General features: G+C 41.8%; 52 protein-coding genes and 2 tRNA genes (1 of these 54 only partly in view). 12 read left to right on the top strand and 42 right to left on the bottom strand.

The window, feature by feature from the left end:
• Positions 1-136 carry the 3' portion of a pyruvate oxidase gene (locus tag WMZ97_RS09550; RefSeq protein WP_343271851.1) on the top strand. 1,589 nt of this gene lie to the left of the window's left edge, so the window shows 136 of its 1,725 coding nt (coding positions 1,590-1,725); its start codon lies beyond the left edge, outside the window; the stop codon is at positions 134-136.
• A 658-nt stretch (positions 137-794) separates the two neighbouring features.
• On the opposite strand, the gene WMZ97_RS09540 is transcribed toward WMZ97_RS09550, so the two are convergent.
• Together WMZ97_RS09540 and spoVID are read right to left on the bottom strand one after the other, a co-directional pair.
• A complete protein-coding gene (locus WMZ97_RS09540) occupies positions 795-1,805 on the bottom strand; it encodes a phosphotransferase (RefSeq protein WP_343271849.1) in 1,011 nt (336 codons plus the stop codon).
• A gap of 96 nt (positions 1,806-1,901) precedes the next feature.
• Positions 1,902-3,041, bottom strand: a complete 1,140-nt coding sequence (gene spoVID, locus WMZ97_RS09535; protein WP_343271848.1) for a stage VI sporulation protein D — start codon at positions 3,039-3,041, stop codon at positions 1,902-1,904.
• 145 nt (positions 3,042-3,186) lie between these two features.
• Here spoVID and WMZ97_RS09530 point away from each other — a divergent pair, with 145 nt between their 5' ends.
• On the top strand, positions 3,187-3,354 hold the full coding sequence (locus WMZ97_RS09530; RefSeq protein ID WP_343271847.1) for a hypothetical protein: 168 nt from the start codon (positions 3,187-3,189) through the stop codon (positions 3,352-3,354).
• A 91-nt stretch (positions 3,355-3,445) separates the two neighbouring features.
• Here the strand turns inward: WMZ97_RS09530 and hemL are convergent, their stop codons facing one another.
• From hemL to hemA, 6 genes are read right to left on the bottom strand one after another with little or no spacing between them, the layout of a single operon-like run.
• Complete coding sequence (gene hemL / locus WMZ97_RS09525) at positions 3,446-4,735, bottom strand: glutamate-1-semialdehyde 2,1-aminomutase (protein WP_343271846.1); 1,290 nt, start codon at positions 4,733-4,735, stop codon at positions 3,446-3,448.
• Positions 4,736-4,775: 40 nt separating this feature from the next.
• Entirely contained in the window at positions 4,776-5,756 is a 981-nt protein-coding gene (hemB, locus tag WMZ97_RS09520; RefSeq protein WP_343271845.1) for a porphobilinogen synthase, read from the bottom strand.
• 16 nt (positions 5,757-5,772) lie between these two features.
• On the bottom strand, positions 5,773-6,537 hold the full coding sequence (locus WMZ97_RS09515; RefSeq protein ID WP_343271844.1) for a uroporphyrinogen-III synthase: 765 nt from the start codon (positions 6,535-6,537) through the stop codon (positions 5,773-5,775).
• Positions 6,537-7,466: a hydroxymethylbilane synthase gene (gene hemC / locus WMZ97_RS09510; protein WP_343271843.1), complete on the bottom strand. Its 930-nt coding sequence runs from the start codon at positions 7,464-7,466 to the stop codon at positions 6,537-6,539. Before hemC ends, WMZ97_RS09515 begins: the two co-directional genes overlap by 1 nt.
• Before the next feature lie 15 nt (positions 7,467-7,481).
• Positions 7,482-8,303, bottom strand: coding sequence for a cytochrome C assembly family protein (locus tag WMZ97_RS09505; protein ID WP_343271842.1), 822 nt, complete (start codon positions 8,301-8,303; stop codon positions 7,482-7,484).
• A gap of 18 nt (positions 8,304-8,321) precedes the next feature.
• On the bottom strand, positions 8,322-9,686 hold the full coding sequence (hemA, locus tag WMZ97_RS09500) for a glutamyl-tRNA reductase (protein WP_343271841.1): 1,365 nt from the start codon (positions 9,684-9,686) through the stop codon (positions 8,322-8,324).
• A gap of 232 nt (positions 9,687-9,918) precedes the next feature.
• Here hemA and WMZ97_RS09495 point away from each other — a divergent pair, with 232 nt between their 5' ends.
• Positions 9,919-10,401: a LiaI-LiaF-like domain-containing protein gene (locus WMZ97_RS09495; RefSeq protein WP_343271840.1), complete on the top strand. Its 483-nt coding sequence runs from the start codon at positions 9,919-9,921 to the stop codon at positions 10,399-10,401.
• Positions 10,402-10,946: 545 nt separating this feature from the next.
• On the opposite strand, the gene yihA is transcribed toward WMZ97_RS09495, so the two are convergent.
• From yihA to WMZ97_RS09425, 14 genes are all read right to left on the bottom strand, one after another.
• The gene (yihA, locus tag WMZ97_RS09490; RefSeq protein WP_343271839.1) at positions 10,947-11,528 is read right to left on the bottom strand and encodes a ribosome biogenesis GTP-binding protein YihA/YsxC; all 582 of its coding nucleotides are present in this window, start codon (positions 11,526-11,528) and stop codon (positions 10,947-10,949) included.
• Positions 11,509-13,845, bottom strand: coding sequence for an endopeptidase La (gene lon, locus WMZ97_RS09485; protein ID WP_343271838.1), 2,337 nt, complete (start codon positions 13,843-13,845; stop codon positions 11,509-11,511). The genes yihA and lon overlap by 20 nt, the downstream gene beginning before the upstream one ends.
• A gap of 252 nt (positions 13,846-14,097) precedes the next feature.
• Positions 14,098-14,583 carry a hypothetical protein gene (locus WMZ97_RS09480; protein WP_343271837.1) on the bottom strand — a complete coding sequence of 162 codons (486 nt, stop codon included), beginning with the start codon at positions 14,581-14,583 and terminating at the stop codon, positions 14,098-14,100.
• A 260-nt stretch (positions 14,584-14,843) separates the two neighbouring features.
• Entirely contained in the window at positions 14,844-16,121 is a 1,278-nt protein-coding gene (clpX, locus tag WMZ97_RS09475; protein ID WP_343271836.1) for an ATP-dependent protease ATP-binding subunit ClpX, read from the bottom strand.
• Between the two features lie 315 nt (positions 16,122-16,436).
• Positions 16,437-17,723: a trigger factor gene (gene tig / locus WMZ97_RS09470; RefSeq protein ID WP_343271835.1), complete on the bottom strand. Its 1,287-nt coding sequence runs from the start codon at positions 17,721-17,723 to the stop codon at positions 16,437-16,439.
• A gap of 145 nt (positions 17,724-17,868) precedes the next feature.
• Positions 17,869-18,846, bottom strand: a complete 978-nt coding sequence (locus WMZ97_RS09465) for a tetratricopeptide repeat protein (RefSeq protein WP_343271834.1) — start codon at positions 18,844-18,846, stop codon at positions 17,869-17,871.
• A gap of 179 nt (positions 18,847-19,025) precedes the next feature.
• Positions 19,026-19,099: transfer RNA gene (locus WMZ97_RS09460), tRNA-Arg, on the bottom strand.
• Positions 19,100-19,112: 13 nt separating this feature from the next.
• Positions 19,113-19,186, bottom strand: a tRNA-Gly gene (locus tag WMZ97_RS09455).
• Positions 19,187-19,341: 155 nt separating this feature from the next.
• The gene (locus tag WMZ97_RS09450; protein ID WP_343271833.1) at positions 19,342-19,863 is read right to left on the bottom strand and encodes a metallophosphoesterase; all 522 of its coding nucleotides are present in this window, start codon (positions 19,861-19,863) and stop codon (positions 19,342-19,344) included.
• A 74-nt stretch (positions 19,864-19,937) separates the two neighbouring features.
• Complete coding sequence (locus WMZ97_RS09445; RefSeq protein WP_343271832.1) at positions 19,938-20,549, bottom strand: XTP/dITP diphosphatase; 612 nt, start codon at positions 20,547-20,549, stop codon at positions 19,938-19,940.
• Positions 20,546-21,313, bottom strand: coding sequence for a ribonuclease PH (gene rph, locus WMZ97_RS09440; RefSeq protein ID WP_343271831.1), 768 nt, complete (start codon positions 21,311-21,313; stop codon positions 20,546-20,548). The genes WMZ97_RS09445 and rph overlap by 4 nt, the downstream gene beginning before the upstream one ends.
• 114 nt (positions 21,314-21,427) lie before the next feature.
• The gene (locus WMZ97_RS09435) at positions 21,428-22,504 is read right to left on the bottom strand and encodes a GerMN domain-containing protein (protein ID WP_343271830.1); all 1,077 of its coding nucleotides are present in this window, start codon (positions 22,502-22,504) and stop codon (positions 21,428-21,430) included.
• Between the two features lie 156 nt (positions 22,505-22,660).
• Complete coding sequence (gene racE, locus WMZ97_RS09430) at positions 22,661-23,476, bottom strand: glutamate racemase (RefSeq protein ID WP_343271868.1); 816 nt, start codon at positions 23,474-23,476, stop codon at positions 22,661-22,663.
• A 22-nt stretch (positions 23,477-23,498) separates the two neighbouring features.
• Positions 23,499-23,954, bottom strand: a complete 456-nt coding sequence (locus WMZ97_RS09425) for a MarR family winged helix-turn-helix transcriptional regulator (protein ID WP_405027672.1) — start codon at positions 23,952-23,954, stop codon at positions 23,499-23,501.
• A gap of 265 nt (positions 23,955-24,219) precedes the next feature.
• Here WMZ97_RS09425 and WMZ97_RS09420 point away from each other — a divergent pair, with 265 nt between their 5' ends.
• Complete coding sequence (locus tag WMZ97_RS09420; RefSeq protein ID WP_099158690.1) at positions 24,220-24,444, top strand: helix-turn-helix domain-containing protein; 225 nt, start codon at positions 24,220-24,222, stop codon at positions 24,442-24,444.
• Positions 24,445-24,498: 54 nt separating this feature from the next.
• On the opposite strand, the gene WMZ97_RS09415 is transcribed toward WMZ97_RS09420, so the two are convergent.
• From WMZ97_RS09415 to WMZ97_RS09395, 4 genes are all read right to left on the bottom strand, one after another.
• Positions 24,499-24,888, bottom strand: coding sequence for an acyl-CoA thioesterase (locus WMZ97_RS09415; protein ID WP_343271867.1), 390 nt, complete (start codon positions 24,886-24,888; stop codon positions 24,499-24,501).
• A 381-nt stretch (positions 24,889-25,269) separates the two neighbouring features.
• Entirely contained in the window at positions 25,270-26,031 is a 762-nt protein-coding gene (gene sdhB / locus WMZ97_RS09405) for a succinate dehydrogenase iron-sulfur subunit (RefSeq protein WP_343271828.1), read from the bottom strand.
• A 16-nt stretch (positions 26,032-26,047) separates the two neighbouring features.
• Entirely contained in the window at positions 26,048-27,799 is a 1,752-nt protein-coding gene (gene sdhA, locus WMZ97_RS09400; protein ID WP_343271827.1) for a succinate dehydrogenase flavoprotein subunit, read from the bottom strand.
• Between the two features lie 28 nt (positions 27,800-27,827).
• Complete coding sequence (locus WMZ97_RS09395) at positions 27,828-28,448, bottom strand: succinate dehydrogenase cytochrome b558 subunit (RefSeq protein WP_343271866.1); 621 nt, start codon at positions 28,446-28,448, stop codon at positions 27,828-27,830.
• A 327-nt stretch (positions 28,449-28,775) separates the two neighbouring features.
• Here WMZ97_RS09395 and WMZ97_RS09390 point away from each other — a divergent pair, with 327 nt between their 5' ends.
• Entirely contained in the window at positions 28,776-29,216 is a 441-nt protein-coding gene (locus WMZ97_RS09390; protein WP_343271826.1) for a DUF2507 domain-containing protein, read from the top strand.
• Positions 29,217-29,709: 493 nt separating this feature from the next.
• On the opposite strand, the gene uvrC is transcribed toward WMZ97_RS09390, so the two are convergent.
• The 15 genes from uvrC to WMZ97_RS09315 form a co-directional block, all read right to left on the bottom strand.
• Positions 29,710-31,491: an excinuclease ABC subunit UvrC gene (uvrC, locus tag WMZ97_RS09385; RefSeq protein WP_343271865.1), complete on the bottom strand. Its 1,782-nt coding sequence runs from the start codon at positions 31,489-31,491 to the stop codon at positions 29,710-29,712.
• Between the two features lie 150 nt (positions 31,492-31,641).
• The gene (trxA, locus tag WMZ97_RS09380; RefSeq protein ID WP_343271825.1) at positions 31,642-31,956 is read right to left on the bottom strand and encodes a thioredoxin; all 315 of its coding nucleotides are present in this window, start codon (positions 31,954-31,956) and stop codon (positions 31,642-31,644) included.
• 271 nt (positions 31,957-32,227) lie between these two features.
• The gene (locus tag WMZ97_RS09375) at positions 32,228-33,208 is read right to left on the bottom strand and encodes an electron transfer flavoprotein subunit alpha/FixB family protein (RefSeq protein ID WP_343271824.1); all 981 of its coding nucleotides are present in this window, start codon (positions 33,206-33,208) and stop codon (positions 32,228-32,230) included.
• A gap of 25 nt (positions 33,209-33,233) precedes the next feature.
• On the bottom strand, positions 33,234-34,007 hold the full coding sequence (locus tag WMZ97_RS09370) for an electron transfer flavoprotein subunit beta/FixA family protein (protein WP_343271823.1): 774 nt from the start codon (positions 34,005-34,007) through the stop codon (positions 33,234-33,236).
• Positions 34,008-34,024: 17 nt separating this feature from the next.
• Positions 34,025-34,798, bottom strand: a complete 774-nt coding sequence (locus WMZ97_RS09365) for an enoyl-CoA hydratase (RefSeq protein WP_343271822.1) — start codon at positions 34,796-34,798, stop codon at positions 34,025-34,027.
• Between the two features lie 351 nt (positions 34,799-35,149).
• Complete coding sequence (locus WMZ97_RS09360) at positions 35,150-35,734, bottom strand: TetR/AcrR family transcriptional regulator (protein ID WP_343271821.1); 585 nt, start codon at positions 35,732-35,734, stop codon at positions 35,150-35,152.
• Between the two features lie 140 nt (positions 35,735-35,874).
• Positions 35,875-37,566: a long-chain-fatty-acid--CoA ligase gene (locus tag WMZ97_RS09355; protein ID WP_343271820.1), complete on the bottom strand. Its 1,692-nt coding sequence runs from the start codon at positions 37,564-37,566 to the stop codon at positions 35,875-35,877.
• A 324-nt stretch (positions 37,567-37,890) separates the two neighbouring features.
• Positions 37,891-40,239: an endonuclease MutS2 gene (locus WMZ97_RS09350; RefSeq protein ID WP_343271819.1), complete on the bottom strand. Its 2,349-nt coding sequence runs from the start codon at positions 40,237-40,239 to the stop codon at positions 37,891-37,893.
• A gap of 101 nt (positions 40,240-40,340) precedes the next feature.
• Positions 40,341-42,059, bottom strand: a complete 1,719-nt coding sequence (gene polX, locus WMZ97_RS09345) for a DNA polymerase/3'-5' exonuclease PolX (RefSeq protein WP_343271818.1) — start codon at positions 42,057-42,059, stop codon at positions 40,341-40,343.
• Between the two features lie 98 nt (positions 42,060-42,157).
• Complete coding sequence (locus WMZ97_RS09340; protein WP_343271817.1) at positions 42,158-42,697, bottom strand: hypothetical protein; 540 nt, start codon at positions 42,695-42,697, stop codon at positions 42,158-42,160.
• Positions 42,698-42,851: 154 nt separating this feature from the next.
• Positions 42,852-43,424 carry a CvpA family protein gene (locus WMZ97_RS09335; protein ID WP_343271816.1) on the bottom strand — a complete coding sequence of 191 codons (573 nt, stop codon included), beginning with the start codon at positions 43,422-43,424 and terminating at the stop codon, positions 42,852-42,854.
• Positions 43,425-43,428: 4 nt separating this feature from the next.
• A complete protein-coding gene (zapA, locus tag WMZ97_RS09330) occupies positions 43,429-43,692 on the bottom strand; it encodes a cell division protein ZapA (RefSeq protein WP_343271815.1) in 264 nt (87 codons plus the stop codon).
• Between the two features lie 194 nt (positions 43,693-43,886).
• Complete coding sequence (gene pheT, locus WMZ97_RS09325) at positions 43,887-46,316, bottom strand: phenylalanine--tRNA ligase subunit beta (RefSeq protein ID WP_343271814.1); 2,430 nt, start codon at positions 46,314-46,316, stop codon at positions 43,887-43,889.
• Positions 46,317-46,328: 12 nt separating this feature from the next.
• Entirely contained in the window at positions 46,329-47,363 is a 1,035-nt protein-coding gene (gene pheS / locus WMZ97_RS09320; RefSeq protein ID WP_343271813.1) for a phenylalanine--tRNA ligase subunit alpha, read from the bottom strand.
• A gap of 485 nt (positions 47,364-47,848) precedes the next feature.
• Positions 47,849-48,586 carry a TrmH family RNA methyltransferase gene (locus WMZ97_RS09315; protein WP_343271812.1) on the bottom strand — a complete coding sequence of 246 codons (738 nt, stop codon included), beginning with the start codon at positions 48,584-48,586 and terminating at the stop codon, positions 47,849-47,851.
• 98 nt (positions 48,587-48,684) lie between these two features.
• Here WMZ97_RS09315 and sspI point away from each other — a divergent pair, with 98 nt between their 5' ends.
• From sspI to WMZ97_RS09280, 7 genes are all read left to right on the top strand, one after another.
• Positions 48,685-48,903, top strand: a complete 219-nt coding sequence (sspI, locus tag WMZ97_RS09310; protein WP_343271811.1) for a small acid-soluble spore protein SspI — start codon at positions 48,685-48,687, stop codon at positions 48,901-48,903.
• A 385-nt stretch (positions 48,904-49,288) separates the two neighbouring features.
• Positions 49,289-50,875 (top strand): DUF6583 family protein, encoded by a 1,587-nt coding sequence (locus WMZ97_RS09305; protein ID WP_343271810.1) that lies wholly within the window; start codon positions 49,289-49,291, stop codon positions 50,873-50,875.
• Between the two features lie 43 nt (positions 50,876-50,918).
• Positions 50,919-52,142, top strand: a complete 1,224-nt coding sequence (locus WMZ97_RS09300) for an ABC transporter permease (protein ID WP_343271809.1) — start codon at positions 50,919-50,921, stop codon at positions 52,140-52,142.
• Positions 52,139-53,266 carry an ABC transporter permease gene (locus WMZ97_RS09295; RefSeq protein WP_343271808.1) on the top strand — a complete coding sequence of 376 codons (1,128 nt, stop codon included), beginning with the start codon at positions 52,139-52,141 and terminating at the stop codon, positions 53,264-53,266. The genes WMZ97_RS09300 and WMZ97_RS09295 overlap by 4 nt, the downstream gene beginning before the upstream one ends.
• Positions 53,253-53,924: an ABC transporter ATP-binding protein gene (locus tag WMZ97_RS09290; protein ID WP_343271807.1), complete on the top strand. Its 672-nt coding sequence runs from the start codon at positions 53,253-53,255 to the stop codon at positions 53,922-53,924. Before WMZ97_RS09295 ends, WMZ97_RS09290 begins: the two co-directional genes overlap by 14 nt.
• Positions 53,925-54,347: 423 nt before the next feature.
• Positions 54,348-56,027: a dihydroxy-acid dehydratase gene (gene ilvD, locus WMZ97_RS09285; RefSeq protein ID WP_343271806.1), complete on the top strand. Its 1,680-nt coding sequence runs from the start codon at positions 54,348-54,350 to the stop codon at positions 56,025-56,027.
• Between the two features lie 137 nt (positions 56,028-56,164).
• Complete coding sequence (locus WMZ97_RS09280; protein WP_343271805.1) at positions 56,165-56,767, top strand: lytic transglycosylase domain-containing protein; 603 nt, start codon at positions 56,165-56,167, stop codon at positions 56,765-56,767.
• Positions 56,768-56,817: 50 nt separating this feature from the next.
• Here the strand turns inward: WMZ97_RS09280 and WMZ97_RS09275 are convergent.
• Positions 56,818-57,671: M42 family metallopeptidase (locus WMZ97_RS09275; protein WP_343271804.1), on the bottom strand; the 854-nt coding region annotated here is incomplete at its 5' end.

Raw genomic sequence — 57,671 nt, 5'->3', positions numbered from 1 at the left:
AGATTTGGCACCATTGCCTGGAAAAATCACCTATGATCAGGCAGTAGCTTATGGGCGATTTTTAATGAAGAATTTCTTTTTAAATAAGAAAATCGAGTTTCCGGATATGGGAGATACAGTTCGCCGCCTGTTGTAAGGGGAGTACTGTCACTTTCTGAAGGAAGCATGCTATTCTTTTAGTTATTGCCACCAACCAAATCAAGAAGTACCCGCCTCTCCATAACAAATAGACGTGTCTGGGTTCGCGAAAAAGAGCCGAACCCGCACGTTTAAATATATGTCGAACTGTATACGATCAACGTAACGATCCTAAGCAGCGCCAAACAAGTGTCGACCAATACCCCCATAAGCATCCCTGACGTTACTCCCTACCACTTTATTAAAGCTGGAGATGAATCATCTGAAATCATAAAAGGGAGGGTAGATGATACAATGCTCCAAATAAATCTTTTTCAGATCCAATATCTGCCTTCTAATCTATATTTCCATAAACAGCATTCATGCTATCCAATATCAATATCACTTTTTTCCCACACCTTGCACAAAGTGACCCACCTCTCACATACAGTATATCAAATGGACGAAAACGTGGTAAAAGAGGTGAATATAATGGCCCGATATTATCGTTACAAACTGCCGCCATGGGCAAGGAATTGTCTGTTCATCTGTGAAAAATGCACCCTTCCCATCTTAATATTCCAATTAGTACGTACCCTGTTTTTCCCAACCACGCTGGATGTGTTCTTGTTGGGAGCACTTGTCGGGATATTTCTAGCCTTTTATTTAAAGTGGATTTAGTTTTCCGCTTCATCAGCGGTTTCTGTTTCCGTCTCTGAATCCGAAAACTCTAGCCATTTCCCGGCAAACAATAATTTGCGATAGGCACGCTGTAACTGTTGGACCATATCAACTTGAGCGGTTTCCGATGGGTTATTTCGATATTGACCGATCCGATCCATGTAATCCGTGGGATCTAATAAATAAATCGAAAGCAAATATAATTCAGCATTTGACAGTTGATTCTTCTTGGTGTAATCCGTAAAGCTGTGAAGCAAATCATCGACCGGATCGTCATAATCCGTTACAATCGTGTGATACATGGCTGCCAGATCACGTGTCGCATTATCATAATAGGCATGCTCCCAATTCGTAATGTAGGTCTGCTCCCCAAACAGACAATGGGAGAAATCGAGCTGACCATGGCACAAACAGGAACGCCACTCGGATTGTCCATTTACTTCATCGATAAATCGCTCCACCCGCTGATCCAGTTCCCGCATCACACTGTCCAAATCGCGATAATGGGTACAAACCAATAATTCCACAGGCGACATATAGCGGCTTTTCTCAAACAGCTCTACACATTCCAACAGCAGTTTACGGTTGGTCTGAAGTGTTTTCCGATAGGATGTGAAACTAGCAGTAATTTTTTCAGCATCCATGGTAAACGACTGTTGTGTTTTTGCATGGATATCACCAATTGTATGATACAGCCGCTTGATTTGCTCTTTTCTTCCCAGCTCCTTTTCTGATATCCAAGGGGTTAGATAGTAAAAAGAATAACTATCCGAACGGGACAACTCCCCTTGATTGGTCATATAAACGGGAAGGATTGACGAGATATGTTGTTGATATGCCTGATTGTAGACATTTTCCCATTGGGCAACCGCCTCACTTGTCAGCTGGCTTCTTTTTAAAGCATAAGCACGCTGGCCATCAAAAATTCGCAGCACGTTTTTCGTGATTTGCTCTTGTGAAACAACATGTATCGGATAAGACGCTAGGATTTGTCTTATATCTTTCATATTATCGAGCCACCTTTAAAAATAAATACCCCTTGAGAGACAAGGGGCATAACCAATTATTGCAGCTAATCCACTATTCTATGTTCAAAGCATTGTTCACCTTTTTTTGGTTGGAATATATAGAATTTGACCTTCTGAAACGGTGTCATCCTCCAGCCTGTTTTGTTTCATTAGTTGCATCGTGGTAATTTTATAACGGTCAGCAATGGTTTCTAAAGTATCCCTGTCCTGCACAATGCAAACACGCATACTGGAAAAGTGTTCTTCCTCATTACGAAACATGTCAGATAAATAACGGACATCTGCCGGTTGATTGCCATCTAATTCGGCATTTTCATTAATTTGCGGCCGTTCATGCGTTTGCTTGCTATCTGTGATTTCAGTTATCACTTCTGGACTGACAAGACTGGATGGATCCGCTTGACTTTCCCGGCTGCTTTCATCGACACTAAAATACTCCGGAGAATACGAGGCTTCGACGGATGGTTCAACGTCCGATTCCGCATACGGACTTTCCAATGTTGATGGGGAAACGCTTGATTCAACTTCTGGTTCAGGTTGTTTAAAAAACTCCGCAAAGCTTTGTGTCTTTTCATGTTTCCAGCGATCGGGCGAACTCGATGGCTCAGATAATGTTTCCGATTCCGTGGATAATATCGGCATATCCTGATGTTGCGAAGACTCTGAATCAAAAGGTGACTCCAGTTCTTGCGGCTCTTTTATATCGAAATCAAACGTATGATCATCATCCGCTTGGTAATCATATGCCGGTTCATCTCTCGGGCTCTCTTCTTGTTCACTAATACCATGAATGGCAATCGTTGAGGCAAAGGTAATTTGATTTTGCGTTGGTAATTCGTAATCAAACGAATTGATACTAACCGTTACATCCTCTAAATCTCCGACACGATAGGTAGGTACGGAAATTTCAACAGGAAACCGATGCGAGAATTCAGCCCCGCCTTCCACTAAGTCTTCCACCCGTTCCATATACCGCCGTGCATGATATTCTTCATCAAATTCAACCGTGTTGTTCTGTTCCTGATTTTGCCCATTCGCCTTTACATACTCCCCACGAAGCTCGATAACGCCTCTAATGGAAATATACTCATTAAAGGGTTGAATCGATATCTCTGGATCTAATGCGATTCCTCGTATCTCCTCAACTTCCTGTCCCTTTTCAAAATATAACGATTCATTCAGCTCAAAACTGAAAACAGCTTGATCATTTGACAAATGACTTCCTCCCTTCAACAAACTAACTCCTATCCCTTTAGCTCTGTCTTCTTCAATATATGAAGAGGAAAAGAAAGTTATGCCAAAAAATGAGATCACTGAAAAAGTATCTTTCATGATCGTTTGCAAGAAAGCAGTCTAAAACGTGCGGTTGCGGGGGCTTGAAACCGCAGGAGCAAACCCGAAACGTGCGGGAGCCATGCCAATACGTGCGGGAGCTATGCCAATACGTGCGAGAGCTACGCCAATACGTGCGAGAGCTACGCCAATACGTGCGGGAGCTACGCCGAAAGATATACCATACCAAGCTTAGCACACTTTAAAAATACAAAAAATCCGAGCGCATACAAATTCCATTGTTAGAAATTTGTATACGTTCGGATTCGTTAGTCACCGTCTCTTTGCTACTTTTCTATTTTCGAAAATGCGGTACGTACCGCTTGAATCGTCTTTTCAATATCTTCATCCGTATGGGCTGTTGACAAGAACACCCCTTCAAACTGTGATGGCGGCAGGAAGATTCCTTCTTCAATCATGGCTCGATAATATTGGGCAAAGTAATCCAGGTTAGAAAGATTTGCTGTTTCAAAATTAATTACCGGTTCATTGGTGAAGAACACACCAAACATGGAGCCGGCGCGATTAATATGCAACGGAATCGAATAATCGATCGCAGCTTGTTTATATCCTTCGATAAGCCGATCAATTTTTTGATTGAGTTGCTCATACGCTTCCTCGTTCATCGCCTGTAATGTTTCATACCCAGCGGTCATTGCCAACGGATTTCCGGACAACGTTCCAGCTTGATAGATGGTACCAGTTGGAGCGATGCGTTCCATAATTTCCTTCTTACCGCCAAATGCACCAACAGGTAGTCCACCGCCAATCACTTTTCCTAAACAAGTTAAATCCGGGGTGACGCCAAAATATCCCTGTGCACAATTATAATCAACCCTGAAACCGGTCATGACTTCATCAAAGATTAATAGTGTGCCATTGTCTTCCGTAATCGTGCGTAATTCATGTAGGAAATCTTCTTGTGGCGGTACAACCCCCATATTTCCTGATACAGGTTCCACGATAACAGCGGCTAATTCTTTCCCATAGTTGGCAAAAGCTAAGCGCACGCTCTCGATATCATTGTATGGAACGGTGATCGTATTGGCTGCGATCGATTCAGGGACACCTGGTGAATCCGGTAGTCCTAACGTAGCTACTCCAGATCCCGCCTTAATTAATAACGAATCCCCATGACCATGATAACAGCCTTCGAACTTCAGGATTTTATCTCTGCCTGTATAGCCTCTGGCAAGTCGTAGTGCACTCATCGTTGCCTCGGTACCGGAATTCACCATCCGCACCATTTCGATCGACGGTACCCGGTCCTTAACAAGCTGTGTTAATTTATTCTCCATGAGTGTTGCTGCACCAAAGCTTGTTCCTTTTGCAGCCGTTTCCTGTAGTCGTTTAACAACCCGATCATCTGCATGTCCTAAAATTAGCGGGCCCCAGCTGAGCACATAATCAATATACTCGTTCCCATCGATATCGGTTATTTTGGAGCCTTTTCCATGATCCATAAAAATCGGCGACATATCCACTGATTTAAAAGCCCGAACCGGCGAATTGACTCCGCCCGGCATTAATTCAACAGCATCCTCATACGCAGCGATTGATTTCTCAAAACTTTTCATGTTCGATCACCTCATTCTCAAAATTATGACCCGTCAATGATTATTCACTCAACCATTTTGCAACATCTTTGGAAAAATACGTAATAATTAAGTCACAACCAGCACGTTTCATAGATGTTAAGATTTCCATTACCAATTCCCGTTCATTAATCCAGCCATTTTGTGCTGCCGCTTTTACCATCGCGTACTCCCCACTAACATTATAGCCAACGAGCGGTGCATTACAGGTATTCTTCACATCTCGCACAATATCAAGGTAAGACATCGTCGGTTTGACAATCAGAAAATCCGCGCCTTCCTCGATGTCTGACTCTGCTTCACGTAATGCTTCCAAGCGATTGGCGGGATCCATTTGATACGTTTTTCGATCGCCAAACTGTGGCGTACTGTCGGCTGCATCACGAAATGGACCGTAGAAAGCAGAAGCATATTTCACCGCATACGACATAATTGGTACATTCTCAAAACCAGCTTCATCCAGCGCTTGGCGTATTGCTGCAACAAAGCCATCCATCATATTGGATGGTGCAATAATATCGGCTCCAGCTTTAGCTTGCGATACCGCCGTTTTCGAAAGCACGGCAAGTGATTCATCATTAGCAACTTCTTCCCCATGAATGACCCCACAATGACCGTGTGATGTGAACTCACATAAACATGTATCCGCTATGACAAGCAGTTCCGGCGCCTTATCTTTAATGGCTCGTGTCGCCTGCTGGACAATCCCTTCATCGACAAACGCTCCTGTTCCAACCTCATCTTTTTCATTCGGAACACCAAAAAGGATAACTGCTTTAATGCCTAATGACTGCAGCTCGTTTATCTCCTCATCTAAATAATCCAATGAAATTTGAAACACCCCAGGCATCGAAGGCACCTCATTTTTCACCTTTGTTCCTTCTACAACAAACAATGGATAAATTAAATCATTTTTGTTTACTTGATTTTCTCGCACTAAATCACGCATCACTTGTGATGAACGTAAGCGGCGATGCCGTTTAAAATGTAACGTATCAGACATAATACATTATCCTTTCTTAGGAAATATAATCGCAAGTTATTTTGATCATCTCTTCCACCGTAAAGACTTCCGGTGTGATCGTATTTGTAAAACCAGCCGACTTGGCAGCTTGTTCCGTTGTTGTTCCAATACAGGCTACAGGAATGTGTTTAATGGAATCGATGGTGCCTGTATGCATCTCTATAAATGCCCCCACAGTTGAAGGGCTTGTAAACGTGATAAAGTCAAAGGCATTCGTTTCGATCAGCTGATTTAACCGATCCTTGACTGCCAAATTAAACCCGGTTTCATAGACTTCGATAGTATCAAATGAAATCTGATGTGCTGCCAATTGTTCCGGTAACACGGTTCGTGAACGATTTCCCCTGACAAGCAAAACCGGATCAACAGATGAATACCTGGCTAAAAATTCTTCAGCCATACGATCAGCATTATAAATGGATGGAATAAAATCGGCGGTATATCCATATTTCTGTAATACAGCCGCTGTTTTATGTCCGACCACAGCTAATTTAGCGGAAAGCCCCATGTCGGTTCGAATGTTTTCATCCATCAGTTGAAAAAAACAATCGACACCATTTGCGCTCGTAAAAAAAATCCAGCGGTAGGCAGATAACTGATTCCATATTACGTGGTGTGCTGCTTTTCGCTTACAGGAAAGGCTTAACAGCGGTGCCACAACCGGTTCACCGCCATGTTGTATCACGATATCAACCAATTTTCCCGCCTGTTTTTCTTCTCTCGTAATAAGAATTCGCGCACCATGTAAGGATGCCTCCATTACTTGTCAAGCTCCTCTTTGACATCGTCAACAATATCTTTCGCACCGCGCTGAATTAATCGTTCCGCTGCTTCTTTTCCTACCAAAGCAGGATCTGTACCGCGAATCGTTTCTTTTAAGACGGTTTTGCCGTCAGAAGTAGCTACTAATGCTGTTAAGATTACCTCAGCGTCCTCCAAATGGGCGTGACCTGCAATCGGGATTTGACATCCGCCTTCCAACAGATGTAAAAAGGTTCGCTCGGCGGTGACTGTTTTATTCGTATATGCGTCATTTAGCCGCTGAAGCATTTCCCGAATCTCCTGATCGTCCTCCCGACACTCAATCGCAAGTGCACCTTGGCCTACTGCAGGCACACACATATCTGGCTCCAAATACTCGGTAATCAGGTCCTCGCTCCAGCCCATACGTTTTAACCCGGCCGTTGCCAGGATGATGGCGTCATAATCCTCTTCTTCCAGTTTACGAAGACGCGTCTCAATATTTCCCCGAATGGATTTAATCGTCACATCTGGTCTAGCTGCCAAGACTTGTGCAGCCCGGCGCAGACTGCTTGTTCCAACGATGGCTCCTGACGGCAATTCGTGCAATGCAACATGGTTTTTGGCAATATACGCATCGCGATGATCCTCCCGTACAGGGATAGAGCCAATCACCAATTTTTCCGGAAGAACTGCTGGCATATCCTTCATGCTGTGGACCGCAAAATCAATTTCGCCATCATACATGGCCTGTTCAATTTCCTTGACGAACAAACCCTTTCCGCCAACTTTTGATAACGTGACATCCTGAATGCGATCACCTTTTGTAACAATTTTCTTCAGTTCAAATTCATTTTTTACACCCATTTTTTTCAATTGGTCAATGACCCATTCTGTCTGTGTCAATGCCAGATTGCTTTTTCTAGATCCGACGACAATTTTACGCAATATGTTTCCCTCCAACTAGCCAAAATGGAAATTTGATAACATGCTTGATAAAAAGAAATTTATTAATAAAATCAAAAATGCTGCTGCATTATAAACGGAGATAACCTTTCCCTGATAGCCTTTTAGCAGCCGTAAAAGTAACGATACAATATACGCTGCCAAAACAAGCAGCGAACCAATTGTTTTTAAGTCAAACCAATAAAATTCCGCATTCGCTACATGCGCCCAGACAACACCCAAAATAATCGCGATCATCAGCAGTGGTACACCAATGGTAATTGCCATAAAGGAATACACATCAAGCTGACGAAGATCTCCTAACCGCCACATCCATTTAATGCCTTTCTTACGCTTTAATAACTGATATTGAACAAGATACATCATCGATAACAAAAAAGAAATGGTGAAAAAGCCATATGAGATGATTGCTAAGGCAATATGGGTAACCAAAAGTTCATTGACCAATTGTACCCCGCGCTGCGGCATTGCTTCCTGCGTTTTTGCTGATATATATAATAGCAAAATAAAAAATCCAAATACATTCGTAAAAAACACAATAAATGGAATGGGAAAAAAACGGCCAATGATCAACGAAAAAGTGGTAAGCACCCAAGCGTAAAAGAACAGACTATCATGGATCGTGAAGACTGGCAATGCAGCATTAAATAATATTTCCGTTAATAGAAATGCGGTCTGGATAGCCCAAACCATACTAAGTAACCAGAAGGCAGCTTTATTGACCCTCCGGTTACGTTGTATAAAATCAATAAAGTATCCGACTAAACTCAGACCGTAAATACATAGAACGATTTCGTAAAGCCATTTTGATTCCATCATACAAAATGTCCCTTCACCCTACTGAACGTTGACATTTTCCAATTTTCGGGGGGATACATTATTCATTTGCTCGGCTTTTATATGCTTCTTTGCCTGCTCCTGTTGCTCAGCCTCTACCTCTGCGTTAATCCCAAAGATATCTATAAATAAAGCTAATGAATCAGCGGCATTATCAGATGCAGCCAATTCTTTTGCCTGGGTAACAGGTTCTTTTAGTAATTGATTAATGATGCTCTTTGTGTGTTTACTTAATACCTTTTTCTCGCGAGCTGTCAGATCCGGCATCTTTCGCTCAATGCTGTTCATGGTCTCTGCCTGAATGGCCAGCGCCTTTTTACGTAATGCTGTGATAACCGGAACAACACCCAACGTTTGCAGCCATTCATTGAATAGGACGATTTCAGCTTCCAAGCCTATTTCAATCGATTCAGCTGCTTTTTGCCTTGCTGCCAGGTTCGCATCAACAATGTGTTGTAAATCATCAATATCATATAAAAACACGCTATCCAACTCACTAATTTTTGGGTCAATATCCCGTGGAACGGCAATATCTACCAAAAAGAGCGGACTGCCTTTGCGCTTTTTCTGGATTGGTTCCAGATCTTCCTTTGTTAACACAAAGGAGTCAGACCCTGTTGAACTGATCAGAATATCTGCATGTTGGATAACTTGAGGCAATTTCTCTAACGTTTGCGCTTTTGCTTGAAATTCCTTTGCCAATGATTGCGCCTTTTCCAAGGTGCGATTAATAACGGTTATTTCTGATACTCCTGAGCCATGCAGGTTTTTAGCAGCTAACTCACCCATTTTTCCGGCACCAAGAATAACGACATGCTTCTGGTTGAGATCACCAAATATTTTCTTTGCTAATTCAACTGCAGCGTAGCTAACCGAGACAGCCTGTTCGCCAATTGTTGTTTCTTTATGTGCACGTTTAGCAAACGTAATCGCTTGTTTAAATAATTCATTAAAAATCGTTCCAGTTGTTCCTTCCTGCTGGGCAATCTGAAATGCTTGTTTCACCTGTCCCAGGATTTGCGTCTCTCCCAATACCATGGAATCAAGTCCTGATGCCACCCGAAACAGATGTTCAATCGCCCCGTCGGCTTCCGCAATTTGTAAATAGGAAGTAAATACTTCTTTATCCACCTGAAACCAATCCGATAAAAACTGTTTAATGTAGTAGCGTCCTGTATGCACTTGATCAACCACTGCATATATTTCCGTACGATTGCAGGTCGATACAATAACATTCTCCAGAATACTTTTCTGGCCCTTTAGTGTTTGCATCGCTAGGACAATATCCTTTTCTTGAAAGGTCAGTTTTTCCCTGATTTCTACTGGGGCTGATTTGTAATTTAAGCCTACTTTAAGTATATGCACGTTGTTTACCCCCATAAAGCTGTTATATCCCGATAATAATTATAGTATTATTTCAATGCTACCGTTTATTATACCACGAATACGGTTCATTATTTTTGGGAAATGTGAACAGAATATGAAACCATATCATTGAATAAACCGTATTAGAAATTGAACTCGTTTGTACTCTATCACAACCATATGCGAGAAGCAAGAAATCAATTCAGCCACTATTTGAAAGGAAGCAATTCACATGAAAAAACAACACGCTTTTGCCGGATATTTGCTTATCGGTCTTGGCGCCTACTTCTTCATGCGTGAATTAGAGGTACCGTTCCTAAGTGATTTCAATTCCTGGCCAACTATGTTAATGATTATTGGATTGGCATTGCTCATTCATAGCTACAGTTCGAGAGATTATCAGCATTTATTCACAGGGACCCTTCTTTTGGGGTTTGGTATCCATTGGCATGGAACCAGTCACTACGACTTTTGGGTGAACCATTGGGCCGTTTATCCGCTCATTATCGGTATTGCGTTTGTTGTCCGGTCGTTACGCACAAAAAGAGGTTTTTTGCTTGGTATACTGCTTGTTATTGTATCCCTTTTATTTATCTTCCCGATCCAGCTGCCGAAATGGCTCAATTGGGTATATACCGGGCAAGATTACATGGAACGTTTTTGGCCAATTCTTATTATCATTATTGGAGTTTATCTGTTGCGGAGAAAGAAATGAGGCAGGATTAAAAGTTTATTGGTTATAGAGAAATCTTTGATGTTAATTACACATAAACTGCGGCGTAAGGGATTATTGCTTTTGTAGCGTAAAACACTATACTAGCGAATGGAATACATGCCCTTCATAACGTCAATGAAGCCACGAAGACGAAAAAATTCACCGCTTTCGTGGCCTCATCGCTTTCATGAGATCACGAAGGCAAGAAAAATCACCGTGTTCGTAGCTTCATTGCTTGGATGAAGTCACTTTTCCTGAAATTTCAGCTTCATTCCGGGCCTCATAACGTCGATGAAGCCACTTTGTCCGGAATTTCAGCTTCGTTCCGACCCTCAAGCAGCCAAGTCGCTAGCTGGACGATGGAGCATCAGCACGCGTTATTGAAAATCAACAGATCCCTACGTCGCATTTTATAGCAACTGCGTATGACATTTAACCTAAAAAATTTTTCTAAACTCTCCATCCTGTTCGTTCGTCCTTAGTGTAGAAAGTATTCGTTATTGTCCCAGCCACAGTTTTTTGTGTAAGGTTAACGCCGTTAGGGATTAAAGATACGATCTCAGTACTCCCCATGCCTCGTCCTTGCCTTCACCTGTTTCAGCGGAAAATGGCAGGACGATATCCTCTGCTTCCACTTGCAGCGTTTCCCTGGTTCGCTTCAAATAAGCTGCACGTTTCCCTTTTGGAATTTTATCAAGCTTGGTCGCAATAACGATAACTGGAAGCTCAAAGTATTTTATAAAGTCATACATTTGTACATCATCTTTCGTCGGTGCATGCCTAATATCTGTGATGAGCAGCACTGCCTTTAACGTGTCACGGGTTTGAAAGTATTCTTCCATCATCTGACCCCATTTTTCCCGCTCTTTCTTGGAAACCTTGGCATACCCATAGCCTGGAACGTCCACAAAGTAAAATAAATCATTAATTTTATAAAAGTTTAATGTCTGTGTTTTCCCTGGCTTTGACGAGGTCCTGGCCAGATTTTTACGAGCAATCAGCTTATTAATAAACGATGATTTGCCCACATTGGAACGACCAGCCAGCGCAATTTCCGGGAGCTGGTCGTTCGGGTATTGTTTTTGACTGACAGCACTAATGATAATTTCAGCGTTTGTTACTTTCATTGTTTTCCCCCACAAGCGCATGCTTTAATACTTGATCCAAGTGTCCTACAGGGATAAATGTTAAATCATTGCGGACACTTTCCGGTATATCCTCTATATCTTTTTTATTATCTTCCGGAATAATGATCGTAGTGATGCCGGCTCGATGCGCACTTAATGATTTTTCTTTGAGACCGCCGATTGGCAAAACACGTCCCCTCAAGGTAATTTCCCCTGTCATTGCTACTTCTTTCTTAACAGCTCTGCCGGATAATGCTGAAACAAGCGCGGTAGCCATGGTAATCCCGGCTGAAGGACCATCTTTCGGGGTTGCTCCTTCAGGGACATGGATATGAATATCGTATTTTTCATAGAAGTCAGGTTCAATTCCCAGTTCTTCGGCGCGTGAACGGATATAACTAAATGCTGCCTGGGCAGACTCCTGCATTACATCACCTAATTTCCCGGTTAGGGTCAATTTTCCTTTGCCTGGGTAATGAGATACCTCAATCGACAACGTATCTCCACCTGCTGTTGTGTACGCGAGACCCGTTGCAGCACCAACCTGATCCTCTTTCTCCATTTGTCCGTAACGAAAGATTGGCTTTCCCAGTATGTCCTCCATGTTCTTTTCGGTTACCACCACCCGCTTCTTATCCGCTGAAATAATCCGTTTGGCGGCCTTTCTGCAAAGTTTAGCAATTTGCCGTTCCAATCCTCTGACACCTGCTTCACGGGTATATTGGCGAATCAATTTAAGCAGGGCATCATCACGGATTTGCAGGTTCCCTTTTTTTAACCCATTTTCCTTCATTTGTTTTGGTACTAAGTGTCGCTTCGCAATATGGAGTTTTTCTATCTCTGTATAGCCTGCGATAGAAATAAGCTCCATTCGATCCAGTAATGGTCCAGGTATGTTATTTACGTAATTGGCTGTTGCAATAAACAGTACATTCGATAAATCATACGTTTCTTCAATAAAATGATCGCTAAAATTACTATTTTGTTCCGGATCAAGCACCTCCAGCATCGCTGAAGATGGATCGCCGCGAAAATCATTGGACATCTTATCAATTTCATCCAATAGAAATACGGGGTTTGTAGTTTCCGCTTTTTTCATTCCTTGAATAATTCTTCCAGGCATGGCACCAATGTATGTCCGGCGGTGTCCTCTAATTTCTGCTTCATCACGAATTCCACCAAGGGAAATACGCACAAAATTCCGGTTAACAGAAGCGGCAATCGATTTGGCCAATGATGTTTTTCCAACTCCGGGCGGGCCAACCAGACATAAAATCGGTCCCTTAATCGATTGGGTCAGTTTTTGCACAGCCAAATATTCCAATATCCGTTCCTTTACTTTATCAAGCCCGTAATGATCCCGATCCAATACATATTGTGCTTTCTCGATTTCAATCGTGTCCTCCGTTTTTTTCGTCCACGGCAATGCAAGCAGCCATTCCAGATAATTTCGGATAACGGAGCTTTCCGCAGAGCTTTGGGGCACTTGTTCATATCGGCCAAGCTCCTTTAAGGCAACTTCTTTTATCCGATCGGGCATCCCGGCGTTTTCAATACTTTCCTGTAACTGACCTATTTCTCCGGTTTTGCCATCCTTTTCACCAAGTTCATTTTGGATTGCCTTTAACTGTTCCCGTAAATAGTATTCTTTTTGGGTCTTTTCCATGGATGTTTTTACCCGCTGGCCAATTTTTTTCTCCAAATCAAGCACTTTTTTCTCGTTGGAAATGAGTTTGATTAAATACTGCAGGCGACTTTTTACATCCTCCATTTCCAATATTTCTTGTTTATCCTTTAATTTCAGGGATAAATGTGATGCAATAATATCCGCAAGACGACCGGGTTCATCAATATCAGAAACCGTTGCAAACGTTTCTTTGGTTATTTTTCGAGAGACTTTCGTGTATTGCTCAAATTGTTCCAGCAATGACCGCATTAAGGCCTCTTCTTCATGTGTGTTATGACTTATAACCTCTAACGGATTTATTTCCACTAAAAATTCATCTTTTTCTTCTATAAAACGGACGATTTCAGCCCGGTACAACCCTTCAACAAGCACACGAATCGTGCCATTAGGCAGTTTCAACATTTGATTTACTTTAGCAGCTGTACCAACACGATAAATATCATCGGGTTCCGGGCTATCCACACTTACCTTCTTTTGGGCAGCAAGAAATATCGTCTGATCATCCATCATTGCCTTTTCCAATGCTGCAACAGATTTATCTCGTCCAACATCAAGGTGTAACACCATTGACGGAAAAACAAGTAATCCGCGTAATGGGAGGAGGGGAAGTTGGTTCGTATCGTTTGTCATGTTATGTACCTCCATAGGTTCTTAAGTTATTCTATGTCTTTCCTTTATCTTCTAAATTCTATAGAAAACTCATCCATTTGTAAACGCATTTGTGTGTATTCAAGTTTTGTGAACTGTATTTAGTATTGCCGTTAGAAAAACAAACATACGAAAGAGCAGAGGCTAAATGAGATATAGTCTGGCCCTGCAAATTGTATCGTTCACCTGTGCAAAACAGCGGTTTTCACCGAACTTAGAAGTAAAGGAAACATGCTATTCAAGTAAAAACATGCTTGAGAGCAGCATACCCTCGGGTCGATGTTTTCTCATTTTCGGTTGATGCCCACGCGCCTCGGTCGATATTTTCTCGTTTTCGGTTGATACTCGTGCTCTTCGGTCGATGTTTTTTCCTTTTCGGTTGATGCCCATGCGCTTCGGTTGATGTTTTCTCGTTTTCGGTTGATGTCCACGCGCTTCGGTTGATGTTTCTTCCTTTTTGGTTGATGTCCACGCGCTTCGGTTGATGTTTTCTCCTTTTCGGTTGATGCTCACACGCCTCGGTCGATATTTCTTCCTCTTCGGTCGATGTTTTCTCCTTTTCGGTCGATGCCCACTCGCTTCGGTCGATGTTTTCTCCTTTTCGGTTGATGCCCACTCGCTTAGGTTGATGTTTTCTCGTTTTCGGTTGATGCCCACGCGCTTCGGTCGATATTTCTTCATTTTCGGTTGATATTCACGCTCTTCGACTGATCTTCGCACTCCTGGGGCGATGTTTCATCATATCAAGTTGATGCGCCATTTCTAGTTTCAGGTTTTACCTCTACAGGATCGATCGAACGCCCTTAGCCGAACTCCCTTGTTGTGATGTGGAATTTATATACACGCTTAATTTAAAAAAGACCAGCCAAAAGCCGTCAGTCTACCTTATAATAATCATCATAAAGGAGACAACGAACTTAAGGCCAGCCTCAGACTTACTAGGGACTTATAGGATTCGATCCTGTGACTCGCTGTACAAGTTAGGCACTTTCTTTAGGAAGCTTTTCATTTCCCTGGGTAACCGTGCCATCTCGGAATACAAGTTTTGGACTACCATTTTCCTCTGATACGGTTTCTTTGGTAATCACACAGCGTTCGATATCCTCCCGTGAAGGAAGTTCAAACATCACATCAAGCATGATTCCTTCAATAATGGATCGAAGTCCTCGAGCACCTGTTTTTCGCTCGATCGCACTTTTAGAAATTTCGAGGAGAGCCTCCTCTTCGAATTCCAATTCGACATCATCCATTTGGAATAACTTCTCATATTGCTTGACGAGCGCATTTTTTGGCTTCGTTAAAATTTCCACGAGCGCATCCTCGTCTAATGGTTCCAACGCACCGATTACAGGAAGTCGGCCGATAAATTCCGGGATAAGTCCATAGCGCAATAAATCCTCTGGTAACACTTTGGATAATAGTTCTCCCACTTCCAGATCGGCTTGTTTTTCATTCGCCCCGAATCCAATGACTTTTTTACCAAGTCGGCGTTTAATAATTTGATCAATACCATCAAATGCGCCGCCGCAAATGAACAATACATTTGTTGTATCGATTTGAATAAACTCCTGATGTGGATGCTTTCGACCACCTTGAGGAGGAACACTAGCCACGGTTCCTTCCAATATTTTCAATAGTGCCTGTTGGACACCTTCGCCTGAAACATCGCGGGTAATCGATGGGTTCTCGGATTTGCGGGCCACCTTGTCAATCTCATCAATATAGATTATGCCCTTCTCTGCCTTCTCCACATCATAATCAGCAGCCTGAATTAATTTTAATAAAATATTTTCAACATCTTCCCCGACATAGCCGGCTTCGGTTAACGAGGTCGCATCCGCAATCGCAAATGGTACGTTCAATATTCGTGCCAACGTTTGCGCGAGTAATGTTTTACCACTGCCTGTAGGCCCTAGCATCGCAATGTTACTTTTGGAAAGTTCTACATCATCTGCACTTTTAGGTGCGTTAATACGTTTATAGTGGTTGTAAACAGCTACTGACAAGTTCTTTTTCGCCTTTTCTTGTCCGATTACATAATCATCAAGAATTTCGCAGATTTCTTTTGGTTTTGGTACTTCCTTAAACTCTGTTTCTTCCTCGGTACCAAGTTCCTCTTCCACAATTTCTGTACAAAGATCAATACATTCATCACATATATAAACACCAGGTCCAGCCACTAACTTCCGAACTTGATCCTGACTCTTCCCACAAAATGAACATTTTAATTGGCCTTTTTCTTCGTTAAATTTAAACATTTCATTTTCACCCCTAAAATTCACTTCACTTTTCTACTATGATAATTACATTTCCATTTCCAACTTTATAGCCATCATATCAGATCGCTCCTGGAAAACAAAACAATACACTTTACAGGCTAACAGCTAGATCTTATTTCTATCTATATTTTTTTATTATGGAGAAATTAATAAAAAAGTCAAATCATAACTATCGCTAGTATATGTTCCTCTGCCTATAAAAAGTAGCAATTAGCAAAACAAGACACGAATCATTCGCGCCTTGTTTAGTATTTACCGTCTTCAGTTGTAATTAAACCCATTCTCATAAATTATTTATTTGGTTGTACTGTTATCCACCAAGAAATCAATCGCCTTTTTAAACTTCAAATCTTCTTTAATGGCATCGGTATTTCCGCCAAGCATTTGTTTTAGTTGATCAACTTCTGTACCGTATGTGGATGCCATGTTTTCCAGTTCAGCATCTGCATCTGCGTCCGTTATTTCCAATCCTTCTTGCTCAAAAATAGCATCGAGAACAAGATTCGTTTTCACACGCTTTCCTGCATCTTCTTTCATTTGATCACGCAACGCTGCTTCGTCTTGTCCGGAGAACTGCTGGTACATTTCCATTGTCATCCCTTGCATTTGCAGGCGCTGTTCAAATTCTTTTACCATGCGGTCCAGTTCCGTGTCGACCATTACAGATGGCACGTCTACCTGTGCATTATCGGAAGCCTGTGTAATTAACGATTCACGCGTTTGATTTTCCGCATTTTGTTTCTTTTGTGCTTCCAATTCTTCTTTTTTCTTTGTTTTCAATTCGTCAAGCGTTTCGACTTCTTCATCGACATCTTTAGCGAATTCATCATCCAGCTCTGGTAGTTCTTTTGTTTTAATTTCGTGGATTTTGACGTTAAATGTCGCTTCTTTACCAGCTAATTCTTCTGCATGATAATCCTCCGGGAAGGTAACACTAACCTCTGTGTCTTCACCAGCTGTTTTACCAATCAGTTCATCTTCAAATCCAGGGATAAATTGACCCGAACCGATTTCAAGTGAATGGTTTTCCGCTTTCCCACCATCAAATGCTTCACCGTCAATGAATCCTTCAAAATCCATAACCACGGTGTCACCTTGTTCTACGGATCCTTCTTCTTTAACGATGAGCTCTGCGTGATGTTCCCGTTGATGTTCAATCTCATGGTCAACATCCTCATCGGTTACGGTTGTATCTTGTTCTTCTACTTCCAACCCTTTATATTCACCAAGTGTTACTTCAGGCAAAACCGTTACTTTTGCAGTAAAAACAAGTTCTTTTCCTTGTTCAATTTCTTCAATATCAACAGCTGGCTGATCCACCGGCTCAATGCCTGTTTCTTCGACAGCTTTCATGTAAGCGTCCGGAAGCACGATATCAACGGCATCCTGGTATAATGATTCGACACCAAATCGCTTTTCAAAAATTTTACGTGGAACTTTTCCTTTACGAAATCCAGGAATTTGTACCTTTTTTACGACTTTCTTGAACGCCTGATCCAGCGCCTTATCAAAATCGTCTGCACTGACATCAAAAGTCAGTACCCCTTCATTGCCTTCTTGTTTTTCCCATTTTGCTGTCATGCTATTTCCCTCCAAAATCTATTCATTCCATTATTTAATCATGGTTCACGATCATTGTAGTTTGTACAAGAATATATATGAACTAAGAAATTGCAACCATCTTATTATAACATAATTAATGGCCCTTTCAAGCATTTACTAAGGTTTACTCATCAATGATGGACAAATATAACAATTGACTTTCTTCAATGGCACGTTTATAATACAAGAATTTCCTTTCACCATTTTCGCCTGTTACTGACAAATTTAATCGCTCCTTGCCGATACTGACTAGTGCATCAGCAATGGCTGGCACATCCTCACTTGGCGGCATGATCGGATAATGAACATATGTATATTGATAGATCAATTTTTCCAATAACACATATAACGTAGGGTTTTCCTGTTCCAGTTCCCCGATAAGCAGCTTCGTTTGCTTTATAATCGGATGCTTATCCCATGTTGTTATTGCTGTCGGAACTACTGTCAGGCTTTGATCGGATTTATGTATCGTTACCTTTTCTGTAACGTGCATTTCCTGCATCCACTGAAAGATTGCTGTTTTAACAACTGGGTGAATTTGTTCATTAGTCAACAACGGATCTATTAGTTTCATAACTGGCATTGCTTTTGTCTTCCTGATTTTCTCGATGACGTGCCATTGTTTCGTATGTTCCTGTTGCTCGACAGCTTGCAGTAAATCTTTTATGTATTTCGTCATCTTTTTTTCTTTTAACTGGTCATTCATTTCCTGACTTATATCGTATAACTGTTGAAATTGTTCATGGAAAGGATTTGGAATTTCGCCCATTTTCCATTCTGCTTCCACTTGTTCGATCAATGCTTCATATTGGCTTGTTTGAAATAGTAACGTCAGATAAATATGTACATATTGGTAATGATTTTCATCGTTGATCGTTATTAAATCTTCACATAAATCCTGGGCATCATCGTAATGACCCAGCTCCATTAAACAAATCAGCTTGCCAATCATAATTTCATGACTTTGAACTTTATAGCTTATCAGCTTATTTAATTTATCCAATGCTTCATCGTATCGTTTTTCTTTCAGTGCTGCCAAGCTTTCTTCTTCAAGTGTTGTTTTCCACTTGGGAAACAGGACGACATTGTGGTTATCGTGCATCTCTTAACTCCTTTCATTTTTAATCTGTTAAATGGTTGCATGGAATATACATACCCTCGCCTAAATAAGGTGAAACCTTCCAGTAGTTTTTTTGCTTGGCAGGATAAGTATACAATAAAAAAATTACCTATGTAAAAAAAGAAACCTATTTGAATTGTGATAGGTTTCCTTACTACAAGCGTCCCAGGCAGGATTCGAACCTGCGACCCACAGCTTAGAAGGCTGTTGCTCTATCCTGCTGAGCTACTGGGACATCATTATATGTATGGAGCGGGTGAAGGGAATCGAACCCTCATCATCAGCTTGGAAGGCTGAGGTTTTACCACTAAACTACACCCGCATCGTGATGTTCTAGAAACTAAATTATTTTTAGCAGACAAGAATTATTATATACATGGACAGGATTTTTGTCAATAGTTTTCGCCCTAAAAAATACGATCAGGCTTACCTATTCTGTTCAAACCCGAATGGATAAGCTCTGATCAGAAACAATCCTTAAGCCTGAGCAGACAAGGACGTTTGATATGTAAGTTCCTCTACCACATCACCAGCCACCGTATAAAAATGAACATGGACTTTATCAATTGTTTCCCAATCCATGAGCGCATACGTACGTTCTGCTCGATTCCGGGGCATGCGGATACTCCCCGGGTTAATGAATAATTGATTTCCCGAATTCTCCGCTCCAGCAATATGCGTGTGCCCGAAGCAAACAATCTGCGCATGATCCTCTTGTGCCCGGTAGGCGAGATTCATCAAATTCCGCTTCACCTGATAAAGATGCCCATGAGTAACAAATAGATTGATACTATCCAGCCTAATCACTTGTTCATCAGGAAACCTGGAGTCACTATCACAGTTGCCAGCCACTTTTATAAATCCCTCAAGCGGATCTGCATCCATATCCAGCTCCGAATCACCGCAATGAACCATGTAGTCTGCATCATGTCGCTCTTTGATTTGCTGAAGTTCCTGGGTAAGACCATGGCTGTCGCTTACAATTAAGATATTTGGCAATCTGATCCCACTCCTTCCACGTTACTGCTATACTGTTCCCTAATAAAGAATGCAAATAAACACCCTTTAAAAAATTATTTCTCTAACAGCTTAATCAGTGACGAAATATCTGTTTCCAGTTTGGCTATAGCGTGTTTCCGATGACTAATGGCGTTCTTTTCTTCCGGGGCAAGCTCAGCCATCGTCTGTGAATAACCCGATGGAATAAATACCGGATCATACCCAAAACCATTCTCACCTTTAGGCTCTGTCGCAATACTACCAGTGCATGTGCCCTTATAAAAAAGGGTTTCATGATTTGGCACAGCAACCGCGAGCACACAGACAAAATGCGCCTGGCGTTGTTTTGGCTTCCATCCATTCAGCTCGTCCAATACCTTTGCCACATTTTTCTTATCATCCTTTGCTTCCCCAGCGTAGCGTGCGGAGTAAATACCTGGTCTGCCGTCAAGCGCATCAATGACCAATCCCGAATCGTCCGCTAACACAGGGATCTGCATACGATTTGCAATCGCCTCGGCCTTAATAGCAGCATTTTCTTCAAATGTCGTTCCTGTTTCTTCAATATCCGGAATCGTTTCTGCTAAATCCAATAAGGAAACAGCCTGAAGGTGAAATTTCTTGAAGAAATCCTTGAATTCTTTTGCTTTCCCTGGATTTTTAGTGGCGATAATCAACTGTTTCATTTGTTCTCCTCCGTTTTCGTTACTGTTTCACCGATCCGATCCGCCAATGTACCGAGTATTTCGCGTTGTTTGTCAATGATGGAAGCTAATCCTTCATTGGCCAAGGAAAGCATGGTCAGTAACTGATCTGCGGAAAAAGTTGCTTCTTCCCCAGTACCCTGAATTTCCACAAACTCACCAGCGCCTGTCATCACGATATTCATATCCACATCTGCTTTGGAATCTTCTTCATAGTTCAAATCCAATATTTCTGTTCCATCCGGCAATACACCTACAGAGGTAGCCGCTAGAAAATCAGTAACCGGCATTTTGCTGATTGCCTTTTTTTCCAAAAGTGTCCCGAATGCTTGGACAACTGCGATAAATGCCCCGGTAATGGAAGCAGTGCGTGTTCCACCATCAGCCTGGATGACATCACAATCCACCCAAATGGTGCGCTCTCCTATTTTATCCAAGTCAACGACAGCCCGTAATGCCCGGCCAATCAGACGCTGGATTTCCATCGTTCTCCCGCTCACTTTCCCTTTAGACGATTCACGAATATTTCGCTGATCCGTTGCCCTGGGAAGCATGGCATATTCCGCTGTTATCCAGCCTTTGCCTTGCCCGCGCATAAACGGAGGAACTCTATCTTCAATACTTGCATTGCAAATAACTTTTGTCTCCCCAACCTGAATAAGAACAGATCCTTCAGGGTGCTTGATAAAATTTGGGGTGATCGTAATTGGTCGTAAACTATTTGTTGTGCGTTGATCCTTTCTCAATCTACACTCCTCCTTAAGACAACTATAATCGTAACATATTTTTCGCAGATCGAACATGTTCATACACATGTGTTCTCAAAATAAAAAAAGGGCTGTGTAACCAGCCGCTTCATATTATAGCTTTTTTGTTTGTGTTACCATTTCTTTTGTAACCGGTTTGGTGTATTCTTCCCCATTCTCATTAAACAGTTTATCGACATCCTCAACTTGTACATTCACGGCGTCAACATCTTCCTGTTCAGTCAACGTTCGCACCAACGTTTCCACCACATCATCCGAAATCATCGTCTTATCTTTCTTCTGTAACACATTTTTATCAAATACAACATCCAGTACACCATCATGTAGTGACGGCTTCGCAGCTAACGATACATCTGAATTAAATACTTGTTTACTATTCACTGCAGATCCTGGTCCATCAACCAAAGCTTGCACAATCGAGCTGTACACATCCTGATCATCATTTGTGGCAATATGTTGCGTCACAGGTACATAGTAATTAGACTCGTTATATTCGGCTGGATAGTACATCGTCACTGCTTTACTGTCAATGAGATCCACGGTATCTGTTTCTGTTAGGTTAATCCCGTTTGCCCGCGAATAACCGTTTCCAATTGGTGTTCCATTTACAGGCATTTCGGCCTGCGGATACCCATTTATCTCTAATTTCATTTCATCTACACTATCGAATTGCGTTACGGTGTAAGTCATTGCTTCTATTATTTTTTGTTCATCAGCTGCTTCGTAATTTTCAAATTCCTTGGATACATCCACGACAAGGGTGCCGTCATCCTGCAAGTCCAATCCGGAGATTTCTGTACCCGCTGGAAGAACCGCTTGAAAGCCGTTTGGAAGAATATTAGCAACCGGTCCATCCTTCACTAAGTATTCTAACGCCTGGGCTGCAACTCCCAGCGAATCATCTTTCGGCAGCTCCACTGTCTGCGGTGCAACCATTCCATTCGCATCGATTAAAAATAGTTGACGCTTTACCGTCTCTTCTGTTGACCCTTTTTCATCCTTTGCTTCCTTATCAGTGGCTTGATTATCAAGGTTGTCTACTTGTTCCGCACCTTCCCCTTTTGGCGGATCCATTTCTTCATTTAACGATTGCTCCCCCTTGAAACATCCTGTCAATATGATGGAAATACTCATTATCCCAGTCATAAGTAATACACCGCGCTTGTGCATGTTATTCCCTCCTACGATGGTTTGTACTATTATATATACGAGCCTATCGTAAAATTAGACCAACCAATGCTAAAAAAAATCAGGATGCATCGTCCTGATCATAGAAATAACATACAATTTCATCCCAGCGGGAAAGGTGTTCTCGTTACATTCGGTTTAATTTAGGATAACTGCCTTATCAATAGATACCGTTTGAAAGTCAGCAGTAGTTTTAAAAATGTCTTCTGCAATTTTACGAAAGACGTCTAATTCACCCGTTGCATAAAACTGGTGTTCAGGATGGTGCTCGCCTGTATATAATTTGTTGTGAAATGCCAAAATTGCACTTGCTTCACGCGCTGTCTCTTCACTAGAAGAAATCACCGTCACGTGTTCTCCCATCACTTCCTGAATTGTATTCTTAATTAGCGGATAGTGCGTACATCCTAATATTAATGTATCCATGTGTTTTTCCTCTTTCATCGGTTTCAACGTTTCCTCGACTACTTGTTTTGCCATTGCCCCAGTTAATATGCCTTGTTCCACCATTGGAACAAGCATCGGACAGGCCAGTGTATCCACATAAATATCTGCTCGAATCTCGCTTAGTGCCTTGGGGTAAGCGTTACTGTTTATGGTCCCCTCCGTGCCAATCACACCGACAAAACCATTTGTTGTCGCGTTAATTGCTGCCCGAGCACCAGGCTGAATAACCCCAATTACCGGAATCGTTAAATTCTCCTGTAATTCCGTTAATGTAAACGCAGTAGCGGTGTTACAGGCAATGATCAGCATTTTAATATTCTTTTCCAACAAGTATTCAACCATTTCCCAAGTAAATTTTCTTACCTCATCTTTTGACCTTGGTCCATAAGGGCATCGCAATGTATCCCCGAGATAGATCAATCGTTCTTTCGGCAATTGCCTGATTAGTTCATGGGCAACCGTTAAACCACCAACCCCTGAATCAATAACCCCGATTGCATCTTCCACAAAAATCGCCTCTTCTTTACTATTAGTATTGATCATGAACGTCCTTCATTTGGATATGAAGCAAAGCTAATAATTCATTTAAACTCTCCATCTGTTCTTGTGAAAAGTGTTCCAGTATCTCGCCAAGATACTCCTGACGTTTTACAATAACTTCTTTAATAATTGTTTTTCCTTTTGTTAATACATGTATGCGAACGACACGTCGATCGTTTGCGTCACGCACCCGTTCCACAAGTTTATTTTTTTCCATGCGATCGACCAAATCAGTGGTTGTGCTGAATGCTAAGCCATTTTTCTTTGAAAGTTCACCAATGGTTAAATCGCCTTCCTCTATTAACCACTGCAATGCAATAAACTGCGGCGAGGTAATCGAATAATTGGCTAATATTTTCCGGCCATTTCGCTTAATAATACTTGCTATATAACGCAGCTTTTTTTCCAAGTCTGCTACCGTTTGGGTTGTACATTCATTTTCCAATTGGCATCCTCCCATGATTCACCTATATCATTCATTTTTTTATCTTAACATAAAATGTCCGAATGCCTTAGAATAAACGTTTATTATTTGTCGATTTTTGTTGACTGGCGGAAGATTCCAGCAAGAAGCAACGTACATATTATCTAAATAGGTTAAGAATCTAATCAATTTGTGCGCACCGATTATAATCCAGTTCATAAGCTAATATTGACTAAATAATTTCCCTTCAACCTGCAGCTCTATGACAGTAAGGAGGGGTTAACATTTGAAGGACAACGAGTATAAACCGAAGCAATTATTAACAAAACGAGAAAAAGAAGTATTCGAACTCTTAGTACAGGACAAAACAACTAAAGAAATTGCCCAGGACTTGTTTATATCTGAGAAGACTGTCCGGAACCATATTTCAAATGCTATGCAAAAATTGGGAGTCAAGGGGCGTTCACAAGCAGTTGTAGAGCTCCTTCGTATGGGGGAATTAAAGCTCTAACGAAAAGCCGACTTTCTTTATAGTCGGCTTTTCGTTCTGTTTAGAGTAAGAAGCTTAAAATACTGTTTCTTGTCGTCTGTATGCTGTCTTAGCTTTTGTCAGTTTTCGCTTCATGGGTTCCGGCAGATCAGCAAGTTTTCCGGTTTTCGCATGAATGTATACCAATCTTCCCCGGCCAGTCAGTACGATATCCCCTGCTTCCTTCACCCCCATATAATGGATGTCTACCGAGGAATTACCAACATGATTCGCTTTCACATATAACTTTATTTCATCATCAAAGAACATTTGCTGCAGGTAATTGCATTGCATGTCTGCAACAACGGGTATGTACGCTCTGCGCTCATTATTAACAAAAAGGCCAACAGATTTCAAAAATTCAATTCGTGCCTCCTCGAAATAAAGTGAAACTTCATTCAGTGGGGGTTTCCCTTTCTCCCTCACTGAATAGAGGAACAAAGGCTAAGTTCTCAGGCGTCTGAGTTGCAACGTCTTTGTGACCTGCTTCGTGCAGGCCCGAACAGAATCGGACCTTTGTCATGCAGTGGACCCCACTTATTTTTTCGTTCCACCTCAAATCTTGAAGTGGGGGTCTTACTGTGCGTTAAGGCCGGATAAATGAATGGTGAAACATTATTCACATGACCGTACGTATCCGTCTCTGAAAAGCGGACGCGAATTGGAATAAAAAAAGAAAATTCCTCCCGCCACTGGTCTAAATCGTCAATATAAGCTATTGATGATATGCACTTCACCTTTCCATTTCAAAAAGTCCCTGCCATATCCAGGCAGGGACAGGTTATAAAAGTTTTTTAATAAATCGTATTAAATGCGATCACTGCCGAAGAAGTTCTTAAATGCTTGAATGTTTGTTTCCCGGTTCATCGCAGCAATGGAAGTTGTTAATGGAATTCCTTTTGGACAGACCTGTACACAGTTTTGTGCGTTACTGCATCCAGAAATTCCTCCATCCTCCATTAAAGCCTCTAAGCGTTCACTCTTATTCATTTCCCCTGTTGGATGTGCATTATATAGACGTGGTAATGAGAGTGCAAATGGTCCAATGAAGTTTGATTTATCGTTCACATTCGGACAAGCTTCTACACATACACCACACGTCATACATTTGGACAGTTCATAAGCCCATTGCCGTTTTTTCTCCGGCATTCTCGGACCAGCTCCCAAATCGTATGTGCCGTCAATCGGAATCCAAGCCTTAATCCGCTTCAAGGCATCAAACATTTGCTCCCGATCCACAACCAAGTCACGTACAACTGGGAACGTACTCATTGGTGCAAGACGAATCGGCTGTTCCAACTGGTCAACCAGTGCAGCACAAGATTGACGGGCTGTCCCGTTAATCACCATAGAGCACGCTCCACACACTTCCTCCAGACAGTTCATATCCCATTGAACTGGTGTTGTTTGTTCACCTTTTGCATTAACAGGGTTTTGTCGTATTTCCATCAACCCGGAAATTACATTCATATTTTGTTTATAAGGAATCGTAAATGTTTCCTCATAAGGAGCAGAATCCGGGCTGTCTTGACGCGTTATGATAAACGTAACAGTTTTTTGTTCAGCCATGTCTATCCCTCTCTCCTCAGTGTTTTTTCGTGTAGTCACGTAGTCTAGGTTCAATTAAGGAAGTATCCACATCTTCATATGATATTTCCGGTGCGTTTTTCTCTTTGTTGAACGTAGCGATTGTTGTTTTTAACCATTCTTCGTCGTTACGATCTGGATAGTCCGGTTTATAATGTGCACCACGGCTTTCATTACGGTTATATGCTCCCAACGTAATCACACGTGCCAGGTGCAGCATGTTTTTCAATTGACGGGTAAACATGATGCCTTGGTTACTCCAACGGGAAGTATCATTGATGTTAATGTTCTCCCAGCGTTCCTGAAACTCCTGTAACTTTTCGTATGTTTGCATTAATTTATCATTATGACGTACTACCGTTACATTATCTGTCATAATTTCGCCTAATTCCTTATGAAGGCGGTAGGCATTCTCGTTACCATCCATCTTCATCATAGCTTCAAATTTTTCTTGTTCTTCTTTTTCCCGGTCATCAAATATTTTAGAAGATAGATCGGAAACATGCTTATCCAAACCATCAATATATTTAATAGCATTTGGACCTGTAACCATACCGCCATAAATAGCTGATAACAAGGAATTAGCACCTAAGCGGTTACCGCCATGCTGGGTATAATCACATTCGCCACAAGCAAATATTCCAGGTATGTTGGTCATTTGGTCATAATCAACCCACATGCCACCCATGGAATAGTGAACAGCAGGGAAAATTTTCATTGGAACTTTACGCGGGTCTTCCCCAACGAATTTTTCATAGATCTCAATAATTCCACCTAGTTTAACATCCAATTCTTTTGGATCTTTGTGCGACAGATCAAGGTAAACCATGTTTTCGCCATTGATACCAAGTTTTTGATTAACACATACATCAAAAATTTCACGAGTTGCGATATCCCGAGTAACCAAGTTTCCATATGCTGGGTATTTCTCTTCCAGGAAGTACCATGGCTCCCCATCTTTGTACGTCCAGATCCGGCCGCCTTCCCCACGTGCCGACTCACTCATAAGGCGCAGTTTATCATCACCAGGGATAGCGGTTGGATGAATTTGAATAAATTCTCCATTCGCATACTTAACACCTTGTTGATATAGTGTACTTGCTGCTGAACCGGTATTGATCATCGAATTCGTTGACTTACCAAAGATGATTCCCGGTCCACCGGTTGAAAATATTGTTGCATCGGAGGGGAATGATTTGATTTCATGTGTTTTGATGTCTTGGGCAACAATTCCTTTCCCAACACCTTCCTCATCAAGCACAGCACTAACAAATTCCCAACCCTCATACTTGGTAACTAAACCTTCTACTTCAAAACGTCTGACCTGCTCATCGAGTGCATATAATAATTGCTGCCCTGTAGTTGCCCCAGCATATGCTGTTCGGTGAACATCTGTACCACCAAACCGCCGGAAATCAAGCAAACCCTCTGGTGTCCGGTTAAACATAACTCCCATGCGATCCATTAAATTTATAATACCTGGTGCCGCTTCACACATTGCCTTAACTGGTGGCTGGTTTGCCAAAAAGTCACCACCGTAAACCGTATCATCAAAGTGTTTCCAAGGTGAATCCCCTTCACCTTTTGTATTTACAGCACCGTTAATACCGCCCTGGGCACATACAGAGTGAGAACGTTTTACAGGCACAATCGAAAACAGGTCTACATTCACACCTGCCTCAGCTGCTTTAATTGTTGCCATAAGGCCGGCAAGACCGCCACCGACAACAATAACTTTGCGATTACTCATAAAAATACGCACTCCCTTAGTAATGATCTTAAATTCCGTAAGCAAATGTTAATAATGAACGAACACCAATATAACTAATCGCTAAAAATACGATTAACGTTGCGTATGTAGCAATTTTTTGGGATCTTGGTGATTGGGTGAAGCCCCATGATACCAAGAAACTCCATAAACCATTAGCGAAATGGAATGTCGTTGAAATCAAGCCGACAATATAAACCCAGAACATGAACGGGTTTGACAAAATATCTTCCATCAAACTATAGTCCAATGATGCATTGCCAAGCCAAACTTGAATCCGTGTTTCCCATACATGCCAAGCCAGATAAATCAGTGTAATGACTCCCGACACGCGCTGTAAAAAGTACATCCAGTTACGAAAAAAGCCATATTTCGTATAATTGTTCTTAGACACAAACACAATATAGACCCCTAATATGGCATGAAACAAGATAGGCAGATAGATGATTACCACTTCCAGCACGATCAAAAATGGCAAGCTTTCCATGAACTCAGTTGCTTTATTAAAGCTCTCCTCCCCATACACAGCAAAGTAGTTCACCACTAAGTGTACAATTAGAAAAACACCAACTGGTATTACCCCTAACAGTGAATGAAGTCTGCGATATCCAAATTCGCGATGTTCCACTATGTATTACCCCCCTTAACGTATGTTATGTAAATGTGATCAGTTGTACGTTATTCGGACAGTGAAAACCGCTTTCCTCCCACTTCCTGAAAAATGTACAATTTGTGACACACTTATTGTACTTCTTACTACAATTAGCGTCAAGAAAACAGACTAGAATTTTTCATATACAAGATTCATCTTGGCAAAAGTCAGGTATTATTACGGAAATTTTAATGGAGTACTTGCACAACCAATCAATAAAATGGATAATAAATGTAGCTATCATTACTAGTCTACTACATACATAAAACAGCAGTTTTGTTTTGATTGATAGAAAGGATGACATCAATGGCTAGGGAACCGAAATTATTACCGTTATCACAACTGGACGAATTAACAAGTTCTGGTGCGGGATATGATGTGTTACGATACATGGGACTACCCGAGTTACTAGGGACACAAGCAGATACGTTATTGTATTATTTAGGGAAGAATCTGGCACGAAAGCTGGATATAACCTCCATGGAAGCTATTTATGATTCATTTGATAAGCTTGGCTGGGGCCGTCTAGAACTCATAAAGGAGAAGAGAAAAGAACTTGTTTTTCATTTAATGGCTGATTCTGTTGCCAATCGCATCAATGGCCCATTCCCGGCAGAATTCCGGATTGAATCGGGTTTCCTTGCTGAAGCACTTCAATATGTAAAAGGCGTTTCTTGTGAATGCGTCGAAGAAATACATAAGAAGATTTTTCAGGTTGAATTTACCGTTGTTTACACGGAAAATTAATGCAATTGGTTAAATCATTCCTCCATGAACGAAACCATGCAGTTTCATTGGACAAATCCTTAACCAACTATGGAGCATCGACCAGGAGAGACGGTCATCGGCCGAATTTGTGAAAACATCGACCCGGGGACCCACACATCGGTCGAATTCACGGAAACATCGACCCGGGGATCCACACATCGACCAAATTCATGGAAACATCGACCTGGGGACCCGCACATCGGCCGAATTCACGGAATCATCGAACCGGGGATCCACACATCGACCGAATTTGCGAAAACATCAACCCGGGAACCCGCACATCGAACAAATTCATGAAAACATCGACCAGGAACCCGCACATCGGCCGAATTCTCGAAAACATCGACCCGGGGATCCGGACATCGACCAAATTCTCGAAAACATCGACCCAGGGACGCGGTCATCAATCAAGAGTCCGGACAAGCACATAATAAGGGGGCATTTTTAAAATGCCCCCTTATTAAAAACCGCGCTAATCCACTGTTTCCGTTAAATGGATAAGGATTTGCTCCGCGATATTTTTAGGGATACCCAATTTAGTGATGTCGGTGACAGATGCTTTTTTCAGTTCTCCAACAGACTTAAAATGCGTCAGCAAGAGTTGTCTGCGTTTTTTCCCAACACCCGGTATTTTATCCAATTCCGATTGCACAAGATTTTTCCCCCGCAATTGCCGATGAAACGAAATTGCAAACCGGTGAACCTCATCTTGAATACGCTGCACAAGGTAAAACTCCTGCGATTGGCGGGACAATGGTACGACAGCTGGAGGTGTTCCATAAAGCAATTCACTTGTTTTATGCTTATCGTCTTTTACCAATCCACACAACGGGATATCCAATCCTAATTCGTTTTCAAGTACATCCAGTGCCACACTCATTTGTCCCTTTCCTCCATCTACAATGATTAAATCTGGCAATGGGAGCTGGTCTTTCAATACCCTCGAATACCTGCGACGGATAACTTCACGCATTGTCTCATAATCATCCGGACCTTCCACATGTTTTATTTTGTACTTTCGGTATTCTTTTTTGTTTGCCCGACCATCAATAAATACTACCATGGCGGAAACCGGATCGGTACCTTGAATATTTGAATTATCAAATGCTTCAATACGATGGGCTGTTTCTATATTCAACGCATCACCTAATTGTTCTACCGCTTTAATGGTACGTGCTTCGTCCCGCTCGATAATGGTAAATTTTTCCCGAAGCGCAATCGAGGCATTTTTTTCAGCTAATTCGACCAGTTCTTTCTTTCTCCCGCGTAATGGTACATGAACATCTAATTCCAACAGTTTCTGCAAGATTTCGTTATCGGTGCCGACTGGAACAAGTACTTGCTTCGGCTTTGGATGATGCTGATGCAAATAAAATCTCCCGATATAACTAATAAAGGTTTCTTCCGGTTCATCAAAAAACGGGAATAAAGCAACATCGCGTTCAATTAACTTTCCCTGCCTGACAAAAAAGACTTGGATACACATCCAGCCTTTATCATAGCTATACCCGAAAATATCACGGTTTGTCTGATCGTTCATGGTCATTTTTTGCTGTTCCATGACCGCTTCAATGTGGTGGATTTGATCACGCAATTCCATCGCTCGTTCAAAATTCAATTGGTCACTGGCGGTTGTCATTTTATTCTTTAAATCTGCCTTAATTTCCTTGTGCCCCCCATTTAAAAAAGAAGTAATCTGTTGAACAATTTGTTTATATTCACTTTCTGATGGAGGGGTCTCGGCACAAGCTAAACATTGTCCCATATGATAATACAAGCAAAAACGACCTGGTGGATTATTACACTTACGTAACGGGTATAACCGGTCCAGCAGTTTTTTGGTTTCTCTTGCTGCCAGTACATTTGGATACGGTCCGAAGTATTTTCCTTTATCCTTCTTAATTTTTCTCGTTACTAATAGGCGAGGATGCCGTTCATTCGTTATTTTTAAATATGGATATGTTTTATCATCCTTTAATAAAACATTATACTTTGGATCATATTTTTTGATTAAATTCATTTCTAAAATAAGTGCTTCTATTTCTGATGAGGTTACGATGTATTCAAAATTATCGATTTCCTGCACTAATCGCTGTGTTTTACGATCATTTGCCCCGGTAAAATACGATTTGACGCGATTCTTTAACGCCTTGGATTTGCCAACATAAATGACAGTTTGATGTTTATCCTTCATCAAATAGCAGCCTGGCAAGGCAGGAAGAACAGCTAATTTATCTTTAATAGTTTGGTTCATCATATATTCCCCTTATTGTAAAAGGTTGCTCTGTAAAATAGGTAAAGTTGCCCGCACGTGTTATCAAAAACATTGAAAACAAAAGACATCCCCTGTCACATCGTAACAAGGGATTTATCATAGTTATTATCATAACGAATCGTTTATGGATTAAGCGTGTTTATTAATGAGTTCAACCAACGCTTCTTTCGGTTGAAAACCAATTACTTGATCAACCACATTGCCATCTTTAAACAAAAGTAATGTTGGGATACTCATAACACCGAATTTGCCAGCTGTTTCTTGGTTTTCATCCACATCCAGCTTAACGATTTTAACCTTTTCGCTCATTTCTCCATCAATTTCCTCTAAAACCGGTGCAATCATTTTACAAGGTCCACACCACGGAGCCCAAAAATCGACTAAAACTAAGCCTTCTGCGGTTTCCTTTGTGAAATTCTGGTCTGTTACATGTGAAATCGCCATTATATTCCCTCCTAAATCTTACTTACCCTCTTTATAAGAGTATATCATCGTTAGATCCGCCTAGCTAATAGTTTGCTTACACAAGTGCAACCGTCCCTTCTGGTATAACCGTACCTTCTTTTCCGGCTAGCTAATAGTTTGCTTACACAAGTGCAACCTATTCATTACAGCTTATAACAGGAGGAGTCTGACCGTCAAACGATCAGACTCCTCCCTAAATCCCTAAAAGTCGGCGCGTTGATCTATACCGCTTCAGATATTCGTACTTCCTTTACGCTCCCACTTTCACCTTCTTTATTTCTTCGATCAGCATTGGAACAACTTCGAATATGTCGCCAACAATTCCGTAATCGGCCACATTGAAAATGTTTGCTTCTGGATCTTTGTTAATCGCAACGATAACTTTTGAATTGGACATACCAGCTAAATGCTGGATTGCCCCCGAAATTCCACAAGCAATGTACAGATCAGGTGTTACCACTTTACCCGTTTGGCCAATTTGTAATGAATAATCACAGTATTCAGCATCACAAGCACCTCGGGAAGCTCCGACTGCACCACCTAATAAATCAGCAAGCTCCTGTAATGGTTCAAACCCTTTTGCACTTTTAACCCCGCGTCCGCCAGAAACAATCACTTTTGCTTCCGATAGATCAACACCTTCTGAAGCTTTTCGAATAACTTCTTTAATAACGGTACGAAGATCTGCAATATCTACATCTTTTGCGGTGATTTCGCCACTGCGGGATTGGTCATAATCAAGTGCCGGGATATTATTCGGACGAATCGTCACAAACGTTACATCATCGGCGACAACTTTCTTTTCGAATGCCTTTCCGGAGTAAATTGGACGGATAAACACGACCTGATCGTCCCCTGTTTCAATATCAGTCGCATCCGAAATCAAACCTAGTTCCAATTTGCTGGCAAGTTTCGGTGTTAAATCTTTTCCGATTGCCGTATGTCCCATAACAATTCCGTCCGGGGATTCATCCTCGATCACAGCCAAGATCGCTTGCCCATGACCTTCCGGGGTGTATGTTTGTAATTTTTCATGTTTTACAGTAACAACGCGGTCGGCACCATAATAAATCATCTCATTTGCATGTGCTTCCAAATCATCGTCCCCACAAACAACACCGACAGTTTCCCCGTCTGGATTTATTTTTTTCGCAGCTGCGATCGCTTCAAATGTAACATTACGTAATGCTCCATCTCTTGTTTCACCAATAACTAAAAATTTATCGCTCATGATTTTTTCTCCTTTCTATGTTAAATTACAGTACTTTCGCCTCGTTTTTCAGCAATGATACAAGTTCTTGAACCTGGGCATCCAGTTCACCTTCCAGTACTTTACCAGCCTCTTTTTCTGGAGGTAAAAAGATATCGATTGTTTTTGTTTTTGGTTCTAATTCATCCTCATCCAGATCAAGATCGTCGATTTCCAATTCTTCAAGCGGCTTTTTCTTCGCTTTCATAATTCCTGGCAAGGATGGATAACGAGGATCATTTAACCCTTGCTGACACGTTACAAGTACAGGCAGGGAGGTTTCTACTTTCTCAACATCTCCCTCCACATCCTTATCGATGTATACCGTATCATCCTCAATTTTCAGACTAGTAATAGTCGTGACAAAGGAAATTCCCAACCGTTCGGCAAGGCGTGGTCCAACTTGACCGCTGGCTTCATCAATCGCTACATTACCTGCTAGAATCAAATCCGCATCCTTATCCTCAAAAAACGCTTCCAAAATTTTTGCAGTCGTAAATTGGTCTCCATCCTCCAAATCTTCTTCCGTATTAATTAACACCGCTTTGTCGGCGCCCATTGCAAGTGCTGTACGAAGCTGTTTTTCGGAATCCTCATCACCAATTGTGACAACGGTTACTTCACCGCCATGCGCGTCACGCTGATTAATTGCTTCCTCAACAGCGTATTCGTCGTACGGGTTAATGATATACTCTGCACCATCATCTTCAATATGTCCATTGGAAACGGCGATTTTTTCTTCTGTATCAAAGGTCTTTTTTAGTAATACATAAATATTCATCTGAAATCCTCCTTCATCTATTTATCTTGAAAACTAGGTTTACGTTTCTCGATAAAAGCTTGAATTCCTTCTCTGGCATCAGCAGAGCCAAAAATCTCACCAAATGCTTCTGCCTCCATTTTCATGCCATCGGTCAAGCTTTCAGTCGTAGAACGGGAAACTAACGTCATTACCCGGTTTATCGTTGGTTTGCTTTTGGCAGCAAGCTTTTCTGCTAGTTTCATAGCTTCGGCAACCACTGCATCATCTGAAACGGCATGATTCGCTAGACCACAAGCCTGGGCATCTTTTCCATTAATTGGTTCACCACTTAAAATCATTTCATAGGCCTTGGCTGTGCCAACATATCGTGGCAACCGCTGCGTCCCAGCAAAACCAGGTATAATCCCCAATGTTAACTCTGGCAATCCTAGTTTTGCATTCTCTGCTACAATCCGGATATGACATGCCATTGCAAGTTCAAGTCCTCCGCCTAATGCAGCACCATGGATGGCAGCAATGACGGGAACACGGAAATGTTCCAAACGCAAAAATAGCTCCTGACCTTTTTCCGACAAGGACCGATAATCCGAAGCCCCCTGCAATGAAGTAAACTCCTTAATATCAGCACCAGCAGAGAAAAACTTTCCTTCTCCTTTCAACACAACCGCCTTAATGGTTTCATCCTTTTCAATCTCGTCCAGCTTTTCAGAAAGGTCATTCAATAATGCGCTAGATAAAGCGTTTGCAGGCGGGCTTTGAATAGTTAGTACAGCAACATGATTTGCCACTTCACAGGCTAAAGTTCCCAATATTTACACACTCCCCTCCAAACATATAATAGCAGAAAATTGCGGAAGTAACTAGTGATAAGAACAAAGGCGCAAGCGCTCGGTTAGCAACGTACAAACTGGAGCACTTCGCAATGAGATAAAGGAAACACGGTGAGCTGGGGGCTACAGGATGTAGGTCAGTTCGGTGTTGCGACAGGACGTCGCGGTTTTAACCGAACTTCCCCTGAACCGATGTTGACTTGATCTGCGTGGAGAAGTGTGAAGTTTGCTAGTTGCTGGGCGCTGGAGCCGGACGAGGCCATCTTGATCAGTAAGTATCCGCAGTGTATAATTTTTATGACTTCTTGGATAACTAACAAGCACACATTGTCAGGACTTCTTTAATCCTTTTATTAATAAATCATGTACCTGTAAAGCTTGATCCACCAAATTATACTTTTGCTCTTTCATCACCCAATTTGTAACAATTTCATCCAAGGTACCGAAAATCATTTGTCGGACAACCGGAAGATTCAGGTCATCCCGAAAGATTTTCTCCTCGATTCCTTCCAGAATCAAATGATCAATAACGGCTAAGTATGGTTTAAGTACGTTATTAATCTTGATCCGCAAATCCTTGTTTGACTGGCGCAATTCCAGTTGTGTTACAATTGCCAGGTGATGATCCTTTGCCAGCTGACGAAAATGCATTTCGATTAATACCTGCAGTTTTTCACTGGCATTTTGTTTTTGATTGATACTTTTTATCGTTTGCTCCACAAACTGACCCATTTTTTCCTCGAATAAGGATACGAGAATATCTTCCTTATTCCTAAAATATAAATAAATGGTTCCATCGGCGACACCGGCTTTTTTGGCGATTTTAGAAACTTGTGAAGCGTGATAACCATTTTCCGCAATGACAACGACCGCTGCCTCAATGATTTGTTTGTATTTCGGTTTGTTCTTTTTCATGTCTGTCTCCTTAACGCTACCCATGGCATACATATCTATAAATGAATGAGTCATCATTCATTCTCTATTCTATCGAGTTACTGGTGTTCTGTCAATCAAAATTGATTGCAAATCCGAAAACACCTTACACCCTAAATGAACTAAACCGTTTCACTGTGCTGCGATTTTTCTTTTTCTTCATCCACTAATTTCCGTCTGAGGATTTTACCCACCGTCGTTTTGGGAAGCTCGTCACGGAATTCATACATACGCGGTACTTTGTATGCGGCTAAGCGTTTACGGCAAAAATGATTTAATTCTTTTTCATCAAGTTGGTACGTATCTTTTGGTACAACATATGCCTTGACCGTCTCCCCGCGATACGCATCAGGAACCCCGGCAACTACCGCTTCCTGTACTCCTTCGTGCTCATAAAGAACTTCTTCCACCTCACGTGGATAAATGTTGTATCCACCAGCAATAATCATATCTTTTTTACGGTCCACAATGTAAAAATAACCCTGTTCGTCCATATAGCCGATATCACCGGTTAATAGCCATCCATTTTTCAATACCTGCTCCGTCTCATCCGGTTTGTTCCAATAGCCCTTCATTACTTGTGGCCCTTTAACAGCCAATTCTCCAGTTTCGCCAATTTCTACCTCGTTTAAATCATTATCCAGGATTTTTGCATCGGTATCAGGCCATGGGATTCCAATACTCCCGTTCACCCGGTTTCCCCAAACAAAATTTGCGTGGGTAACAGGCGACGATTCCGTAAGTCCGTATCCTTCCACCAATTTACCAGCCGTAACTTCTTCAAAATTTTTCTGCACGTCCACTGGCAATGGAGCGGATCCGCTTATACAGGCTTTGATCGATGAGATATCATATTTATGCAGTTTTGGATGATTTAACAGACCGATATAAATGGTTGGTGCTCCCGGAAAGAGCGTCACTTTCTGTTTTTCAATGGTTTTCAGGGCTTCTTCCGGGTCAAATTTTGGCAATAGAACTAATTTCGACCCAAACATGATCGACAAATTCATAACAGCTGTCATGCCATATACATGGAAAAATGGCAAGATACCAAGAACCACCTCTTTACCTTGTTCTGCTTTATACATCCATGCTTGAGACATTTGTACGTTCGCAACCAAATTATAGTGGGTCAGCATTACTCCTTTAGGAAATCCGGTTGTCCCGCCCGTATATTGGATTAATGCCAAATCTTCTTTTGGATCCACATCTACCTCCGTGTAATTTTCGGTTGTGTGTTCCATGATCAGCTTCCAGATATGGGTGTGATCCGTTTGCTCCGGTTTGACAACGAGCTTATACTGCTTCTTTTGCAGAAACGGGTATACCGTATTTTTCGGGAACGGTAAATAATCACTCATTCCGGTCACAATGACATGTTGCAGCTCCGTCGAATTTCGCACATTCATGACAGTAGGGAACAGAATATCCATACAAACAATAATTTTAGCACCTGAATCGCGCAGTTGGTACTCCAATTCACGTTCCTTGTACAACGGATTTGTCTGGACAACCGTTGCCCCAGCCATTAATGCACCATAATAACTGATAACCGATTGTGGTGAGTTAGGCAGCATAACGGCCACACGATCTCCTTTTTCAATTCCTAATGCCTGCATATAACAGGCCATTTTCTTAGCTTCGGTATACAGTTCTTGGTAGGACAATTCTTTGCCCATGAAGTGAAGCGCTTTCTTTTTCGTGTAACGTTTTGCGCCCTCCATCAAAAAAGCTTGTAAGGGTTTTTCATCATAAGCGATGTGTGTAGGAATTTCGTTTGGATAATGCTTATACCAGCGTTTTTCTTCCCCCATCTAATCTCCTCCTCCGCATAAATTGTATACGATAACATACATGTCTGCCACTGTATGTAACAAAAGAAGCAAGCGCAAAAATCCATTTGATGGCCATCGTATACCGCACATGTAACCCATTTCGTCTTGTTAGATTTTCGCGCCTATTTCTATTATACGTTTAATTGGTAATCTTTTAAATATATTTGTTTAAATTTAGGGGAAATATCTTACTAAATCAAATAAGCAATTCCTACGATAACAAAAACAATCGCAACGACAATTAATACTTTAGCTAAAGTCTCCACGTTTATTCTCCCTTATTGTGTAAAGTGCAACTAAATTTTACTTTAATTCAATAATCGTAACGCCACTTCCGCCTTCCCCCATTCCACCGGGGTGACTAGTTTTAATACGGGGATGATTTTTAACAAACGCCTGCACGCCTGACCGCAACGCCCCGGTTCCTTTCCCATGAATGATCGATACCTTGTTGTAGCCCGCTAATAACACATCATCAATATATTTCTCTAGTTGAAGCAATGCATCTTCATAACGTTCCCCACGTAGATCAAGCTCTGGTTTCACATGATAGCTTGATCCTTTGACTGTTGCCAATGGTCGGATTTCTTGTTGTTTTTGCTTGCCGAGACGTTGTAAATCATTTCGCTTTACTTTTACCTTCATGATGCCGACCTGAACAAGATATTCATCGTCGCTAACTTTTTCCAAAACGGTTCCTTGTTGATTCACCGTTAATAATTTTATATCATCACCAGGCTGTAATGCTTGTTTTACTTGCCGATTTTCTTGCCGGTTTTGACTCGAGACCGCTTTAGATGAAAGATTTGGTTTGGCATCGTCAAGCATTTTTCTCGCTTCAATCCATTGATGCTCCTTCAAATCTGCACCATGCTTCATGGAACGAATTTCCTCAATAATTAATTCTGCTTCTTCGCGCGCCTGTTGCACCGCTTTTTCCGCCTTCGCTTCCGCCTTTTTATAAAGAGCCTCGCGTTTTTCTTCAAACTGTCGCCATTGTTGCTTCACGTCATCACGAAGTTTTTCGGTTTCCAACAATGTCTGATGCGCTGCCTCGTAATCTTTTTCAGCTTGAATTTGTGACTGCTCCAGTGATGCAATCATATTTTCCACACTTTTGGAATCAACACCAACAAGTTCCCTGGCATGATCAATGATCGCATCATGCAATCCGAGCCGTTTGGAAATTTCAAATGCATTACTTCGCCCCGGAACCCCAATTAGCAACCGGTACGTTGGCTGCAATGTTTCGACATTGAACTCAACGGAGGCATTAATCACGTTCTCTCTATTATACCCATAAGCCTTCAATTCAGGGTAATGGGTGGTGGCGATCACTCGGGCATGACGTGAGACAACTTCATCCAAAATGGCCATGGCCAGTGCCGCACCCTCTTGGGGATCGGTTCCGGCGCCAAGCTCATCAAATAACACCAATGTTTGATCATCAACCTGCTCCATAATGTTCACAATGTTGGTCATATGGGATGAAAAGGTACTCAAATTCTGCTCAATCGATTGTTCGTCTCCAATATCGGCAAAGACCTGTTTAAAAACAGCCAGTTCACATCCATCAAATGCTGGGATTTGCAGTCCAGATTGGGCCATTAATGTGCATAAGCCAACTGTTTTCAATGTCACTGTTTTCCCGCCGGTGTTTGGTCCGGTAATGACGATCGACGTATAAGATTCACCAATTTCGATATCATTCGCAACCACTTCATCAGCCGGAATTAATGGATGGCGTGCCTGTTGCATCTTAATGATGCCCTGATCATTGATTTTTGGCATGGCTGCTTTCATTTGGATTCCTAATTTGGCCCTAGCAAACATAAAGTCAATCTTTGCCAGTACATCGGTATTTGCTAATAAAAAGCTTTCTGCACCTGCAATGTGCCCGCTCAATTCCCGTAAAATGCGCTCGATCTCATGTTTTTCCCGACTTTTTGCCTCCTGCAGTTCATTGTTCATCTCAACCACTGCTTTTGGTTCCATGAATAGCGTTTGTCCAGAAGCCGACTGATCATGAACAATGCCACCGATTGCAGCCCGATATTCCTGTTTAACCGGCAGCACATACCGTTCATTTCGAATCGTAATCAATGCATCGGACAGCATCGTGCTTTTGGTCTTCGTATAATGATCCAATTTATCTCGAACTCTTGATTCATAGGTACGTATTGATGAACGGAGACCGCGTAACTTCTCGGAAGCACTATCCATAACATATCCATGATCATCAATACAGCTTTTGATTTGTCGCTCTAGCTCCCGTAATGGTGTAATCTGATCGACTAGTTCAGTAAGGATCGGTACTTCTTCCTCCAATTTTTCAATAAAGTCTTTGACTTGTCTGCCACCATAAATCGTATCCGCTACATCAAGACATTCACCTGTATTTAATACACCGCCAATCACACTTCGCTTAACACTGCCCCGAATATCGGAAATACCGCCAAGTGGAACAGTCACGTTCAGCCGTTCCACTTGGACTGCTTCATCCGTTTCCTGCTGCAGTATTTGAATTTCTTCCAATTCTGTGGCGGGTCTTAACTGTGCCGCAAGATCTTTTCCTAACGATGTTTGTGCCTGGTTACGTAATTGATCAAGAATTTTATGATATTCCATTACGCGAAGGATTCGTTCATTCATACCACTTACTACTCCTTTACCCGGAAGTTTAAAAATGCTCGTACTTCCCAGCTTGTCTAATTATCCCTTTATTACGATATAGATAGAGAACATGAACAAGATTATTTACCACGATTCATGAATTCCTGCAATTTCTCTTTATTCCACGTGTTGATAATCGTGTCTTTTTGCAGCCAGCCTTTTCTTGCCGTACCAACCCCATACGTCATATGTTCCAACATGTCAAAACTATGGGCATCGGTGTTAATGGCAATGGATACCCCAGCATCTTGTGCTTTTCGCACCCATTCGGCCGCTAGATCAAGGCGGTTTGGATTCGCATTAATTTCCAACGCTGTTCCCGTTTTTCCTGCACGAGTGATTAATTGATCCAAATCTACCGCATAACCATCCCGTCTGCCAATTAATCTGCCGGTTGGATGGGCGATTAGAGAGACATATGGGCAGTCCAGTGCAGTGTTTAATCGTTGCATGATTTGTTCTTTCGATTGACTAAAACTGGAATGAATCGCCGCAATGACAAAATCCATTTCTCGCAAAAACGCGTCATCAAAGTCCAGCGAAGCATCTGGTAATATATCCATTTCAACACCGGCAAACACATGAATATCGGTATATTTTTCATTCATCCGGTTTATTTCTTCCCGTTGTTTTCGTAAGCGCGTTTCATTAAGGCCGTTTGCCACCCGTAAAAATTTGGAATGGTCGGTAATAGCAATATACGCGTATCCCTTTTGACGTGCCTGATTAACCATTTCTTCAATCGATTGGGCGCCGTCACTCCATGTGGTATGCATATGCAAATCACCGCGGATATCGGCTAGCTTTACCAGCTTCATATCCTTATAATAGTCCGTTAACTCCCCTGTATTCTCCCTAATTTCGGGTGGGATAAAAGGCAAATCAAAATGGTCGAAAAAATCCTGTTCATCGTGAAAGGTTGCTATTTCCCCCGTTTCAGCATTTTCCACACCATACTCGTTGATTTTTTCTCCCTTGGTTTTTGCCAATTGCCGCATTGCCACATTATGGTCTTTGGAGCCAGTAAAATGATGTAATGTGGAAGCAAATTCTGCTGGTTCCACAATCCGAAAATCAACATTAATATCATACACATCATCAAGGGTTACCGAGACCTTTGTTTCCCCATTAGCAATGATGTCTTTTATATTTTCGATTTGCAGTAGTGCATCGCGAACATCCAGTGGCTTATTCGTTGCAATAATAAAATCAAGATCCTTTATTGTCTCCCGCATTCGGCGCAGACTTCCCGCTCGCGAAAAGCGTTCAATTGCAGGTATTTCTTGTAAATTGGCTTCGATTTGTTCAGCAAGCGGCAGCATCGTCGCAATCGGTAATCGTTCCGGCCGTTTGTTCGCATCTTCCAGCGCACGCAGGATTTTCTCTGCAGATTTTTTGCCAAATCCGGCAAGCTGTTCTACTTCTCCTGCCTCACACGCAGTTTTTAATGATGCTGCATCCGTTATTCCAAGTTCCTGATATAGTTTTGCCAGTTTCTTTCCACCCAGACCTGGCAAGTTTAACAGTGGAATCAAACCATCGGGGATTTCCTTTTCCAACTGCAGTAATGTTTCCGATTCCCCACGCTCTAAAAATTCATGAATAACGGCGCCAGTGCCTTTGCCAATTCCTTTTATTTTGGTCATATCATCTATTTCACTTAATGAACGATCATCTGTCTCCAGGGCTTGTGCTGCTTTGCGATAAGCAGAAACTTTAAAAGGATTTTCCCCTTTTAATTCCAAATAGACCGCTATTTTTTCCAGTAATCGTAATACATCTTTTTTATTATGTGTCATTTTGCTCACCTGCTTATCATCATAGCTTATGGACAGCTTCGTTAAAAATAAAAAGCTTCTTTTGTCATATTAACTGTGTATGCTCTTGGATCAATGTTTTACCGAATTCGGTTGATGTACATGCGCCCGGGTCGATGGTTTCTCGATTTCGGTTGATGTCCGTGATCACGGGTCGATGTTTTCTCTTTTTCGGTTGATGCCCGCATTCCAGGGTCGATGTTTTGCCAATTTCGGTGGATGTCCGTGATCCCTGGTCGATGTTTTCTCTTTTTCGGTTGATGCACACGCGCCCAGGTCGATGTTTTCTCGATCTCGGTTGATGTCCACGTGCTCCGGTCGATGGTTCCTCTTTTTCGGTTGATGTACACGTGCCCTGGCCGATGGTTCCTCTTTTTCGGTTGATGTCCGTGATCCCTGGTCAATGCTTTCTCTTTTTCGGTTGATGTCCGTGATCCCTGGTCAATGCTTTCTCTTTTTCGGTGGATGTCCGTGATCCCTGGTCGATGTTTTCTCTTTTTCGGTTGATGCACACGCGCCCAGGTCGATGTTTCCTCGATCTCGGTTGATGTCCACGCGCTCCGGTCGATGGTTCCTCGATCTCGGTTGATGTCTGTACTCTTATTAGTTGATTCAACCAATTGTCACAGCCGAAAGCAGCCAAACAAAAGACTGATTCGCCGGAGGTCTATACCAATTGTACATAAATTGAACGGTATATCCTGTCATGAGGAATCAGTCTCTTGAATGGATATGGTGATATGGATCCCATTACCCATGTTGTATTCCATTTAATTAAGACCGAAAAATCGATTTCCAATCCAATATGCTTTCTATTTTGGAAAACCATAAGTCTTTTAATTGACCAGATAATACCGGGGTATGTTCAACGATCAACCTGGCGATGAACGAATCACCGATCCATGACTGAACATTGCCTAACGGTGTTAAGGCCAGTATATATAAAATAACAAACAGTATCAGATATATTTCTACAAACCCAAGCACAGCACCCAATAGTCGATTGATCGAATGCAGTACGGGTAACTCTGCAACAAAATCCAGCATCGAAGCAATGATTTGTAAAACGATTTTTACTGCGAAAAAGATAATCGCAAAGGAAATCGCATTATAAAACGCGGCCTCCATCGGCTCAGACTGCAGGAATACCGCCCATGAACTGTCACTGGACAAGTCAGGATACGGAATCCAAAGGGAAAGCTTTGCTGCCAGGTTATCGTAGTATATTGCCGCGATAATAAAGGCAACGATAAAGCCAGCTAAATGAAAGACTTGCAGAATGAACCCTCGTTTTAGCCCCATGAAAAAGCCAAAAAGTAATAAAACAAGTAAAATCAGATCAACCATAATATTATTTTTCCTCTTTCCTATTTATTGAACCTAATAATTTAGCATATTCTTCTTTTAGTTTTAAGTACTCATTCATCGAATTTACGGCGGTTAATACAGCCAATTTTGCTGTGTCCAAATCTTTATTTGCAGCTTGAATCTCGTGCATTTTCTGATCCACCAGGCTGGCAACAAGACGTACATGGTGTGCTGGTTCCGTGCCAACAATGGTATAGGACTTATTATGTATTTCAACCGTTATCCGGGTTTTATCGTTCTGGGTCACATGGCTACCCCCTCAGAAAAAATTGTTCACTTTATCTTAACATGAAGGACGGCATTTAGGGAACTGAAACATTTAAGTTACTGTGCCAGTGCGACCTTGTAAAGAGCAGTATACATTACTTTAATTTATTGCGGAGAGGAAACGACCACTTGAAAACCCCTGATCCAACCATAGCTTGAATCAGGGGTTTCAACTTATGACCGTACATAAGCATCATATGTGTCATTAACTGCAGAAATAATTGTTTGATAGGATGCTTCTACCTCTTCATCCGTTAGTGTCCGCTCAGGATGCTGATAAAGCAAACGATAAGCGATTGACTTTTTCCCATCTGGCAAATGCTCGCCCGTGTAGACATCAAAGATTTGGCTATCCTTGACCAGGTCCTTTCCAGTTTGTTCAATCAGCGTCTTCACATTACCAGCCTTGACCTCGTCATCCAAAACAAAAGCGATATCACGAATCGTTGATGGATACTTCGGAATTGGCTGGTAGCCTGGAACATTTTTATGAGCAGTTAACACTTGCTCCAAATTAATGTCAAATACATATGTTTCCTGCAAATCCAGCTGTTTCGCAAGTTGTGGATGTACCTGGCCGAGAAATCCGATGACCTGTTCATGATGGACAATTGTTGCACATCGACCCGGGTGCATGTCAGGGATAGTTTCTTGCTCAAATGTCACTGGAAGTTGCAAATAATTAAACAAACCTTCAACAATCCCCTTGGCCACATAAAAATCAACAGCTTTCTTTTCCTGCTGCCATTCATGATCCAGCCATAAACCGGATAATACACCAGCTAAGCGCAACCGCTCATCAGGCTGCTTCGTTACTTGTTTCTCATCTGTGACAAAAATCGAACCCAATTCATAATACGCGATATCAGCCTGATTTCGCGCCATGTTATACGTGGCAACATGAAGTAATTCCGGAAGAAGGCTCAGCCGTAAATACTTATGATCCTCACTCATCGGCATGGAAAGCTGTACCGGTACCGGATTGTCTAATGCAATCTCCGGGCTGATCAGCTTCTGAATATAGGCATCACGAGTCAATGAATATGTGATTGTTTCCATCATCCCCATACCTTGCAGCAATTTTTTTACTTGCCGTTTCAAATACTGTCGTTGGGTTAATCCACCTGCTTGAGCGGCACCTTGTGGCAGGGTATATGGCAGATTATCATACCCGTAAATACGTGCGACCTCTTCCAGCATATCTTCAAAAATGGTGATATCTCCACGACGAGTAGGTACGTGTACATGGAAATGATCCTTCGTTTGTTCATATCCAAAACGCAACGTCTCCAGGATGCCGGCAACCTCCTCGGCAGTTATAGTTGTGCCGAGCCGTTTGTTGATTTCCTCTGTATCCATATCGATTTCTTTTTCGGTATAATCTAACGCGTCTACAATCACCGGTTGTTTTAGTACCTTGCCATTTGCATATTGTTCCAGAAGCTGACAGGCACGAACTCCTGCCCGATTTACTCGGTTTGGATCAACACCCTTTTCAAATCGGGTACTAGATTCACTGCGCAGGCCGGTTTTCTTTACCGTTGTTCGTACAGTCGCCGGATCAAAGTATGCCGCCTCCAGCAGGACCGTTCTCGTTGTCTCCGCTACTTCCGTATTGGCACCACCCATAACACCGGCAAGCGCCACGGGTTCCTTCCCATTTGTAATAACCAGGTTTTGCGGTGACAATACCCGCTCCTGTCCGTCTAATGTCACCATGGACTCATTTTCCATGGCACGACGAACGACAATCTCCTTCGTGCCCAAACGATCATAATCAAACGCATGTAATGGTTGTCCGTATTCGAGCAGGACATAGTTGGTAATGTCCACCACATTATTGATCGGACGAATTCCTGCCGCCATTAAATAATTCCGCATCCACAGTGGCGCTGGTTTTATTTCAATGTCTTTTACAATAAATGCGCCATAATATGGGGCTAAGTCCGGTGCATCCACCTGGACAGCTATAGATGACGTAGCAGCCTCGTCTATTGGTGATACGGTTTCTTCAGGCAACTGGAGCGGCTGATTTAAGATTGCGGCTGCCTCATAGGCAACTCCCATCATATTAAGACAATCCGCCCGGTTCGGCGTCAGATCGAAATCCAGCACAGCATCGTCGAGATTAAGCAGTGACGTGACATCCTGGCCAATTGCTGTATCTTCCGGAAAAACAAAAATACCATCTGCGACATCCTTAGGTACATACTTTTCTTGAATTCCCAACTCCTGCAAGGAACAGATCATGCCGTTGGATTCGATGCCCCTTAGCTTTACCCGTTTAATTTTGACGTTGCCAGGCAATACGGCACCAGGTTTCGCTACAGCCACTTTTTGCCCTTGTTTGACATTTGGCGCACCGCAAATAATTTGCAGCAGTTCCCCATCGCCTATGTCGACTTGACACAAATTTAATTTATCGGCATTTGGATGTGGCCCACATTCCGTAACAAATCCTACGACAACATTTTTACTCGGTTTGGCGATATATTCGATGCCATCTACTTCAATGCCGCTTTTGGTAATCTTCTCCGCTAGCTCGTTCGTTGATAAATGTGTAATATCAACATAATTTTTTAACCAATTTAATGAAACTAACACGATTCTTCCTCCTTACGCTTGATGAAACTGTTTTAAAAATCGTTTATCGTTTGTGTAAAATTGACGAATATCGCCAATCCCGTACTTCAGCATCGCAATCCGATCTGGGCCCATTCCGAAAGCAAACCCCGTGTAAATACTTGGATCGTACCCAGCCATTTCTAATACATTCGGGTGCACCATGCCTGCCCCAAGAATTTCAATCCAGCCAGATCCTTTACAAACGGAACAGCCCTCTCCATGACAGACTTTGCAAGAAATATCCATTTCGACAGATGGCTCCGTAAATGGAAAGAAACTTGGCCGTAATCGAATTTCCCGATCGGCACCAAACATTTTTTTCGCAAATCCATCCAATACCCCTTTCAGGTCACTCATACGAACATCTTTATCTACATAGAGTCCTTCAATTTGGGTAAATTGATGGGAGTGGGTGGCATCATCCGTATCTCGGCGATATACCTTACCAGGACAAATCATCTTCACGCCTTTGTTACCCTTGTATTCGCGCATGGTACGTGCTTGAACTGGAGACGTATGGGTGCGCATTAATAATTCATTGGTAATATAAAATGTATCTTGCATGTCACGAGCCGGGTGATTTTTTGGCAGGTTTAATGCTTCAAAGTTAAAATAGTCCGTTTCAACTTCCGGACCTTCGCGTACTTCAAATCCCATCCCAATGAACAGATCTTCAATTTCTTCAATGATACTTGTCAGTAAATGCGGGCCGCCCGTCTTTACTGGTCGTCCTGGTAACGTGACATCAATCGTTTCTGATGCAAGCTGTTTTTCCAGGGCAAGGTGTTCAAGTGTTTCTTTCTTCTCCTCAATAGCTGCGGTGATCGATTCTCGAACCCGATTGGCGATCTCACCAACGACCGGACGTTCTTCCTTTGATAAACTGCCCATACCTTTTAAAATTCCGGTAATGGACCCTTTCTTTCCTAAATAAGTGACCCGAATGGATTGTAATTCTTTCTGGTCATTCGTCTCTTGTATACGCGCCAATGCTTCTGTTTGCAGTGACTCCAATTGCTCTTTCATTCATACATCCTCCTTGTGATCTAGTTGCGCGCGGGCCAGCGACTTCTGTCATAGTCATTGACACTCCAAACGCCATCGTTCGGGCGTTCTGCGGTCTCTTGACTATGCCCGCGTCGTTAAACGGCCCGCTGCACGTTTCTAAATAAAAAACCCCGCCCCCTATAAAAAGGGACGAGGCTTTGGTTTCGCGGTACCACCCTTGTTGACATAAAAAAAACATATGTCCAACTCAAAATCATGATAACGGATGTACATCCGGTATACCTTTACTCATCGTTTCATGAGGTCCAAGTACCAGCTCCAGAGTGAAATTGTAACAACGAAACAGCAGAAATGCTTTCAGTCTAGGCATTTCCTCCCTGCGGCCATTTTAAATGTTTGTAACAAGCTCCTTCATTGCTATCGTTTTATTCATTTTCATTCGAGTAACCAGTTATCGTGCAAATTTCTTTTATTATAGTCAAAAAACGCACATCTTGCAACACTTACCCCTGCAAATAATACATAAAAATACCTGCTGCGATACTGGCGTTTAATGATTCGGCCTTTCCATAGATTGGAATAGTAACCCGAAAGTCTGCCAACTGAAGGACATCTTCACTGATACCAGCGCCCTCGTTGCCAACAATTAATGCAATTTTGTTTGAAGGGGTCAATTCAGTATATACCGTAGCCTTCGATAAAGCCGATGCCCAAACTGTAAATCCTTCTTCCTGTAAGTCAGGAATTTTTGTCATGAGATCTGCTTGAAAAATTGGCATATGAAATATAGATCCCTGTGTGGAACGGATCACTTTTTCATTATAAACATCCACCGTATTATTTCCTAAAATTACCGCATCAAAGCCAGCAGCATCAGCCGTACGAATCATTGTTCCCAGATTTCCTGGATCCTGCAGGGAATCGACCAGGAGCAACTTTTCGAAAATTCCCGCTTCATGCTCTTTCATCTTTACTACTGCAGCAATTCCTTGCGGTGTCTTTGTACTGGAAATATGGTTCATCACCGCAGAAGAGACAAGCGAATACGGGTATCCCTTTGCAACGTCAGGAACAGTTATCCCATCCTGTATAATCAGTTCAGCCAATTCCCAATCACTTGCACAAGCTTCCTCAATCAGGTGAAAGCCCTCCACTAAAAAAGCATGTGTCTCTACCCGACTTTTCTTTTTTCTTAATTTGTTCCATTGTTTTACTTTATCATTATGTATCGACGTAATCATTTCACTGCTCCTTATGTTCCGCGGCTTTTCTTTCATCATACATACTTTCTCATCTTCTGGTCAAACTATAATGCAAACTACACAATGAGGTGATTGGATTGGATTTGAATTTACGAAAAGCCATTCTAACCAATATTGCATCAAACGATCAGGAACAGCTAAACGATACGATTGTTGATGCCATTCAAAATGGTGAAGAAAAAATGCTTCCCGGTTTAGGTGTGCTGTTTGAATTGATTTGGAAACAATCGAACCAAGAGGAAAAACAAGAAATGGTCAACAGTTTGGAACAAGGCGTGAAAGAAGCTACGAATTGATGTCTTAAAAGTTATCCATCGTCTAGTAATGTTGTCAAAGTCATTCCGTAAAGATGCAAGTCTTCACGGAATGACTGTCTGCTTTAGAGGAGGTTTTACAACTTTCGACAAAAAATGATTCTTAAGTCATGGTGATTTCTCCACTTCTCCCCTTTGTACGTCCACACCCTCCCATATTTCGCTAATTTTTCCAATAACATAGTTCTTTAGTCTTGTTAACTTTTCTTTTATTCCACATAAAAACAGGAAACATGGAATTCTTTTTCTTTCCTATTTGACCAATGTTTTCAAGCATGATATATAATTATTCGTAGTATAGTTGTTATTAAGCTTTGTTCTTAATAATATAGTTTAGAAGAATGAATACGGGGGAGGAATTTGTTACATGGACGAGATGCAAAATGGAGAACCCAAAAGAAAAGGGATTTCCAAGAAAGTCATTGCCATTATCGTGGTGGCCGTTTTGCTTATAGGTGGCGGTGTTGCCGCGTATGCGCTATTAACCGGCACGGATAAAGCGCAATACTTTAAAGCGGAACAGAGCACCATCACATTTATGCAAGACCAATTTACCAAACGATATGAACCTGAAATCGACTGGAGTAAACAAGCCCGGGAAAATCCGACTGAAACAACATTTGATTTGTCAGGGGAAATCAATCAAGCTGGCGGCTATGGGCTGATGGACCCACAGCAAATGATAAATAACGCTACACTTAGCCTGACAGCACAAACCGATCTGAACAAGAAACAACTGATTACCAATATGAAAGCAAACGTTGGCGGCATGGAAATCAAGGATATGAGCTTTTACCTTGATGCCGATCAGCTAAGAGTGGGTCTGCCATTTCTTGACGAATCCTTGCAAATAAAAGACAAAGATATCGGTAGTTTATTGCATGAAGCAGATCCAACGTTTCCTGAAGGTGAAACACTTAATTTTGATACTTTCTTTGAATTAGTAAAAGGACTTTCTGAAAAGGATCGTGACTACCTGAAGGAAGAATACATGACCGCAATTTATAAAGATTTACCAGAAGATGCGTTTGAATCCACAAAGGAAACCATTAAAGTGGATGACAAGAATTTTGATACGAAGAAATTGACGTTCCATCTTACGGAACAAGAAACAAAAGATATTCTCGTATCAATTCTGGAAAAGGTACAAAATGACAAAAAGCTACAAAAAATAGTGAAAGAACAAATGGAAATCCGGTTTTTTGGTATTAATCCAACCGCATTGGATGTTGATTTCAAGGAAAGTTTGGATGATTTATTTGGCAAAGAGCTTGATGAAGCAATCGAGGACGTCAAGGATTCCCGCATTCCACATGGATTGACATCGATCATTTGGGTGAAAAATGACCTGATTGTAAAACGTGATTTTAGTATTGGTGCCGGCAGCAGTAAAGACAATATCCAAACACTTACTGTAAAGGGAACCCACCTGTTAAGTGATACAACACAAAAATTCGATTACACAATCACAGGTGGAGACGACATTCAAAAGGAAGCCGTCACACTTAATGGGGATTTATCATGGAAAGATAATAAAGCAAACGATTCTATTAAACTCGTAATGGACGAAGGAGAACTTTCCTATACGAGCACGGAAGAATTAAAGAATGATAAACGCAACTTTGAGCGTGAATTCTCCGTATCCGGCCCTGGGGCTGAATCCTACAGTCTTCATTGGGCAGGCGACGCTTCCTATGATCATGATAAAATGAACTCAGAAAATACATTTTCGCTTGACGCACCTGGAATTAATCAAGACGCATTCAGCCTTCATGTTGCCAAAGATGCGAAAACGATTAAAGAAGTGAAAACGCCTGATAATTCAAATGTCAAAGATCTAGGGAGCATGTCTGTCAATGAAATCATGGACTACGTTGAAACAGATGTGATGCCACAATACCAGCAATGGATAATGGGGATCTTAGGTAACGGCGGCGGACTTAATGGCCTTTAAGAACGTTTAAAACGGATCAGGCCTGTTCGAAGGAAGTGATCACATGGTTTTTCTGAAGCATATTCTATTATTTATGCAACAAAATGGTAAGAAACTGCGGAGGAAGTGGTTATCACTTCCTCTTCTTTTGCTTTTTCCAATTATCATCGTTGTGTTAAGTGCTGCCATCCTGGCATCCTTCATGGATCAAGATGATGCAGAGCCGATTCAAGTCGGGTTAGTCGATCTGGATCAGTCCAAGGAAACGCAACTGGTTGTGAAGTTAATTGAGGAATCAAGCCAATTAGGTAGTTATATCGCAATTCATGCATTATCTAACGAGGAAGCTGTTCAACAATTAAAGCAAAATAAATTAAGTGGATACATAACTTTTCCCAAAGGATTTACTAGTGACTTATATGAGGGGCATTCGGTAACCATCCCAATAACCGGGAATCCGGATAAGCGCACAGATAGTTATATCATCAATGAGCTGATGGAGAGTGTTTCGCGACATATTCGTGCCGCCCAAGCCAACATTTTAACCATCAACTACTACTTAAAACAATTACCGATCACAGTAGAAGAACGAAATGATCTTGTTTTTGACCAGTTTACCAGCTTTATCTTTTATACAATTGGGAAAGACAAAATTTTACAAGAAGAAGAAGTGACCAATCAGGCAACAAGCTCACCAGTACACTATTACTCGCTAGCAAGCTGGTTTATCATCACGACTATTTGGCTAATTGCTTTCTTTTCGATACTAAGCGATGATGAGCCCGAGCGTATGGATCAACGGATGCGGTTATACGGTGTAACCGGACTACAGCGGCTAGTAGCCAAAATGCTGATATCCTTGATGGTGACCATGATTTTCAGCCTGTTCGTACTTATTTTGCTACAACATCTTTTGGATATTAATCTGGACGGGGAAGATTACCGACGAATTGCCATCCTTACCCTTTTATATAGTTTCACCTTTTTATTAGGTTTAGCTATGATTGAAACATGGATAAAATCAGCAAAACTAAGGCTGCTCATCCAATCACTATTTACGTTGGCTACACTGCTAGTTAGCGGTGCTATTGTACCCGTATTGTATTTTCCGGTGTATATCCAATCGTATTTGTCCTACAGTTTTGCTAGTCAAGCCTTTCAGTGGCTGCAGGAAATCATCTTAAATGAACGACTGTATGCAGATTATCTGCCGCTGGCACTCCTGTGTGCCTCAGGAATGTTTATCCTTATAGCCAGTTCGTTGTGGAAGGAGCGGAAGAAATCATGAACGCCATCATGAAAACCCGGCTAATGCATTGGAAGAAACATTGGCTCGCACTTATTTTTTGGCTCTTTATTCCTCTTGCAGCGACGGTTGGTACGATCACGATGACGAATACAATAACTTCCGATAGTAACATCCCGGTTGGCGTCGTGATGAAAGACGAATCAAAAGCAGCAAGCGAATTATTGCAGGAGATTAAGTCAACACCTTTCATCGATGTACACCTGCTCCACGAGAATGATGCGCTATCCGAATTAAAAAAACATCAGCTGGACAGTGTATTTGTTATCCGTGATGGCTTTGAAGCAGAACTTGATCACGGTGGGCGGAATCAGTTACTCACAAGCTATCAATCTGACCTATCGTTCGCTTATACACCGGTAAGAGAAATGATTCTGTCCTATATCCAGCAGGAAACAGGAAGAATGAAAGCTGCCCGTACCGTTCTGGAACTGGCTGATTCATATACGTCATCCGAGAAATGGACACAAGATGAAATTATCACCAAGGCCAAAGAGGTGCAATCAACAGAAGATCTGTTACATACATCGTTTTCCTTTGGAGAGAATCCATCAGCTTCCACAGATTCTGTCAGCATGGTAAATACATGGGGAATCTGGTGTGTGTTTACCCTGTTATCCACGCTCATGCTGTTTGACTGGGTCATTCACGAAAAGCATGCAAGTGTAACAACCCGGTTTGCGTTTGTACGCTATTCGTTTAAACATTATCTCATCCTGAATTTCTGTGTCTATACAGTTGTATGTTTTATCATCGATTTGATCACATTAAGCGTATTTTGGGGACTGTTTCGTGAACATATTTCCATTTGGAACATGATAGCTTTTCGATTGCTGTTAAATATGGCGGCCTTCTTGTTCGCAAACCTGTTTAAACACCCCTTTTATTATTACACAACTGCATTTGCCCTGACCCTTATCTTTGCCATTGGCAGTGGTGCCGTTATCCCCGTCACCGGGTTGACGAATAAATGGCCATGGATGGAAATGCTTAACCCCCTCCAGCCATTTCTCAGCGGCAAAGCCTGGAACTTTTCATCCTGGATTATTTTGCTGCTGGCACTGCTCTGGTATTGCAGAAAGGAGAAATATCATGCTTCACGTTAACCAATTACAAAAACGCTATGGTAAAAAACAGATATTGGATAACATTACTTTTTCCGCTAATCGCGGAGAAGTGATTGGGCTCGTAGGCGAAAATGGCGCAGGGAAGTCAACCTTGCTAAACATGCTGGCTACCCTTGCCCAGCCAAGTGCAGGATCCATCGTATTTAATCAGCTAAACTATCAGGACAATCGAAAAAAAGTCCGTAAACAAATCGGTTTTGTTCCTCAGGATATTGCTGTCTGGGACGAATTCAGTGTGGAAGAAAACATGGTTTTTTTCGAAAAATTATCATGGAAAAAGAAAAGTAAGGATGCATTGCGTAATCTATGCCTTGATGTGAATTTGGATAAGTGGAAAGAACCGGTTAAAACATTATCTGGCGGAATGAAGCGAAAATTAAACTTGGCAATCACCCTGATCCACGACCCACAATTGCTATTATTGGACGAACCGACCGCTGGAATTGATTTAAAATCGCGCAAAGAAATTGGCACCTATTTACAGAAACAAGCAACAGAACGTGACAAGCTGATCATGTATACCTCCCACGATATGGATGAAATTATTAATATCTGTGACCGCATCTACTGCATTGGCCGTGACCCATTTTATTACCAACTATTGCGGAATGCCGGAAAGGACGTTATCAAAATTTGAGTATGAAAAAAGAATAGGTATAATAAGATAACTCCCTGGAACTGCGATGTCGCGTTCTAAGGGAGTTCGTTTATCCTTAACGGACATTTTTGAGTTAGTGCTGAAAAAGTGAAATAGATTGGTTTTGAAAACATCTGCATCTCGCACGTTTTGGGTCTGCTCCCGCACGTTTTGGATCTGCTCTTGCACGTTTCAAGCCTGCTGCCGCACGTTTCACACAATTCACAAAGGCATTGTAACTCCGATACCTGAGACCTTAGCCTTTATTTATTTCTTTATATAGATTCAAATACATCTGCACGTTGGTATATCTTCAAATTCTAATGAAATATGTTTTAATCTACACGAAATGCATTTAAAGTGATAAAATAGGAAAAAGTTAAAAACTTTTAGAGATAGAATTTTTAGAAAGAAGGAATCAAAATGGCAGAATTACGTAGTGATATGATCAAAAAAGGTATCGACCGCGCACCCCACCGAAGCTTACTTCATGCTGCAGGAGTAAAAACAAGAGACTTGGACAAACCATTTATCTTAGTGGTCAATTCTTACATAGATATCGTTCCAGGACATGTTCATTTACAAGAATTCGGAAAAATCGTAAAAGAAGCGATTCGCGAAGCAGGTGGAATCCCATTTGAAATGAATACAATTGGTGTGGATGATGGAATTGCCATGGGACATATTGGGATGAGATATTCGTTACCTAGCCGTGAGCTTATCGCTGACTCGGTTGAAACGGTAGCGAATGCACATTGGTTTGATGGAATGGTTTGTATTCCTAACTGTGACAAAATCACTCCGGGGATGCTACTAGGGGCATTGCGTGTTAATATTCCATCCATATTTGTCAGCGGAGGCCCGATGAAAGCAGGAACGGATAGTGCAGGCAATCCCCTTTCCCTTTCATCCGTATTTGAAGGAGTAGGTGCCTATCAAGCTGGACAAATTGATGACGCTAGATTACTAGAACTAGAACAAAACGCTTGTCCTACTTGTGGATCATGTTCTGGAATGTTTACTGCAAACTCGATGAACTGTCTCGCTGAAGGCATCGGATTGGCACTTCCTGGGAACGGTACAATCTTAGCTGTTTCTGAAGATCGGAAAGACTTCGTTCGAAAATCGGCGAAACAATTAATGGAATTGATTAAAATGGATAGAAAACCACGTGACATTGTTACAAAAGAAGCGATTGATAATGCATTCGCACTAGATATGGCAATGGGTGGTTCAACTAATACGGTATTACATACGTTAGCGATGGCGCAAGAAGCAGAAGTGGATTACCCAATCGAGCGAATTAATGAAGTAGCGAATCGCGTTCCACATTTAGCAAAGGTGGCACCAGCATCCGATTATCACATAGAGGATGTTCATCGTGCCGGCGGAATCCCCGCCATTATTCATGAACTGCTTAAGAAGCCTGGTGCCTTTAATGGAGATTGTCTCAGTGTTTCCGGTAAAACAATTGGAGAAACAGTTAAAGATGCGGAAATTCTGGATGAAAATGTCATTCATCCATTAGATAACCCACACTCAGAACGTGGTGGACTTTCTGTTTTGTTTGGAAACCTGGCTCCCAACGGATCGATTATCAAAGTAGGCGCCGTAGATCCCGAAGTTGGCGGGTATCACCGTGGGCCTGCCATTTGCTTTGATTCACAAGAGGACGCACTTGAAGGAATTAATGCAGGCAAGGTAAAAGAAGGACACGTCGTTGTGATTCGCTATGAAGGCCCTAAAGGCGGACCAGGAATGCCAGAAATGCTTGCGCCAACTTCCCAAATTGTTGGTCGTGGTTTAGGTGCAAAGGTTGGCTTAATCACAGATGGACGTTTCTCAGGCGCATCACGAGGTATTTCGATCGGTCACATCTCTCCAGAAGCTGCGGAGGGTGGTCCAATTGCATTTATAGAAGATGGCGACATGATTGAACTTGATTTAACTAACCGTACCATTAATTTGGAAATTTCCGATGAGGCATTTGATAAACGAAAAGCAAATTGGCAAGGCTTTGAACCTAAAGTGAAAAAGGGTTGGCTTGGACGCTATTCCAAACTCGTAACTTCTGCTAATACAGGTGGGGTTATGAAAATATAAGAAGAAGAAAACATTGCCCAGAGAAATATCTGAGCAATGTTTTTTATGACAGTGTCTCCACATTATCTCTTTAAAAAAGAAAGTATTGCCACAACAAACATTTGCGGGTAAACTATAGTTAACAAGGGGGATCTATCATGGAAATTAGAGATGTACAAACCTTCATGCAATACATATTATCAGCGAATCAATCAACTCCCTACAGCTCCCCTATGGCGGATTTACCATTTAAACAAATGCTGCAGGAAAAGATGAATCAGGCTGCATTATCGAATCACCCAATACATTCCTATACAGATCCGACAGCCCAATCAATGCCTAACGCCTACATGTCAACACCCGCTTCTGCAACAACCGCAGCGACAGGGGATATCCAATCGATGATAGCAAATACGGCAGAAAAATTCGGCATCGATCCAAAACTGATTGATTCGATCATTAAAATGGAATCCAATTATAATCCAAATGCAAAAAGCGATGCAGGTGCCCAGGGGCTGATGCAACTGATGCCTGGAACTGCACGCAGTCTTGGCGTTACAAATCCATATGATGCCCAGCAGAATATGGAAGGTGGAACAAAATATTTAGCCGAAATGCTTCAACGTTATAATGGTAATCTGGAATTAGCAATTGCTGCTTACAATGCTGGACCTGGGAACGTTGATAAATATCAGGGGATTCCTCCATTTAACGAAACACAAAATTATGTAAAAAATGTTCTAAATAACTATTTGGCCTAAAGTCGCCTAGTATGAAATTGGCAACAGGATCGAACCTGTTGCCAATTTTTTTATCCAAAAATAATCTCATTCACTTTGTCACGATCCAACTTTTTGATTACTTCTACAATCAGCTTTACGGCATTTTCAAAATCGTCACGGTGTAAAATAGCGGCATGAGAATGGATATACCGGGTTGCTATCGTGATGGATAGCGCTGGTACACCATTGGCTGTCAAATGAATCGAGCCTGAGTCCGTTCCACCACCGGCGATCGATGTATACTGATATGGAATATGCTGTTCATCTGCTGTATCAACAACAAGATCGCGAACACCTTTATGGGAAACCATCGATGCATCATATAATACGAGCTGCGGACCCTTACCAAGCTCGCTGTCAGCATCTTTGTCAGACACTCCTGGCGTATCCCCTGCAATACCAACATCCACAGCAAAACCAATATCCGGCATAATGGTATGAGTCGCTGTCTTTGCTCCGCGTAAACCGACCTCTTCTTGAACGTTACCAACACCATAAACGATATTCGGGTGGTTGACGTCTTTTAACTGTTTTAGTACTTCAATCGCAATAGCACAACCGATTCGATTGTCCCACGCCTTGGCCAACAGCATTTTTTCATTCTTTAACTGGGTAAATTCAAAATAAGGAACAATCGAATCACCAGGTCGAACGCCAAAATCGCTTGCTTCTTCCTTGCTAGATGCACCAATATCAATGAACATATCCTTGATTTCGATCGGCTTTTTACGTGCTTCTGCTGATAAAATGTGTGGTGGCTTTGAACCGATTATCCCGGTCACATCCCCTTTTGCAGTCATTATTGTCACCCGTTGGGCAAGCATTACCTGACTCCACCAGCCACCGGTAGTCTGGAAGTAAAGATAGCCTTGATCATCAATCC

This window comes from Lentibacillus songyuanensis (assembly GCF_039548255.1).
Taxonomy (GTDB): Bacteria; Bacillota; Bacilli; order Bacillales; family Amphibacillaceae; genus Lentibacillus_C; species Lentibacillus_C songyuanensis.
Note: the sequence above shows the minus strand (reverse complement) of the source record. Positions and strands in the feature narration are given on the sequence as shown.

Coding starts and splice junctions, on each gene's coding strand:
- WMZ97_RS09540 (WP_343271849.1), bottom strand. CDS start 1,805: ATGAAAGATATAAGACAAATCCTAGCGTCTTATCCGATACATGTTGTT.
- hemL (WP_343271846.1), bottom strand. CDS start 4,735: ATGAAAAGTTTTGAGAAATCAATCGCTGCGTATGAGGATGCTGTTGAA.
- hemB (WP_343271845.1), bottom strand. CDS start 5,756: ATGTCTGATACGTTACATTTTAAACGGCATCGCCGCTTACGTTCATCA.
- WMZ97_RS09515 (WP_343271844.1), bottom strand. CDS start 6,537: ATGGAGGCATCCTTACATGGTGCGCGAATTCTTATTACGAGAGAAGAA.
- WMZ97_RS09505 (WP_343271842.1), bottom strand. CDS start 8,303: ATGATGGAATCAAAATGGCTTTACGAAATCGTTCTATGTATTTACGGT.
- WMZ97_RS09495 (WP_343271840.1), top strand. CDS start 9,919: ATGAAAAAACAACACGCTTTTGCCGGATATTTGCTTATCGGTCTTGGC.
- yihA (WP_343271839.1), bottom strand. CDS start 11,528: ATGAAAGTAACAAACGCTGAAATTATCATTAGTGCTGTCAGTCAAAAA.
- lon (WP_343271838.1), bottom strand. CDS start 13,845: ATGACAAACGATACGAACCAACTTCCCCTCCTCCCATTACGCGGATTA.
- clpX (WP_343271836.1), bottom strand. CDS start 16,121: ATGTTTAAATTTAACGAAGAAAAAGGCCAATTAAAATGTTCATTTTGT.
- tig (WP_343271835.1), bottom strand. CDS start 17,723: ATGACAGCAAAATGGGAAAAACAAGAAGGCAATGAAGGGGTACTGACT.
- WMZ97_RS09465 (WP_343271834.1), bottom strand. CDS start 18,846: ATGCACGATAACCACAATGTCGTCCTGTTTCCCAAGTGGAAAACAACA.
- WMZ97_RS09445 (WP_343271832.1), bottom strand. CDS start 20,549: ATGAAACAGTTGATTATCGCCACTAAAAATCCAGGGAAAGCAAAAGAA.
- WMZ97_RS09435 (WP_343271830.1), bottom strand. CDS start 22,504: ATGCACAAGCGCGGTGTATTACTTATGACTGGGATAATGAGTATTTCC.
- sdhB (WP_343271828.1), bottom strand. CDS start 26,031: ATGGCTGAACAAAAAACTGTTACGTTTATCATAACGCGTCAAGACAGC.
- sdhA (WP_343271827.1), bottom strand. CDS start 27,799: ATGAGTAATCGCAAAGTTATTGTTGTCGGTGGCGGTCTTGCCGGCCTT.
- WMZ97_RS09390 (WP_343271826.1), top strand. CDS start 28,776: ATGGCTAGGGAACCGAAATTATTACCGTTATCACAACTGGACGAATTA.
- uvrC (WP_343271865.1), bottom strand. CDS start 31,491: ATGAACCAAACTATTAAAGATAAATTAGCTGTTCTTCCTGCCTTGCCA.
- trxA (WP_343271825.1), bottom strand. CDS start 31,956: ATGGCGATTTCACATGTAACAGACCAGAATTTCACAAAGGAAACCGCA.
- WMZ97_RS09375 (WP_343271824.1), bottom strand. CDS start 33,208: ATGAGCGATAAATTTTTAGTTATTGGTGAAACAAGAGATGGAGCATTA.
- WMZ97_RS09370 (WP_343271823.1), bottom strand. CDS start 34,007: ATGAATATTTATGTATTACTAAAAAAGACCTTTGATACAGAAGAAAAA.
- WMZ97_RS09360 (WP_343271821.1), bottom strand. CDS start 35,734: ATGAAAAAGAACAAACCGAAATACAAACAAATCATTGAGGCAGCGGTC.
- WMZ97_RS09355 (WP_343271820.1), bottom strand. CDS start 37,566: ATGGGGGAAGAAAAACGCTGGTATAAGCATTATCCAAACGAAATTCCT.
- WMZ97_RS09350 (WP_343271819.1), bottom strand. CDS start 40,239: ATGAATGAACGAATCCTTCGCGTAATGGAATATCATAAAATTCTTGAT.
- polX (WP_343271818.1), bottom strand. CDS start 42,059: ATGACACATAATAAAAAAGATGTATTACGATTACTGGAAAAAATAGCG.
- WMZ97_RS09335 (WP_343271816.1), bottom strand. CDS start 43,424: ATGGTTGATCTGATTTTACTTGTTTTATTACTTTTTGGCTTTTTCATG.
- pheS (WP_343271813.1), bottom strand. CDS start 47,363: ATGAAAGAGCAATTGGAGTCACTGCAAACAGAAGCATTGGCGCGTATA.
- WMZ97_RS09315 (WP_343271812.1), bottom strand. CDS start 48,586: ATGATTACGTCGATACATAATGATAAAGTAAAACAATGGAACAAATTA.
- WMZ97_RS09305 (WP_343271810.1), top strand. CDS start 49,289: ATGGACGAGATGCAAAATGGAGAACCCAAAAGAAAAGGGATTTCCAAG.
- WMZ97_RS09300 (WP_343271809.1), top strand. CDS start 50,919: ATGGTTTTTCTGAAGCATATTCTATTATTTATGCAACAAAATGGTAAG.
- WMZ97_RS09295 (WP_343271808.1), top strand. CDS start 52,139: ATGAACGCCATCATGAAAACCCGGCTAATGCATTGGAAGAAACATTGG.
- WMZ97_RS09290 (WP_343271807.1), top strand. CDS start 53,253: ATGCTTCACGTTAACCAATTACAAAAACGCTATGGTAAAAAACAGATA.
- ilvD (WP_343271806.1), top strand. CDS start 54,348: ATGGCAGAATTACGTAGTGATATGATCAAAAAAGGTATCGACCGCGCA.
- WMZ97_RS09280 (WP_343271805.1), top strand. CDS start 56,165: ATGGAAATTAGAGATGTACAAACCTTCATGCAATACATATTATCAGCG.